57 protein-coding genes and 1 riboswitch (1 of these 58 running past the window's edge) are annotated in these 55,043 nt (G+C 73.3%); of the genes, 35 read left to right on the forward strand and 22 right to left on the reverse strand.

The annotated features are described in order from the left end of the window. Window positions 1-92 precede the first annotated feature (92 nt). Window positions 93-1,793: a sensor histidine kinase gene (locus IEZ06_RS21245; RefSeq protein ID WP_189238455.1), complete on the reverse strand. Its 1,701-nt coding sequence runs from the start codon at window positions 1,791-1,793 to the stop codon at window positions 93-95. Window positions 1,794-1,980: 187 nt separating this feature from the next. Here IEZ06_RS21245 and IEZ06_RS21250 point away from each other — a divergent pair, with 187 nt between their 5' ends. The 3 genes from IEZ06_RS21250 to pflA all read left to right on the forward strand — a co-directional run bounded on the left by IEZ06_RS21250 (window position 1,981) and on the right by pflA (window position 6,126). After that, window positions 1,981-2,946 carry an Acg family FMN-binding oxidoreductase gene (locus tag IEZ06_RS21250; protein WP_189238456.1) on the forward strand — a complete coding sequence of 322 codons (966 nt, stop codon included), beginning with the start codon at window positions 1,981-1,983 and terminating at the stop codon, window positions 2,944-2,946. A gap of 146 nt (window positions 2,947-3,092) precedes the next feature. Beyond that, a complete protein-coding gene (gene pflB / locus IEZ06_RS21255) occupies window positions 3,093-5,354 on the forward strand; it encodes a formate C-acetyltransferase (protein ID WP_189238457.1) in 2,262 nt (753 codons plus the stop codon). Between the two features lie 46 nt (window positions 5,355-5,400). Next, window positions 5,401-6,126 (forward strand): pyruvate formate-lyase-activating protein, encoded by a 726-nt coding sequence (pflA, locus tag IEZ06_RS21260; RefSeq protein WP_203872061.1) that lies wholly within the window; start codon window positions 5,401-5,403, stop codon window positions 6,124-6,126. A 154-nt stretch (window positions 6,127-6,280) separates the two neighbouring features. Here the strand turns inward: pflA and IEZ06_RS21265 are convergent, their stop codons facing one another. After that, window positions 6,281-7,441 carry a saccharopine dehydrogenase family protein gene (locus IEZ06_RS21265; RefSeq protein ID WP_189238459.1) on the reverse strand — a complete coding sequence of 387 codons (1,161 nt, stop codon included), beginning with the start codon at window positions 7,439-7,441 and terminating at the stop codon, window positions 6,281-6,283. A 133-nt stretch (window positions 7,442-7,574) separates the two neighbouring features. On the opposite strand from IEZ06_RS21265, the gene IEZ06_RS21270 reads away from it, so the two are divergent. Both IEZ06_RS21270 and IEZ06_RS21275 read left to right on the forward strand, forming a co-directional pair. Beyond that, the gene (locus tag IEZ06_RS21270; RefSeq protein ID WP_373293900.1) at window positions 7,575-8,081 is read left to right on the forward strand and encodes a cation:proton antiporter regulatory subunit; all 507 of its coding nucleotides are present in this window, start codon (window positions 7,575-7,577) and stop codon (window positions 8,079-8,081) included. A gap of 7 nt (window positions 8,082-8,088) precedes the next feature. After that, a complete protein-coding gene (locus tag IEZ06_RS21275; RefSeq protein WP_068897188.1) occupies window positions 8,089-9,252 on the forward strand; it encodes a cation:proton antiporter in 1,164 nt (387 codons plus the stop codon). Window positions 9,253-9,377: 125 nt separating this feature from the next. Here the strand turns inward: IEZ06_RS21275 and IEZ06_RS21280 are convergent, their stop codons facing one another. Continuing rightward, window positions 9,378-10,427 (reverse strand): aldo/keto reductase, encoded by a 1,050-nt coding sequence (locus IEZ06_RS21280; protein WP_189238460.1) that lies wholly within the window; start codon window positions 10,425-10,427, stop codon window positions 9,378-9,380. 206 nt (window positions 10,428-10,633) lie between these two features. Here IEZ06_RS21280 and IEZ06_RS21285 point away from each other — a divergent pair, with 206 nt between their 5' ends. From IEZ06_RS21285 to IEZ06_RS21295, 3 genes are all read left to right on the forward strand, one after another. Beyond that, window positions 10,634-11,278, forward strand: a complete 645-nt coding sequence (locus IEZ06_RS21285; protein ID WP_189238461.1) for an MmyB family transcriptional regulator — start codon at window positions 10,634-10,636, stop codon at window positions 11,276-11,278. 9 nt (window positions 11,279-11,287) lie between these two features. After that, the gene (locus tag IEZ06_RS21290; RefSeq protein ID WP_189238462.1) at window positions 11,288-11,680 is read left to right on the forward strand and encodes a hypothetical protein; all 393 of its coding nucleotides are present in this window, start codon (window positions 11,288-11,290) and stop codon (window positions 11,678-11,680) included. Between the two features lie 110 nt (window positions 11,681-11,790). After that, a complete protein-coding gene (locus tag IEZ06_RS21295; protein ID WP_189238463.1) occupies window positions 11,791-12,249 on the forward strand; it encodes a Rossmann-fold NAD(P)-binding domain-containing protein in 459 nt (152 codons plus the stop codon). 146 nt (window positions 12,250-12,395) lie between these two features. On the opposite strand, the gene IEZ06_RS21300 is transcribed toward IEZ06_RS21295, so the two are convergent. Beyond that, window positions 12,396-12,863, reverse strand: a complete 468-nt coding sequence (locus IEZ06_RS21300) for a MarR family winged helix-turn-helix transcriptional regulator (protein WP_189238464.1) — start codon at window positions 12,861-12,863, stop codon at window positions 12,396-12,398. A 67-nt stretch (window positions 12,864-12,930) separates the two neighbouring features. On the opposite strand from IEZ06_RS21300, the gene IEZ06_RS21305 reads away from it, so the two are divergent. Both IEZ06_RS21305 and IEZ06_RS21310 read left to right on the forward strand, forming a co-directional pair. Next, the gene (locus IEZ06_RS21305) at window positions 12,931-13,341 is read left to right on the forward strand and encodes an organic hydroperoxide resistance protein (RefSeq protein ID WP_189238465.1); all 411 of its coding nucleotides are present in this window, start codon (window positions 12,931-12,933) and stop codon (window positions 13,339-13,341) included. A gap of 237 nt (window positions 13,342-13,578) precedes the next feature. Beyond that, the gene (locus tag IEZ06_RS21310; protein WP_189238466.1) at window positions 13,579-13,923 is read left to right on the forward strand and encodes an STAS domain-containing protein; all 345 of its coding nucleotides are present in this window, start codon (window positions 13,579-13,581) and stop codon (window positions 13,921-13,923) included. Between the two features lie 22 nt (window positions 13,924-13,945). Here IEZ06_RS21310 and IEZ06_RS21315 read toward each other — a convergent pair whose 3' ends face one another. Then, entirely contained in the window at window positions 13,946-14,182 is a 237-nt protein-coding gene (locus IEZ06_RS21315) for an HGxxPAAW family protein (protein WP_068897197.1), read from the reverse strand. 522 nt (window positions 14,183-14,704) lie between these two features. On the opposite strand from IEZ06_RS21315, the gene IEZ06_RS21320 reads away from it, so the two are divergent. Next, on the forward strand, window positions 14,705-14,887 hold the full coding sequence (locus IEZ06_RS21320; RefSeq protein WP_189238467.1) for a hypothetical protein: 183 nt from the start codon (window positions 14,705-14,707) through the stop codon (window positions 14,885-14,887). A 137-nt stretch (window positions 14,888-15,024) separates the two neighbouring features. Then, on the forward strand, window positions 15,025-15,237 hold the full coding sequence (locus IEZ06_RS21325) for a DUF5302 domain-containing protein (RefSeq protein WP_189238468.1): 213 nt from the start codon (window positions 15,025-15,027) through the stop codon (window positions 15,235-15,237). 117 nt (window positions 15,238-15,354) lie between these two features. Here IEZ06_RS21325 and IEZ06_RS21330 read toward each other — a convergent pair whose 3' ends face one another. From IEZ06_RS21330 to IEZ06_RS21350, 5 genes are all read right to left on the reverse strand, one after another. Continuing rightward, complete coding sequence (locus IEZ06_RS21330) at window positions 15,355-15,627, reverse strand: GlsB/YeaQ/YmgE family stress response membrane protein (protein WP_068897201.1); 273 nt, start codon at window positions 15,625-15,627, stop codon at window positions 15,355-15,357. Window positions 15,628-15,747: 120 nt separating this feature from the next. Continuing rightward, window positions 15,748-16,635: an NAD(P)/FAD-dependent oxidoreductase gene (locus IEZ06_RS21335; RefSeq protein WP_189238469.1), complete on the reverse strand. Its 888-nt coding sequence runs from the start codon at window positions 16,633-16,635 to the stop codon at window positions 15,748-15,750. A gap of 171 nt (window positions 16,636-16,806) precedes the next feature. Further along, window positions 16,807-18,279, reverse strand: a complete 1,473-nt coding sequence (locus tag IEZ06_RS21340; RefSeq protein ID WP_229798501.1) for an ABC transporter ATP-binding protein — start codon at window positions 18,277-18,279, stop codon at window positions 16,807-16,809. A 27-nt stretch (window positions 18,280-18,306) separates the two neighbouring features. Then, the gene (locus tag IEZ06_RS21345) at window positions 18,307-20,103 is read right to left on the reverse strand and encodes an ABC transporter ATP-binding protein (protein WP_189238470.1); all 1,797 of its coding nucleotides are present in this window, start codon (window positions 20,101-20,103) and stop codon (window positions 18,307-18,309) included. Window positions 20,104-20,175: 72 nt separating this feature from the next. After that, window positions 20,176-21,111 carry an alpha/beta hydrolase gene (locus IEZ06_RS21350; RefSeq protein WP_189238471.1) on the reverse strand — a complete coding sequence of 312 codons (936 nt, stop codon included), beginning with the start codon at window positions 21,109-21,111 and terminating at the stop codon, window positions 20,176-20,178. 68 nt (window positions 21,112-21,179) lie between these two features. Here IEZ06_RS21350 and IEZ06_RS21355 point away from each other — a divergent pair, with 68 nt between their 5' ends. From IEZ06_RS21355 to IEZ06_RS21395, 9 genes are all read left to right on the forward strand, one after another. After that, window positions 21,180-21,737, forward strand: coding sequence for a TetR/AcrR family transcriptional regulator (locus IEZ06_RS21355; protein ID WP_189238472.1), 558 nt, complete (start codon window positions 21,180-21,182; stop codon window positions 21,735-21,737). A gap of 230 nt (window positions 21,738-21,967) precedes the next feature. Further along, a complete protein-coding gene (locus IEZ06_RS21360; protein WP_189238473.1) occupies window positions 21,968-22,729 on the forward strand; it encodes a DeoR/GlpR family DNA-binding transcription regulator in 762 nt (253 codons plus the stop codon). After that, window positions 22,726-23,667 (forward strand): 1-phosphofructokinase, encoded by a 942-nt coding sequence (gene pfkB / locus IEZ06_RS21365; RefSeq protein ID WP_189238474.1) that lies wholly within the window; start codon window positions 22,726-22,728, stop codon window positions 23,665-23,667. The genes IEZ06_RS21360 and pfkB overlap by 4 nt, the downstream gene beginning before the upstream one ends. 67 nt (window positions 23,668-23,734) lie before the next feature. Beyond that, window positions 23,735-24,934, forward strand: coding sequence for a mannitol-specific PTS transporter subunit IIC (gene mtlA, locus IEZ06_RS21370; RefSeq protein ID WP_189238475.1), 1,200 nt, complete (start codon window positions 23,735-23,737; stop codon window positions 24,932-24,934). Between the two features lie 3 nt (window positions 24,935-24,937). Then, entirely contained in the window at window positions 24,938-25,246 is a 309-nt protein-coding gene (locus IEZ06_RS21375) for a PTS sugar transporter subunit IIBC family protein (protein ID WP_189238476.1), read from the forward strand. After that, window positions 25,239-25,691, forward strand: a complete 453-nt coding sequence (locus IEZ06_RS21380; protein ID WP_189238477.1) for a PTS mannitol transporter subunit IIA — start codon at window positions 25,239-25,241, stop codon at window positions 25,689-25,691. The genes IEZ06_RS21375 and IEZ06_RS21380 overlap by 8 nt, the downstream gene beginning before the upstream one ends. After that, window positions 25,688-26,737: a zinc-dependent dehydrogenase gene (locus IEZ06_RS21385; RefSeq protein WP_189238478.1), complete on the forward strand. Its 1,050-nt coding sequence runs from the start codon at window positions 25,688-25,690 to the stop codon at window positions 26,735-26,737. Before IEZ06_RS21380 ends, IEZ06_RS21385 begins: the two co-directional genes overlap by 4 nt. Window positions 26,738-26,776: 39 nt before the next feature. Next, the gene (locus IEZ06_RS21390) at window positions 26,777-27,061 is read left to right on the forward strand and encodes an HPr family phosphocarrier protein (RefSeq protein WP_189238479.1); all 285 of its coding nucleotides are present in this window, start codon (window positions 26,777-26,779) and stop codon (window positions 27,059-27,061) included. A 133-nt stretch (window positions 27,062-27,194) separates the two neighbouring features. Next, complete coding sequence (locus tag IEZ06_RS21395) at window positions 27,195-28,829, forward strand: phosphoenolpyruvate--protein phosphotransferase (RefSeq protein ID WP_275414884.1); 1,635 nt, start codon at window positions 27,195-27,197, stop codon at window positions 28,827-28,829. Window positions 28,830-28,874: 45 nt separating this feature from the next. Here the strand turns inward: IEZ06_RS21395 and IEZ06_RS21400 are convergent, their stop codons facing one another. The 3 genes from IEZ06_RS21400 to IEZ06_RS21405 form a co-directional block, all read right to left on the reverse strand. Then, entirely contained in the window at window positions 28,875-29,267 is a 393-nt protein-coding gene (locus IEZ06_RS21400) for a DUF3224 domain-containing protein (RefSeq protein WP_189238481.1), read from the reverse strand. A 387-nt stretch (window positions 29,268-29,654) separates the two neighbouring features. Next, window positions 29,655-29,783: a hypothetical protein gene (locus IEZ06_RS37260; RefSeq protein WP_268245617.1), complete on the reverse strand. Its 129-nt coding sequence runs from the start codon at window positions 29,781-29,783 to the stop codon at window positions 29,655-29,657. A 111-nt stretch (window positions 29,784-29,894) separates the two neighbouring features. Then, a complete protein-coding gene (locus tag IEZ06_RS21405) occupies window positions 29,895-31,628 on the reverse strand; it encodes a Calx-beta domain-containing protein (RefSeq protein WP_189238482.1) in 1,734 nt (577 codons plus the stop codon). Window positions 31,629-31,883: 255 nt separating this feature from the next. Between IEZ06_RS21405 and IEZ06_RS21410 the strand changes: the two genes are divergently transcribed. The 5 genes from IEZ06_RS21410 (at window position 31,884) to IEZ06_RS21425 (ending at window position 39,051) form a co-directional block, all read left to right on the forward strand. Continuing rightward, window positions 31,884-32,201 carry a hypothetical protein gene (locus tag IEZ06_RS21410; protein WP_189238483.1) on the forward strand — a complete coding sequence of 106 codons (318 nt, stop codon included), beginning with the start codon at window positions 31,884-31,886 and terminating at the stop codon, window positions 32,199-32,201. Window positions 32,202-32,519: 318 nt separating this feature from the next. Then, window positions 32,520-33,410 (forward strand): hypothetical protein, encoded by an 891-nt coding sequence (locus tag IEZ06_RS21415; protein WP_189238484.1) that lies wholly within the window; start codon window positions 32,520-32,522, stop codon window positions 33,408-33,410. A gap of 86 nt (window positions 33,411-33,496) precedes the next feature. Next, window positions 33,497-36,424, forward strand: a complete 2,928-nt coding sequence (locus IEZ06_RS21420) for an AAA family ATPase (RefSeq protein WP_189238485.1) — start codon at window positions 33,497-33,499, stop codon at window positions 36,422-36,424. 330 nt (window positions 36,425-36,754) lie between these two features. Next, on the forward strand, window positions 36,755-36,889 hold the full coding sequence (locus IEZ06_RS37265) for a hypothetical protein (protein ID WP_268245618.1): 135 nt from the start codon (window positions 36,755-36,757) through the stop codon (window positions 36,887-36,889). Between the two features lie 113 nt (window positions 36,890-37,002). After that, window positions 37,003-39,051 carry a methyl-accepting chemotaxis protein gene (locus tag IEZ06_RS21425; protein WP_189238486.1) on the forward strand — a complete coding sequence of 683 codons (2,049 nt, stop codon included), beginning with the start codon at window positions 37,003-37,005 and terminating at the stop codon, window positions 39,049-39,051. 14 nt (window positions 39,052-39,065) lie between these two features. On the opposite strand, the gene IEZ06_RS21430 is transcribed toward IEZ06_RS21425, so the two are convergent. After that, window positions 39,066-39,236, reverse strand: coding sequence for a hypothetical protein (locus tag IEZ06_RS21430; RefSeq protein WP_189238487.1), 171 nt, complete (start codon window positions 39,234-39,236; stop codon window positions 39,066-39,068). A gap of 97 nt (window positions 39,237-39,333) precedes the next feature. On the opposite strand from IEZ06_RS21430, the gene IEZ06_RS21435 reads away from it, so the two are divergent. The 3 genes from IEZ06_RS21435 to IEZ06_RS21445 all read left to right on the forward strand — a co-directional run bounded on the left by IEZ06_RS21435 (window position 39,334) and on the right by IEZ06_RS21445 (window position 40,582). Then, window positions 39,334-39,630: an ArsR/SmtB family transcription factor gene (locus IEZ06_RS21435; RefSeq protein WP_189238488.1), complete on the forward strand. Its 297-nt coding sequence runs from the start codon at window positions 39,334-39,336 to the stop codon at window positions 39,628-39,630. Further along, window positions 39,630-40,016 carry a VOC family protein gene (locus tag IEZ06_RS21440; RefSeq protein ID WP_189238538.1) on the forward strand — a complete coding sequence of 129 codons (387 nt, stop codon included), beginning with the start codon at window positions 39,630-39,632 and terminating at the stop codon, window positions 40,014-40,016. Before IEZ06_RS21435 ends, IEZ06_RS21440 begins: the two co-directional genes overlap by 1 nt. A 227-nt stretch (window positions 40,017-40,243) precedes the next feature. Next, entirely contained in the window at window positions 40,244-40,582 is a 339-nt protein-coding gene (locus IEZ06_RS21445; protein WP_189238489.1) for a hypothetical protein, read from the forward strand. Window positions 40,583-40,820: 238 nt separating this feature from the next. Here IEZ06_RS21445 and IEZ06_RS21450 read toward each other — a convergent pair whose 3' ends face one another. The 3 genes from IEZ06_RS21450 to IEZ06_RS21460 form a co-directional block, all read right to left on the reverse strand. Further along, window positions 40,821-41,189 (reverse strand): VOC family protein, encoded by a 369-nt coding sequence (locus tag IEZ06_RS21450; protein WP_189238490.1) that lies wholly within the window; start codon window positions 41,187-41,189, stop codon window positions 40,821-40,823. Window positions 41,190-41,441: 252 nt separating this feature from the next. Then, window positions 41,442-41,909 carry a cupin domain-containing protein gene (locus IEZ06_RS21455; RefSeq protein ID WP_189238491.1) on the reverse strand — a complete coding sequence of 156 codons (468 nt, stop codon included), beginning with the start codon at window positions 41,907-41,909 and terminating at the stop codon, window positions 41,442-41,444. 130 nt (window positions 41,910-42,039) lie between these two features. Beyond that, entirely contained in the window at window positions 42,040-42,675 is a 636-nt protein-coding gene (locus IEZ06_RS21460) for a TetR/AcrR family transcriptional regulator (protein WP_189238492.1), read from the reverse strand. Between the two features lie 85 nt (window positions 42,676-42,760). Between IEZ06_RS21460 and IEZ06_RS21465 the strand changes: the two genes are divergently transcribed. Further along, the gene (locus IEZ06_RS21465) at window positions 42,761-43,534 is read left to right on the forward strand and encodes an SDR family oxidoreductase (RefSeq protein WP_189238493.1); all 774 of its coding nucleotides are present in this window, start codon (window positions 42,761-42,763) and stop codon (window positions 43,532-43,534) included. Between the two features lie 305 nt (window positions 43,535-43,839). Here the strand turns inward: IEZ06_RS21465 and IEZ06_RS21470 are convergent, their stop codons facing one another. From IEZ06_RS21470 to IEZ06_RS21490, 5 genes are all read right to left on the reverse strand, one after another. Next, window positions 43,840-45,450 (reverse strand): methyl-accepting chemotaxis protein, encoded by a 1,611-nt coding sequence (locus IEZ06_RS21470; protein WP_189238494.1) that lies wholly within the window; start codon window positions 45,448-45,450, stop codon window positions 43,840-43,842. 245 nt (window positions 45,451-45,695) lie between these two features. After that, window positions 45,696-46,943 carry a GNAT family N-acetyltransferase gene (locus tag IEZ06_RS21475; protein ID WP_189238495.1) on the reverse strand — a complete coding sequence of 416 codons (1,248 nt, stop codon included), beginning with the start codon at window positions 46,941-46,943 and terminating at the stop codon, window positions 45,696-45,698. A 153-nt stretch (window positions 46,944-47,096) separates the two neighbouring features. Then, window positions 47,097-47,879 (reverse strand): ABC transporter ATP-binding protein, encoded by a 783-nt coding sequence (locus tag IEZ06_RS21480; protein ID WP_189238496.1) that lies wholly within the window; start codon window positions 47,877-47,879, stop codon window positions 47,097-47,099. After that, the gene (locus tag IEZ06_RS21485) at window positions 47,876-48,928 is read right to left on the reverse strand and encodes a FecCD family ABC transporter permease (protein ID WP_189238539.1); all 1,053 of its coding nucleotides are present in this window, start codon (window positions 48,926-48,928) and stop codon (window positions 47,876-47,878) included. Before IEZ06_RS21485 ends, IEZ06_RS21480 begins: the two co-directional genes overlap by 4 nt. 5 nt (window positions 48,929-48,933) lie before the next feature. After that, the gene (locus IEZ06_RS21490; protein ID WP_189238497.1) at window positions 48,934-49,929 is read right to left on the reverse strand and encodes an ABC transporter substrate-binding protein; all 996 of its coding nucleotides are present in this window, start codon (window positions 49,927-49,929) and stop codon (window positions 48,934-48,936) included. Between the two features lie 126 nt (window positions 49,930-50,055). Next, window positions 50,056-50,249, reverse strand: a riboswitch (cobalamin riboswitch). A gap of 323 nt (window positions 50,250-50,572) precedes the next feature. Between IEZ06_RS21490 and IEZ06_RS21495 the strand changes: the two genes are divergently transcribed. From IEZ06_RS21495 to IEZ06_RS21515, 5 genes are all read left to right on the forward strand, one after another. After that, window positions 50,573-50,794, forward strand: coding sequence for a hypothetical protein (locus IEZ06_RS21495; protein ID WP_189238498.1), 222 nt, complete (start codon window positions 50,573-50,575; stop codon window positions 50,792-50,794). 373 nt (window positions 50,795-51,167) lie between these two features. Then, window positions 51,168-51,731 (forward strand): TlpA family protein disulfide reductase, encoded by a 564-nt coding sequence (locus tag IEZ06_RS21500; RefSeq protein WP_189238499.1) that lies wholly within the window; start codon window positions 51,168-51,170, stop codon window positions 51,729-51,731. 4 nt (window positions 51,732-51,735) lie between these two features. Further along, window positions 51,736-53,598, forward strand: coding sequence for an ABC transporter ATP-binding protein (locus IEZ06_RS21505; RefSeq protein WP_189238500.1), 1,863 nt, complete (start codon window positions 51,736-51,738; stop codon window positions 53,596-53,598). Continuing rightward, a complete protein-coding gene (locus IEZ06_RS21510; RefSeq protein ID WP_203872060.1) occupies window positions 53,595-54,131 on the forward strand; it encodes a S26 family signal peptidase in 537 nt (178 codons plus the stop codon). Before IEZ06_RS21505 ends, IEZ06_RS21510 begins: the two co-directional genes overlap by 4 nt. A 233-nt stretch (window positions 54,132-54,364) precedes the next feature. Next, window positions 54,365-55,043 carry the 5' portion of a hypothetical protein gene (locus IEZ06_RS21515; protein WP_189238501.1) on the forward strand. Its footprint extends 146 nt past the window's final position, so only the first 679 of its 825 coding nucleotides appear in the window; its start codon is at window positions 54,365-54,367; the stop codon falls past the right edge of the window.

The raw sequence follows: 55,043 nt of genomic DNA on the forward strand, positions 1-55,043 counted from the left end.
GTACCCAGGCCGCGGCTCTGGTCACCCGGCTCAAGGCCGAACGCGGCGAGCGGGGAGACCTCCGTCCCTGGTGAGCCCGACGGGCCGAGGGGTCAGCCCCGGTCGAGCGGGACCTGCCAGCGCAGGCGGCTGCCCCCGCCCTCGGTGCGCTCGGCGGTGAAGGCTCCGCCCAGACGCCCGGCCCGCTCGGCCAGGTTGCGCAGCCCGCTGCGCCGCCCGTCCTCGGGGATCCCGACGCCGTTGTCGCTCACCTCCAGCAGCAGCGCGCCGCCGCTCACCTCGACGAGCACCTGCGCCCTGCTCGCCCGGGCGTGGCGGGCGACGTTGGACAGCGCCTCGCGCAGCACCGCCCGCAGCTGCTCTCCGATCTCCTCGGGCACCGTGTTGTCCAGCGGCCCCTCCATCCGGATGCCGGGCATGAAGCCGAGCTGATCGCGGGCGGCCTCCACCATCTCCGTCACCCCGCCGCGCAGCGTGCGGGCCGGACCGGCCTGCGGCGGCGCCTGCAGCGCGAAGATGGTGGAGCGGATCTCCTTGATGGTCTGGTCCAGCTCGTCCACCGCGTGCTGCAGCCGCGCCGACGCGGCGGGGTTCTCGACCATGCGGACCGTGCTCATCAGCGTCATGGCCACCGCGAACAGCCGCTGGATCACGACGTCGTGCAGGTCCTTGGCGATGCGGTCGCGGTCCTCCAGCAGACTCAGCCGCTCGGCGTCGCGGCGCGCGGCGGCCAGTTCCAGCGCGATCGCCGCCTGCCCGCCCAGGGCCTCCGCCATCCGCAGGTCCGGCTCGCCGAACGGCGGCGCCCCGCTCCGCCTGGCCAGGACGAGCACGCCGCGGGCCCCATCCGTCCCGCCCAGCGGAACGGCGATGGCCGGGCCCAGCGGCACCCCCTCCAGGTGCGGCGGGTGCCCGGTGGACTCCTGCAGGTCCGGCGTGCTCTGCGGCCGGCCGGTGCGCAGCGTCACGCCCGCCAGCGACCTGTCCATCTGCATGTCCCGCGCGCGCAGCAGCTCCTCGCCGAACCCTTCGACGATCTCGATCCGCACCACGTCCTCGTGCGGGAAGCTGACCATCGCCGTGTCGGCCCCGGTCAGCTCCCGGGCGCGGCGGGCCATGATGGTGAGCACCTCCCCCGGGTCGTCACCGGAGAGCAGGCTGGTGGTCACCTCCGACGAGACCCGCAGCCAGTCCTCCCTGCGCCGGGTCTCCTCGTACAGCCGGGCGTTCTCGATGGCCACGCCCGCCGCGGCGGCCAGCGCGTTGACGACCGCCTCGTCCTCCTCCTCGAAGGCCCCTCCGCCGGCCTTCTCGGTCAGGTAGAGGTTGCCGAACACCTCGTCGCGCACCCGCACCGGCACGCCCAGGAAGCTGCGCATCGGCGGATGGCCCGCGGGGAAGCCGTAGGACTCGGGATGCTCGGCCAGGTCGGCCATCCGCAGCGTCTGCGGGTCCTTGATCAGCAGGCCGAGCAGCCCCTTGCCGTGCGGCCAGTGCTCGATCTGCGCGATCTCCTCCTCGGTGAGGCCCACCGGGATGAAGCGCTCGAGCGTGCCGCCCTCGCCGATCACGCCGAGCGCCGCGTAGCGGGCGTCGACCAGTTTGGCCGCGGCCTCGGTGATGCGCCGCAGCACGGTCTCCAGGTCCAGGTCGCTGCCGACCGAGACCACGGCCTCCAGCAGCGCGTGCACCCGGTCGCGGGTGGCGAGCACCGTCTCCAGCCGGTCCTGCAGTTCCGACAGCAGGTCGTCCAGCCGCATGTGCGGAATCAGAGATCTCTCGCCCACGCCCATCCCTCCGTCACGCCCCGGCTCATCCCCAAGTCTCCCACCCGGCACCGGGTGGTCGGAAAGAGCGCCCGCCCCGGCGGGGCGGGGCGCGGGCTCCCCGGTCCCGAGGTCCCCTCCCCCGGGGACCTTCGGCCCTGCCCGCGGGGCCGGGCGGTGCGCCAGCCTCGGAAGGGACCAAGGAGGTTCCGCCATGCTCAGCCCACTCGCCACCCACGCCGGTCTGCGGCGGCTCGTCACCGCGGCGGGCGCCGCACCGTCGGTGCACAACACCCAGCCGTGGCGCTTCGGCGTCCACCGCCGCGAGCACATCGAGCTCCACGCCGACCCGGACCGCCGGCTCCCGGTGGCCGACCCGCGCGGCCGGTCGCTCCACATCAGCTGCGGCGCGGCCCTGTTCAACCTGCGACTGGCCCTGCGCGTCGCCGGCTGGCGGCCCGTCTCCTGGCCGCTGCCCGCGATCGGGGACGCCGGGTCCACCCTGCTCGCCGCGGTGCGGCCGGTGCGCGCTCCACTCGCCTCGGCGGCCGAGCACGAGCTGTACGCCGCCATCCAGGACCGGCGCACCAACCGCCGGCCCTTCTCCGACGCCCTCGTCCCCGCGGGGGTCATGGCGGAGCTGGCCGCGGCGGTCCGGATGGAGGGCGCCGACCTGGTCCGCGTGGGCGGCCCGGCGGGCACCGCGCTGCTGGAGGAGGTCGCCATGGCCGAGGAGCGGCTCGCGGGCGACGCCGGTTACCGCGCCGAGCTCGCCCGGTGGACGGGCGGGGGCGGGCAGCGCCGCGACGGGCTCCCGCCCTACGTCCAGGGCCCGCGCCCCGACGGCGTCTCCGTGCCCGTCCGCGGCTTCGCGCGGGCGAACGGGGAGACCGCCCGCTTCGAGGCCCGGCCGCAGCTGGTGGTCGTGACGACCACCGGGGACGGGCCGCAGGACTGGCTCCGCGCCGGCCAGGCGCTGCAGCGCATGCTGCTGGTCGCCACCCTGCACGGGGTGTCGGCCTCGTTCCTCAACCAGCCGCTGGACCTGCGCGACATGCGCCGCCACAGCGATCCGCGGCACCGGCGCGGCCACCCCCAGATGATCGTCCGGATCGGCTACGGGCCGGCCGTGCCGCGTGCGCCCCGGCGCCCGGTCCCGGAGGTCCTCAGCGCCGCTTGAACGGCCGCGCGAACGGCCGCCGCGGTGCCGCACGGCCGGCCGGTTCGTGACGAAGGTCCCGTCCCCCGGTGACGTCCGCCTCCGGCCCGCACGCCCTCCGGGGGACGACCATTGACCGCAGACGGAATCAAACAGGAGGTCCCACCATGAGCACGACGACCGAGACCGGGCGAGCGGCCGGGCAGGGCGCCTGGCGCGGCTTCCAGCCGGGCATCTGGTGCTCCGCCGTCGACGTGCGGGACTTCGTTCGCACGAACCACACCCCCTACACCGGCGACGACGGCTTCCTGGCCGGACCGACGGCGCGCACGCTGGCCGTCTGGGACCGCCTGACCGCCATGTTCCCCGCCGAGCGGGAGCGCGGCATCCACGACGCCGACGTCTCGACCCCGTCGACGATCACCTCGCACGCCCCCGGATACATCGACCGGGACAACGAGCTGATCGTCGGACTGCAGACCGACGCCCCGCTGAAGCGGGCGATCATGCCCAACGGCGGGCTGCGGATGGTCGAAAGCGGCCTGGCGGCCTACGGGTACACGCTCGACCCCCGGGTCAAGGAGGTCTTCACCAAGTACCGCAAGACCCACAACGCCGGCGTGTTCGACGCCTACACGCCCCGGGTGCGCGCGGCCCGCCGCTCGCACCTCGTCACCGGTCTGCCCGACGCCTACGGCCGCGGCCGGATCATCGGCGACTACCGGCGCGTCGCCCTTTACGGTGTAGATCAATTGATCGCGGCCAAGAAGGCCGAACTGCACACCCTGGACGAGGCGCCCTCCACCGCGGACGTCATCCGCGACCGGGAGGAACTGGCCGAGCAGGTCCGCGCGCTGGGCGAGCTGGCGCAGATGGCCGCCTCCTACGGCTTCGACGTCTCCCGGCCCGCCGCGACGGCGCAGGAGGCGGTCCAGTGGCTGTACTTCGGCTATCTGGCCGCGGTCAAGGAGCAGAACGGCGCCGCCATGTCGCTGGGCCGCACCTCCACCTTCCTGGACGTCTACCTCCAGCGCGACCTGGACGAGGGCGTGATCGACGAGGTCCGGGCCCAGGAGCTGATCGACGACTTCGTGATCAAGCTGCGGATCGTCCGGTTCCTGCGCACCCCCGAGTACGACCAGCTCTTCTCCGGCGACCCGACCTGGGTCACCGAGTCGATCGGCGGCATGGGCCGCGACGGCCGCACCCTGGTCACCAGGACGAGTTTCCGCTTCCTGCAGACCCTGCACAACCTCGGGCCCGCGCCCGAGCCCAACCTGACCGTGCTCTGGTCGCCCGACCTGCCGGACGGCTTCAAGCGGTTCTGCGCGCGGACCTCCATCGAGACCAGCTCGATCCAGTACGAGAACGACGAGCTGCTGCGGCCTGCGTTCGGCGACGACACCGCCATCGCCTGCTGTGTCTCCGCGATGCCGGTGGGCCGGCAGATGCAGTTCTTCGGCGCCCGGGTGAACCTGGCCAAGACCCTGCTGTACGCGATCAACGGCGGCCGCGACGAGATCACCGGCGAGCAGGTCGGCCCCGCGCACCCGCCGGTGACCGGTGAGCGGCTCTCCTACGACGAGGTCGCCGCCGCCCTGGACAGGATGATGGACTGGCTGGCCGAGACCTACGTCGACGCGCTCAACGTCATCCACTACATGCACGACAAGTACGCCTACGAGCGCATCGAGATGGCACTGCACGACTACCCGGTCAAGCGCACCCTCGCCTGCGGCATCGCGGGCCTGTCTGTGGCCGCCGACAGCCTGTCGGCCATCCGGTACGGCGGCGTGCGGGTGGTCCGCGACGAGACCGGCCTGGCGGTGGACTACGTCGTCGAGGGCGACTACCCCGCCTTCGGCAACGACGACGACCGCGTCGACGACATCGCCGCCGGACTGGTCCGGAGCTTCATGAACAAGATCCGCGCCTACCCGTCCTACCGCGGCGCCGAGCACACCCAGTCGGTGCTGACCATCACCTCCAACGTGGTGTACGGCAGGCACACCGGCAGCACCCCCGACGGCCGCCGCGCGGGCGAGCCGTTCGCGCCCGGCGCCAACCCGATGAACGGCCGCGACCGGCACGGCCTGGTCGCCTCCGCGCTCTCGGTCGCCAAACTCCCGTACGAGGAGGCCAGGGACGGCATCTCGCTGACCAGCACGGTGACGCCGGCCGGGCTGGGCCGTACGCCCGAAGAGCGGGTCGCCAACCTCGCGGGCGTGCTCGACGGCTACTTCGACGGGGGCGGCTTCCACATGAACGTCAACGTCCTGGGCCGCGAGACCCTGCTGGAGGCGATGGAGCACCCGGAGAAGTACCCGCAGCTCACCATCCGCGTCTCCGGCTACGCCGTCAACTTCGTCCGCCTCACCAGAGAGCAGCAGCTCGATGTCCTCAACCGCACCTTCCACGGCTCGGTCTGACGCCGCGGCCCGGCCCGCCACCGGCACCACAGCCGGGACCGCGCCCGTGACCGGCTCCGTCCACTCCTGGGACCTGTCCACCGGCGTGGACGGGCCGGGCACCCGCTTCGTGGTGTTCACCTCCGGCTGCCCGCTGCGCTGCCTGTACTGCCACAACCCCGACACCTGGCGGATGCGCGACGGCCGGCCCGCCACGGTCGACGAGCTGGTGGCCCGGGCCGAGCGCTACCGGCGGTTCATCGAGATCACCGGCGGCGGCGTCACCGTCAGCGGCGGCGAGCCCCTGCAGCAACCGGCCTTCACCGGCGAGTTCCTGCGCCGCTGCCACGGCAGCGGCCTGCACACGGCCCTGGACACCTCCGGCTACCTGGGCGCCCGCGCGAGCGACGCGATGCTGGCCGACGTCGACCTCGTCCTGCTGGACGTCAAGTCCTGGAACCCGGAGACCTACCGGAAGACGACCGGGAACGAGATCGCCCCGACGCTGCGCTTCGCGCGCCGCCTGGCCGAGCTGGGCACACCCACCTGGATCCGGTTCGTCCTGGTCCCGGGCCTGACCGACGCCGAGGACAACGTCGACGGCCTGGCCCGCTTCACCGCCACCCTGCCCAACGTCGAGCACGTCGACGTCCTGCCGTACCACCGGTTGGCCGAGGCGAAGTACGCCGGGCTCGGCCTGCCCTATCCGCTGCCCGGTGTCGAGCCGCCGGACGCCGCCCTCCTGGAGCGCGTGCACGCGCAGTTCCGCGCCCACGGGGTGCGCAGCCGCTGAGACCCGGACCGGCGGGGCGGCGTGCCCCGCCCGCGCGGTCCGCGGCCTCCCCGGAGCGCCCCGCCGGGGCCTCACCCGCATGATCACGCCCCCCGGAGCGCCCCGCCGGGACCCCACCCGCATGATCGCGGCCTCCCCGCGGCCCCGCCGGATCTCACCCGCGTGAGTCCCGCAGCACCCTGAAGGTGATCCCCGCCCGCTGCAGGCGGCCGATCAGCGCCTCGCCCATCGCCGCCGCGGTGGTGGTCTGGCCTGCCGTCTCCGGCAGGTCGTCGAAGGCCAGGCAGAGCGCGGACTCCCCCAGCATCTTCGCGGTCTCGTCGTAACCGGGGTCGCCTCCGGAGACCTCGGTCACCACGCGCTCGCCGCCGCCGCGCCCGTCGAAGGTGACGGTGAACCAGCTCTTCGCCCGCTGCTCCGGGGTGGGCCCGCCGCCGGCCGGGAAGCGCTCCAGCAGCCGGGAGCGCACCGGCGGGAGCTGCGCCAGCAGCGCCAGCGCCCCGGCCCCCGCGGCCAGGCCCAGCGCCTCGGGCAGCCGCCTGACCGCCAGGTGGTGGCGGTAGGTGAAGTCCGGACCGTAGCGCTCCAGCGCACGGGCGGAGCGGGCGACGATGCGCGGGTCGATCGTGGGCAGCGGCAGCGCCCAGCCCCCGACGTTGCGCGGCGAGCCCGGCAGACCCCGCACCCGGCGGCCGGCCGGGCGCTCCTCCAGCCTCCGCCGCACGGTCGCGGCCCGCGCGCTCTGCCGGGCGCGGGAGAGCGCCGTGACGGCCGAGTGCACGGTGCCGCCCGACGGCCGCCCGCCCGCCCGCACGTATCCGTCGACGCTGATCGGCACGCCCTCCGGGAGCCGCTGCACGGTGAAGTAGACGCCCAGGTCGTGCGGGACCGAGTCGAACCCGCAGGCGTGCACGAGCTTGGCCCCGGTCTGCATGGCGGTCGCGTGGTGCCGGGCGAAGGCCAGGTCGACGAACTCCGGCTCGCCGGTGATGTCGGCGTAGTGGGTGCCCGCCGCAGCGCAGGCGGCGACGAGCGGCCCGCCGTGGAGGATGTACGGGCCCACGGTGGTGGCGACCACCCGGGTCCGACGGGCGATCTCCGCCAGCGAGGCCGGGTCGGAGGCGTCGGCGTGCAGCAGGGGCAGCTCCGGCAGGCCGATCCGCTCCCTGACCGCCTCCAGCCGCGCCCGGTCGCGCCCGGCCAGCGCCCAGCGCCGCCCCGGACCGGTGTTGCGGGCGAGGTACTGCGCGGTGAGCGCGCCGGTGAACCCGGTGGCGCCGAACAGCACGATGTCGTACGGACGGTCCTCAGGCATGGGGGAAGGGTCTCCCGGTCGGAGTCCTTGCGCAAGCCCGTGCGGGAAGGACCCGACCGGCGCGATCACCGCCGCGGACCCGTTCGGCGGGTGGCCGCCCTGGTTGGTAGGTTCGGGGAAACATCGGAGATACATGGACAAGCGGAGGATCGGCGCGGTGGAAGTCGAGCAGACGGCGTTGCCGGGGATCGGATTGCGGCACGAGTTCACCACACGCTCCGGACGCCGGGTCGGGGTCGTCTCCCACCGGACCGGCCGCCGCGACCTGGTGATCTACGACAAGGAGGACCCCGACCGCGCGTGCGAGGTCGTCAAGCTGAACGACGAGGAGGCCGACGCGCTGGTCGAGCTGCTCGGCGCCCCGCGCATCGTGCAGCGCCTCAACGCCCTGCACCGCGAGGTCGAGGGCCTGGTCAGCCTGCAGCTGCCGATCGCCCCCGGCTCGCCGTACGACGGGCGGACCATGGGCGACGCGCGTGTGCGCTCCCGCACCGGCGCGTCCATCGTGGCCGTGGTCCGCGCCGGCCAGGTCTTCGCCAGCCCGGCCCCGGACTTCGGGCTCACCGGCGACGACATCGTGGTCGTGGTGGGCAGCCCGGACAGCACCGACGCCGTCGCCGACATCTTCACCAACGGTTAGGCCGCGAGTGCACCACACTGCGATCCTGTTCCTGGAGTTCGGCGCGGTCCTGCTCGGGCTCGGCATCCTCGGAGCGCTGGCGCTGCGCGTCGGCATCTCCCCCATCCCCCTCTACCTGATCGCCGGCCTGGCCTTCGGCACCGGCGGCATCGTGCCCCTGGCCACCAGTGAGGAGTTCATCGCCACCGGCGCCGAGCTCGGCGTCATCCTGCTGCTGCTCACCCTCGGCCTGGAGTACAACGCCGACGAGCTCGTGACCAGCCTCAAGGGCAACGCCCGCGCCGGCATCGTCGACCTGGTGCTCAACGCCGCGCCCGGCGCGGTCTGCGCGCTGCTGCTCGGCTGGGGCCCGGTCGCCGCCGTGGCGATGGCCGGCGTCACCTACGCCACCTCCTCCGGCATCACCGCCAAGGTCCTGTCCGACCTGGGCTGGATCGGTAACCGCGAGACCCCGGTGGTGCTCTCGCTGCTGGTCTTCGAGGACCTGACCATGGCGGTCTACCTGCCGGTCCTGACCGCGATGCTGGCGGGCCTGTCCCTGGCGGGCGGGGCGGTCACCGTGGCGATCGCGCTGGCCACGGTCAGCGTGGTGCTGCTGGTCGCGCTCCGCTACGGGCGGTTCATCGAGGCGTTCGTCTCCAGCCCGAACTCCGAGGTGCTGCTGCTGAAGGTCGTCGGGCTCGCGCTGCTGGTCGCCGGGATCGCCCAGCACCTGCAGGTGTCGGCCGCGGTGGGCGCGTTCCTGGTCGGCATCGCCCTGTCGGGGGAGCTGGCCGAGGACGCCCAGGCGCTGCTGGCCCCGCTGCGCGACCTGTTCGCCGCGGTCTTCTTCGTCTTCTTCGGCCTGCAGACCGATCCGGCGAAGATCCTGCCCGTCGCCGGGCTGGCCGCCGCGCTCGCCCTGGTGAGCATGGCGACCAAGCTGCTCACCGGCGTCTACGCGGCCCGGCGGGCGGGCATCGCCCGGGCGGGCCGGATCCGCGCCGGCATCGCGCTCATCCCGCGAGGCGAGTTCAACATCGTGATCGCCGGACTGGCGGTGGCCGCCGGCGCCCACCCGGACCTGGGGCCGCTGGCCGCCGCCTACGTCCTCATCCTGGCGGCGTTCGGCCCGCTGGCCGCGCGCCTGGTCCAGCCGTTCATCACCCGCATCGCCGCTCGCGGCGCCTGACCGGCGGTCCCGGCGGGAGCCTCTCCCGGGCTCCCGCCGGGAACACCCGGCTCTTCCCCCCGCCCGTACGACCGCGCCGACCCGGCAGCGCTCCGCCACCCGCACGACCGCGCCGGCCCGGAGCTCTACCGCGCCGCAGCGCGCCGGCCGTCCCGCTCTCCGGCGGCCGCCCCGCCGAGCGCCTGCGCGTGGCTCTCGTACTCGGTGATGAAGTCGCCGGGGAATCCGACCTCGAACTCCGCCGCCGCCTCCAGCCGCCGGACCGCCTCCCCGGGCAGGACTACGTCGGCCGCGCCCAGGTCGTCGGCGAGCTGGGCGAGGTCCCGCGCGCCGACGATCGGGTGCACGGCGGCCGACCGGGTGCGGGTCCAGGCGATCGCCACCTGCGCCGCCGAGGCGCCGAGCTCGCGCGCGACCTCCTGTACGGCGTGCGCGACCGCGTGGTCCCGGGAGGTCAGGGAAGCCGGGTCGACGCGGGTGGCCCCCGTCTCCGTGCTCTCCTTCGGAATCCCTCCCGGCCCGGTGAACTTGCCCGACAGGACGCCTCCGGCGAGCGCTCCCCACACGGCGACGCTCATCCCGAACGCCTCCGCCATCGGCAGCAGTTCCCGTTCGGCGTCCCGCCTGAGCAGGTTGTACGGCACCTGCATCCCCGCGAACGGCGTCCAGTCCCGCCACTCCGCCAGCGTGTTGGCGCGGCTGACCAGCCATGCCGGGGCGTCGGACATCCCGACGTAGAGGATCTTCCCGGCGCGCACGGCGTCGTCCAGCGCCCGCATCGTCTCCTCCACCGGGGTGTGGCGGTCCCAGATGTGCACCCAGTACAGGTCGATGTAATCGGTCCGCAGCCGCCGGAGGCTGTCCTCCAGGGACAGGACGAGGTTCTTGCGGTGGTTGCCGGCGGCGTTCGGGTCGGTGCGGTCACGGGAGAGCGTGTACTTGGTGGCGACGACGAAGCGGTCGCGGCGGCCCGCCAGGAGCTCGCCGACGACGTCCTCGCTCTCCCCGTACGCCGAGGCCGTGTCGATGACGTTGCCTCCGGCGTCGGCGTAGGCGTCGAGCATGGCGCGGTACTCCCGCAGCGCGTCGGGGCCGCCGCGCTCGTAGAAGGACATCGCGCCGAAGAACAGTTCGGACACCCGCAGGCCGGTCCGGCCCAGCAGTCGGTAGCGCAAAGAAGATCCCTTTCATCGGCCGTGTTCGGGCGGCTCTCCGCTCACGGGCGGCCCCCGCGATCCGCCGTCCGGCTGCGGGGCCTCGCCACGGCGGATTCCGCCGCGGCTCCGAGCATCCCGGGCCGGCCGAGATCCTCGCCGCGCTCGCCGACGCCCTTGGGCTCTCCTCCGACGAGCGGGTCCACCTGCACCGCCTCGTCAAGGCGATGACCGGCGGTGCCTGCCAGGGCGGCGGCACGCACCCTGACCGCACGGTACGCCCCACGGTGAGGGCGCTGCTCGACCGGCTCGAACCGGCTCCGGCTCTGGTGGCCGATCGGCTGGGCGAGGTCCTCGCCTGCACGACCGGCTACGAGCGGCTCGCGGGACCGGCCGGGCTGCTGGAGGCGCGTCCCGCCAACCTCACCCGGTTCGTCTTCGCCGACGCCCGCGCGCGGACCGTCTTCCCCGACTGGGAGCGGGTCGCCGACGAGCTGGCCGCCGGGCTCAGGGCCGCCGCGTCCCTCGGTGACCATCAGGCCGCGCTCCTCGCCGGAGAACTCGCCGTCACCGCCGGTTCCCGGTTCAGCGGCCGGTTCGAGGCCGCGGCCGCCCTCCCCCGGCGCACGGGCGTGGAGCGGTGGGCGCACCCTCTGGCCGGCGAACTGCTGCTCGCCTACGAGAGCCTCGACATACCCGGCACCGACGAGCACCGCCTGATCGTCTACCTCCCGGCCGACGACGCCGCTTCAGCCGCCCTCGACCTCCTGGCCGGGACGACACGGGCGGCGGCCTGCGCGGTCCTCCCCGCGCAGGCCAGGTCAAGCGGACCATCGGATAATCCGGTAGCCGACATACCCGATCTTCATTAGCGTGACCAGGTGCCCGGTTACGACGACCTTGTCGAACAAGCCGTACACGCGTCCGTTCACGGATGGGACTTCAGCTGGCTACGCGGCCGGACGAGCGGCGGGACCCCATCATGGCGGTACACCGAGCGGGCCTCGGCGCTTCTCTCGACTGCAACGCGCCTGCTCGACCTGGACACCGGCGGCGGCGAAGTCCTGGCCTCCCTGGCTCCGCTGCCTCGTCACACTGTCGCGATGGAAGCGTGGCAGCCGAACATACCCATCGCCGCCAGGCGGCTCAGACCGCTCGATCTCGAACGCTACGAGCAGCCGCTACGGAGTCTCCATGAGCGTATCCGCTCAGAGGGCGCGTTCACCGCTCGTAGCCACCGCTTTCTGATCGAAGCCGTACTGCCTGACGTCTGAGATTCCGAGCCGTCCTGACCATCATCGGCGAGTGGTCATGGAACACGCCTCAGCCCCACGGACGGCCCGTTCCACCATCTTCATCGGACCTGGTCACAGCGGGTCACACCGTGGTCGGGCTCGCCCGCTCGGACTCCTCCGCCGAGAAAACCATCGCTGCCGCCGGCAGTGTCGTGCAGGGCGACATGTCCGACCACGACGTGATCGTGGAGCAGGCGAAGCAGGCCGACGCCGTGGCCCACCTGGCGTTCACGCTCGACTTCTCGAAGTTCGGGGAGACGGTCGAGAACGAGCTTCAGCTGCTGACCAAGGTCGCTGCGGCCCTGGAGGGCATCCGGCGTCCGCACAGTCTCCCCCTGGAGCCGGTCTGCCAGATGGCCGTCAACGACCGGAAGTCGACGACCCAGATGGTCCTGATCCCGTCGGGCATAGTCATTGCGATCTCGACGATTGACGGAATCGCTGCGATGACCAGGCGAGACAGCGCTGCGCCGGGAGGTGGAACGGCGGTCCCCGCCGCGCCCGCCGGTGGGCCGCCACCGGTCCGGGGCGGCGCGCACCGCGCGTGAACCCGGGCGTAGCGGACACAGCTTGAGCCGCTGTGAAGACGGACCATCGCCGGGAGTGATTCGCTGCGGATCGCAGGACCGGTGCGTTCCCGCGGAATGCGAGCGGCGGTGGGACGGTGAAACGCGCCGGCCCGGCCGGCAGGACCTCAGCGCTCCCCACCGGGCGCCGCGCCGAGGGCGGCCTCGTCGAGGGCGGCGGTCACCCGGCGCAGGGTGGCTCTGAGCGCCGCGAGCTCCTCCAGGCCGAGACCGGTCGCGGCGAAGATCATCCCTGGGATCTCCTCGGCGCGCGCCCTGAGCCCGGCTCCGGCGGGTGTGAGCCGTACGAGCACCGAGCGCTCGTCGGCGGCGCTGCGCTCCCGGCGGACCAGTCCCGCCGTCTCCATCCTCTTCAGCAGCGGCGAGAGCGTGCCCGAGTCGAGCCGCAGGGCCGCGCCGAGCTCCTTGACCGTGACGGGCTCGCGCTCCCAGAGCACCATCATCGCCAGATACTGCGGGTAGGTGAGGCCGAGGTCGCGCAGCAGAGTCCGGTAGACGCCGTCCAGCGCCCGCGCCGTGGCGTGCACCTCGAAACAGAGCTGGTTCTCGAGCAGCAACTTCACTCTGCCCAGCATACCGGCTTGACTTCAGGCAATTTGATTGCGCACAATCAAATTGCTTCCAATGGAAATGGAGATTCCCATGAGCGCGATCTACACCGCCATCGCCACCGCCTCGGGCCGCGAGGGACGGGCGGTCTCCTCGGACAACCGGCTGGACGTCCGGCTGGCCCCGCCGAAGGAGCTCGGCGGTTCCGGCGAGGGCACCGACCCCGAGCAGCTGTTCGCGGCCGGTTACGCCGCCTGCTTCGCCAGCGCGCTGAGCCTGGTCGCCCGGCGGCGCAGGCTCGACGTCGCCGACGCCTCGGTGACCGCCGAGGTCGGCCTGCGGGCCGACGGCGAGGCCTTCGGCCTGGCCGTCACGCTGCGTGTGGAGCTCCCCGACGAACTCCAGGGTGAGACCGGCGCGACCCTGGTCCAGGCCGCCCACCAGGTCTGCCCCTACTCCAACGCCACCCGGGGCAACATCCCCGTGGACCTGGTGATCGAGTAACCGGCGCCCCCTCGAGGCGGGCACCGGCCCGGGTGGCGGGTGACGGACTCCTGGTGGCGGGGTGGCGCACTCCTGCGAGGACGCACGGCGGGTCACGCGGTACGGCGGGCGGGCCCCTCCAGGCGGCTCCGAGCGGCTCCCGGCGGATCATTCCCCGCCCGGGTGGCACCACCGGGCCCGCAGAGCTGGTAGGACAGAGACAGCCCGCCCTGCCCCCCGCGGGCCGAGGAGTGAGAGATGACCGTCTTCACCGTCTCGTCGCACCGGCTGGACACGGCGCTCGTCGTCCAGGCGGGCGGCGAACTCGACTACGCCCACGCCCCCGTCTTCCGGGCCGAGCTGACCAGGGTCTGGGAGACCGGGACCCCCGCCACGGTGGTCGTCGACGTCACCGGGCTGACCTTCTGCGACTCGGCGGGGATCGCCGAGCTGATCTGGGCCCTGAACCGCAGCCGCGACCTGGGCACGCGCCTGGTGCTGGCCGGCGTGCACGGCGTCCTGGAGCGGATCCTGGCCATCACCGGGCTGCGCCCCGCCTTCGAGCTCTCCCCCACCGTCGGGGAGGCCCTCAGCGGGGCGTAGGGACGCCCGCGGGCACGCCGTTTCAGCCCTTGCGGTCGACCTTCTCCGACGCGAGCACGCGCGGCGCGTCCACGATCACGTCGGAGAAGATGTCCACGAGCAGGGCGATCACACCGCCGACCGCGATGATGCCCGCCCCCGCCCAGACCAGCGGCCAGTTGGGACCGAAGCACAGGGCGACGCCCCCGACCGTGAATCCCGCCAGGATGACGATCACCGCGAGCCAAGACTTGAGGCTTCCTCCGTGACTTCCAGCCATGACGTCTTCCCGTTCCTCTCGATATGGGGCACCGTCGCGCGTCGTTCGCTGCGGCGACCACGCGCTCCGGCGTCTGTTGAAGGTCCTGCGGTTCGGCAGGTTCCTGCCCGGACGCCTCACGATCGTAGGCGGTATCCCCCCCGCCCCGCGCCGCAGGTCCCGTCCTCGCGGGTCGGACCGCACGGCCGGGACGTCCCGGCCCCGGCCGCCGCGCCGTCCTCCGATCCGGCCGGGCGCATGAACAGCGGAAAGAACATACCCGGATGAAGATGGAGCAATCCCACGGTCTCCGACGTCGCACCGGAAAGTCGGCGCCCCATGGCGTCTCGGCGTCCCACTCGCGCCCGCCGCCGCCTCCGGCGGCTTCCGGAGGCACTTCCGGTGGCGCGGAGGCGCCCTCCCGGCGGCACGGCCGCCCGGGATCGGCCGGCAGGCCACCCGCACCGCCCATCCGGTGCCATAAATTAATATTAGTGATACAAACCGTCACCTTTCCGGCATCCGGTCCGCCAGAGGAGCCCCATGTTCCACAGCAAGCCCATCGAGGAGCGGATCGCCGAGCGGGAGGCCCGGCGCAAGCCGCTCAAGGAGGGCAGGCACTTCGAGCACGGGCCGGCGAAGTTCCTGTTCATCTTCATCATCGTGTTCGTCGTCATCGGCCACATCGCGGGACTGCTCTTCCTGATGGCCATCGGCCTGCACTGAGCCGGTCCGTCCGCCGGGCCGGGGGCCGACACACGGGCGGCCCCGCAGGCACGCGTCGGAGGCCGGTTTCGGACATGAGAGGATGACGATCAGGCCGGGCCGGAGTTGGACTGCCCGCCGGTGACCAGGAGGTCCGCATGCCCGACATCACCCCAGAACCCGAGAACACCGACTCGCAGCCCGAGAGCTCCGAGGACGAGATGAAGCGCAGGTTCCGCGAGGCCCTCGAACGCAAGAAGCTCTCCCAGCCGGGAGCCGGCGAAGGCGGCCGGGGCAGGAACGGTTCGAAGATCCACGGCGCCCACGGTCCGGCCTCCGGCCGGCGTTCCTTCCGGCGCAAGAGCGGCTGACCCTCCCGCTCCGTGTCCGGCGCGTGTCCGGACAGGCCGCGGCCCCGGTCCCGGGGAACCGGGATCGGGGCCGTGTGCGTGTCCGTGCGGCGTCTCGGCCGGGAGGCCGGACCCCTTTTACCGGACGCTGCGCCTGCCGTACAGGCTCACCGCCAGGATGACTCCGACGGCGGCGACGGCGATCTGCAGGACCAGTTCGATCCAGTCGATGCCGCCGGTGCTGGCGACGCCGAAGGCGCCGGCGATGGCGGTGCCGATGAGCGCGGCGACGATGCCGATCACGACGGTCAGCCAGATCGGGATGCCCTGCCGTCCCGGGACGACCAGGCGGCCCAGGGCTCCGATGATGGCGCCGATGACGATGGCGGTGATGATGCCGGTGACTGTCATGTTCCACACTCCCTCTTGTTCGAGCCGACCTCCGTCTGCCCCGGCGGGCAGGGCCGACACATCACGGATCGATCACGGTCTCGCGACCGCTCTTGATGACCGGCCGCGCCGGGGTTCCGCTCACGCGGTCTCGTCCTCGATGATCTGGAAGGCCGCGGTGGAGCCGCTCGCGGCCGACTCGATCGCGCCCTGCGTCTCGGTGATGGTGTCCCCCGCGGCGTACAGGCCCGGGACGCTGGTACGGCAGGAGCCGTCGGTCTTGACGTAGCAGTCCTCGCGCAGGGCCAGGCCCCTGTCCTTCGCGAGTCTGGAGACCAGCGGGACCGGGCACTGGTCGAGCTGCCACAGCAGGGTCCCCCGCTCGACGACCGCGCCGTCGTCCAGCTCGACCGCGTGCAGGTCGCCGCCGTCGTGGCGCAGCCCGCGGATCCTCCCGGTGACCGTCTCCACGCCGAGGTCGCCCGCCGGGACGTCCCCGTCGGTGAAGACGATCACGTCGTCGCTCCAGGCGGCGTACGCGCCGGGCGCCTTCCTGGCGAACTCCGGATCGGCGGTGACCACCCCCCAGGCGCGCTCGCGGTTCTCCCAGCCCGAGCAGAAGGGGCAGTGGATGATGGTCGCGCCCCAGCACTCCCGGAACCCCTCCAGCTCGGGAATGACGTCGATCATCCCCGTGGCGAGCAGCACCCGCCGGGCCCAGAGCGGACCGCCGCCCTCCGTGACCACCTCGAACCCGCCTCCGCCCGGGTCGGGGACCAGGTCCACGGCCTCGGTCTCGTGGAGTTCGGCCATGCCGTACCGGGCGAGGTCGCTCCAGGCGCGGCTCCGGTACTCGGCGGGGCTCACCCCGTCCAGGCCGAGGATGCCGTGCACGCCGTGCGAACCCGCGTTGCGGGGGTCGGCCGGCGACTCCAGTACCGCGACGCGGCGCAGGGACCGGCTGAGTGTCATGGCCGCGGTGAGCCCGGCGGGCCCGCCGCCGATGATCGCGACGTCGTAGTGCTGCATGCCGGTCCCCTGCCCCGGGGCCGTGCCCCGTCACCTCCGAGGCCTTCCCCGAGGCCACGGCCGCTCAGTGGGCCGAGGCCGACCGCTACGACCCGGGCGCGGTCGACGCCGAAGTTCGACGCCCTCGACGCGCTCAACCCGCAGCAAGGAGCCCGCGCAGGACCCACCGGCTCAGTCACGCGCTGCCGGTGTCAGGGCGGCGTTCCAGAAGTCGGCGTAGCGGCCGCCGCGGCGGAGCAGCTCGTCGTGGCGTCCTTCTTCCACGATCCGGCCGCCCTCGAGAAAGGCGATGCGATCGGCGCGCTGGACCGTCCGCATCCGATGGGCGACCACCACGACCGTCCGGCCGGCCATCAGGCGTTCGATGCCCTCGTGGACGGCCGCCTCGTTCACCGGGTCCAGCGCGGAGGTCACCTCGTCCAGCAGCACGATGGGCGCGTCCTTCAGCAGAGCCCGCGCGATCGAGACGCGCTGGCGCTCGCCGCCCGACAGCAGGGCGCCGCCCTCGCCGACATTCGCCGCCCATCCGCCGGGAAGCCGCTCGATCACCTCGTCCAGCCGCGCGGCGCTCGCCGCCGTCCGCAGCTCGGCGCCGGTGGCCTCGGGGCGGCCCAGCCGTACGTTGTCCTCGATCGTGCCGTCGAAGAGGTAGACGTCCTGGAAGACGATGGCCAGCTGGGACATCAGCGTCTCGGTGCCCATCGAGCGCACGTCCGCGCCGCCCACGCGCACCGCGCCCGCGTCCACGTCGTGGAAGCGCGCGAGCAACTGCAGCAGTGTGCTCTTGCCCGCGCCCGAGGGGCCGACCACGGCAAGGCGCCGTCCCTCGGGCACGGACAACGACAACTCGTCGAACACCGCGCGGTCGCCGTGCCGGAAGGCGACGGCCTCCAGCTCCAAGCCGTGCCCCACCGGCTGGACCGGTTCCGGTGCCTCCGGCAGCGGCTCGGTGCGCAGGAGCGCGTCGAGTCTGGTCAGCCCGGAGCGCGCGCTGCGGAGTTTGCCGCCCATGTCCGCCAGCGACAGGACCGGATCGGCGCAGCGGGCGGCCAGCACCAGGATCGTCAGCACTTCCGCGGCACCGATGCTCCCGCCCAGCGCGAGATGGGCGCCCAGCACCAGCAACCCGGTGAACACCGCCTGCACCACGAGCGTTGAACCGATCATGCCGGGCAACACCGACAACACGGTACGGCGGGACGCCCGCTGGAGTTCCCGCAGCGCGTCGTCGAGCAACGCGAAGCGTTGGACGCTCCGGCCGCCGGCGCGCAGCACCGGCTGAGCCTGGAGATATTCGATGACCCGCGCGGTGGCCTCGGTGTCACGTTCGTGGCGGTCGGCGTCGCCGGCGGCCATCGAGCGGCCGGTCCGGATCTGGATCGCCGCCACGAGCGGCACGGCGGCCAGCGCGGCCAGGCCCAGCTGCCAGTTGAAGGCGAGCATCACGCCGACGATCGTCACAGGGGTGACGAGGGCGGAGATGTAGGGCCCCAGCAGATGAGCGATCACGCCCATCGCCTCCAGCACGCCCTGACCGGCCAGGACGGACACCTCTCCGACCCGGCCGCTGCCGTACCAGCCGAGGGGCAACCGGGCCAGATGATCGCCGAGGCGGTGGTACATGCCGCGCAGCAGCGTGATCATGGCCCAGGACGTGCAGCAGCAGGCGGATCATCGGTACTCCCCGGACTGCCAGAAGGCGGCGAACTTCCCGTTCTCCGCCAGGAGGTCGGCGGGCCTGCCCTGCTCGGCGATCGACCCGTTGTCCAGCATCACGACGGTGTCGGCGTCGGCGACCGTCTCCAGGCGGTGGGCGATGACCAGGATCGTGCGACCGCCCTCCGGCGCCGCCAGTGCCCGCCGTACCGCCTGCTCGGTCTGCGGGTCGGCGAATGCGGTCGCCTCGTCCAGGACCAGCACGGGCGTGTCGGCGAGCAGCGCGCGGGCGAGCGCGATCCGCTGCGCCTCGCCGCCCGACAGCCCGGCCTCCTGTCCGAGCACCGTGTCGTAGCCGCGTGGCAGCTCAAGAATCCGATTATGGATGTTCGCCGTCCGGGCCGCGTGCACCACCTCGTCGAGGCCGGCATGCGGTACGGCGAGCGCGATGTTGTCCGCGACCGATGCGCGCAGCAGGCGCACGTCCTGGAAGACGAAGGAGACCGTCCGGTAGAGGTCGTGGCTGCCGATCTCGCGCAGATCGACGCCGCCCAGGGTGACCGAACCGTGGGTCGGGTCGAAGAAGCGCGGCAGCAACCGGACCAGCGTGGACTTGCCGCTGCCCGAGGGCCCGACGATCGCGGTGACCGTGCCCGGTTCGAGGACCAGGTCGATCCCGCGCAGCACCTCGCGATCGGCTTCGTAGCCGAAGCGGACGCCACGCAGTTCCACCCGGTGGCCCTGCGGTGGGAGCGGGTGCGCGGGCTCCGGCAGCGGCGCCACCTCGAGCACGTCCCGGATCCGGCCGGCCGCGCGCCTGGCGGCCTGCAGGTCGTCGAAACCGTGGGCGATGAGGGCCGCCACCGGAGCGGTCAGGCCCAGTCCCAGCAGCAGGAAAGGCAGCAGGTCGGCCGGGGGCAGGCCACCGGCCGTGATCAGGGCGGTGCCGCCGATCAGCACGACCAGCAGCACGAACGGCGGTGACAGCACCAGCTGCATTCCGGCGGCGATCACGGAGAGGCCGCGCACGAAGCGGTGGTAGACGCCGACGAAGTCGTCGGTGGCCGTGCGGAACCTGTGGTGGGCGCGTCCGGAACCGCCGAACGCCTTGACCACCGCGATGCCCTGGACGAACTCGACGACGGAGTCGGCGATCCGCCCCATGGCCGCATCGAACCGCTTCTCCTCACGCAGCCGGGCCGGGGTCATCATCAGCGGGAGGTGCGCCACGGCCAGCACCACCGGGATCAGCGTGATCAGCGTGAGCCGCCAGTCGACGGTGAACAGGTAGACCAGCGAGAGCAGCGGCAGCACGAACGCGGCGACGAGCTCGCCGGGCGCGTGGGCGATGAACGGGTGCACGGCGCTGACGTCCTCGCCCACCACCTTGGCCAGCTCGCCGGTGCGGCGGCGGGAGAACCAGCCGATCGGCACCCGGCCCAGCCGGGCGGCCAGTTGCCGGCGAAGCGCGAGCTGCACCTCGCCGTCCACGATGTGCCCGATCCCGGACGACGCGCCGGTGAACGCCAGCCGGACGAACAGCCCCGCCGCGCCGGCGAGCACCACGGACCAGACCCGGCCAGGATCGATCGGGCCGGGTGCCAGCAGGGTCCGGCCGAGTTCGGCGACCGCCAGCAGCGGCGCCAGCCCCGCGACGGCGCCGACGACCTGGAAGGCGACGACGGCCGCGAAACTCCAGGCGTGCGGGCGCAGCAGCCTGCTCAGGCTGGGTTCGTGCGCGGGATCGGGGCCGGGCGGCGGCGCGGGCGGCGGCCCGGCCTGGGCCTGTCCGGCGTCGGAGGTGATTGTCATGCCGAACGTCCTTCCTTGCGTCGAGCGGTCAGGGGCGCTCCCCGGCGGGGAGCAGGGAGCCGATGGCGGGAGTCACTCGCCGAGGGACTCCCGGAGGAAGGCGAGGATCTCCGCCCGGGCGGGCGTCGCCTGGGGTGCCATGCCCGGCATGCTCAGGAACGCGTGCCCCGCCCCTGGGTACTCACTGAGCCGTGCGGGCGTCCCGGCCGCCTGGAGCCGCTCGGCGTAGCGGCGGCCGTGGTCGGCGATCGGGTCGGCGGTCGGCACCACCACGAGCGCCGGGGCCAGTCCGTTCAGATCGTCGGTGTACAGCGGCGACAGCGCGCGGGCGTCGGCACCCTCGGGAACGGCCAGCCGCTGGAAGAACCGCAGCAGCGGCAAGGACAGGGTGGGCGTGGTCGCGTACCGCGTCACCGAGTCGTACGTCCAGGCCGTCGAGGTCACGTCCACCGCCGGGTTGACCAGCACCTGCGCCCGCAGCCCCAGGCCGGCGCGCCCGGCCCTGACGGCCGCCAACGCGCTGATCAGCCCGCCGCAGCTCTCGCCGAAGACGGCGACGCGGGCCGGGTCGATGCCCCATGCCCCGGCGTGCTCCACCACGTGCCGGAGCACGTCCCAGCCGTCGTCGACGGCGGCGGACAGCGGCGTCTCCCAGTCGAGGAGGCGGTGCTCGACCGAGGCGACGACCGCGGGAAGGCGGGCGGCGAGGTGGCTGTTGACCCAGTCGCTCTGCACGGCCGTGCCGACGAAGCCGCCCCCGTGCACGTGGATCACGAGGGGCAGGGCGCCTGCGGCCGAGGGGCGGTGCACCCGGACGGGGAGCTCGCGGCCGGGCAGCGCCACCTGCTGCCAGCCGATCGTGGCACCGGGGTCCGGCTCCCCGGTGATCACCCGTGCCGCCGTGGACGCCCGGACGCGGTTCTCGGCGTCCCGGAAGGCGATCAGCTCCTCGGCCGTCACCGTGGACCAGTCCGGCTCTGCGGGCCGCATCGCGGTGATGTCGTTCATGCTTCTCCCCAGGTTTCGATACCTCTGGTTTCGGAACCTACGGTAGCGCAATTCGGTATCGTGTGAGAATGACTTCGAGCACACCCGCCCGGCCGCCCGGCCGCCCGCGGTCCGGCATCAACGACGTGGTCTTCGCCGCGACGCTGAGCACCGTCCACGAGCTGGGCTACGCGCGTGCCACGGTGGAGCGCATCGCCGCCGCGGCCGGCATCGCGAAGACGACGATCTACCGTCGCTGGCCGACGAAGGGGGCGCTGATCGTGGACTGCCTGCTCGACGCGTTCGGCCCGGTGCCGCTGGAGGGCGGCAACCGGGCCGAGATCGTGTCCTCGGCCATCCGCTGGACCGCGGGCAAGATCGGCGAGCCGGGGGTGGGTGACGCGTTCGCGGGCGTGTTCAGTGACGGTGTCAGCGATCCGGAGCTGCGCGAGATCCTCTCCTCGCGGCTGCAGGACCCCTTCCGGCTCGCACTCCAGGACGCGCTCGGCGAGCCGGAGCACCGGGTCCTGTTCCTCATCGACGTCGTCGTCGGGACCCTGCTCCACCGAATGGGCATGACCGGCGAGCCGATGGTCGACGGCGACGTCGACGCGCTGGTGGAGATGGTCCTGCCGTTGTTCCGCTGAGGACGCGAGGCCGGGCTGGAGCCCGCGGACGCGCCGGAGACCCTCCCGGCACGCCGAGATCCGCCACGAACGACCTGGGCCCCGGGGCGAACGCCCCGGGGCCCTTCGCGTCCTCCCGGCGACCGCCCGCCGCCCGTCCGGGCGAAGTGCCGCGCCTTCCCTATTGTGTTCCCACACATACAGGTGTAAATACATACGAAACAACATTGAAACGGCGGTGAATCAATACCATGTACGCCGAGGAGCGGCAGCAGGAGATCCTGCGGCGCGCCCGGGGGGCCGGGCGGGTGGACGTGATGGCGCTGGCGGAGGAGTTCGCCGTCACCACCGAGACGATCCGCCGCGACCTGACCGCGCTGGAGCGGGCCGGGGTGCTGCGGCGCGTGCACGGCGGCGCCATCCCCGTGGAGCGGCTGGGCTTCGAGCCCGCGCTGGCCGCCAGGGACGAGGTGATGACCGCGGAGAAGGAGCGCATCGCCAAGGCCGCCCTCGCCGAGCTCCCGGAGGACGGCGCGGTCATCATCGACGCCGGGACGACCACCGCCCGGCTGGTGCAGGCCCTGCCGCCCGACCGGGAGCTCACCGTCATCGTCAACTCCCCGCCCCTGGCGACCGCCCTGGCCGTCCGGCCCGGCCTGAACGTGATCATGCTCGGCGGCCGGGTGCGCGGGCGGACGCTGGCCACCGTCGACGACTGGGCCCTGCGCCCCCTCGCCGACCTGCACGTGGACGTGGCGTTCATGGCGGCCAACGGCTGCTCGGTGGCCAAGGGCCTGACCACCCCCGACCCGGCCGAGGCCGCGATCAAACGGGCGATGATCGGCGCGGCGCAGCGCAGCGTGCTGCTGGCCGACCACACCAAGTTCACCAACACCTACCTGGCCCGCTTCGCCACGCTGCCGGAGATCGACCTCGTGATCAGCGACACCGGCCTGGACGCGGCGCTGGCCGCCGAGATCTCGGCCGCCGGTCCCGAGGTGGTGCGGGCATGATCGTGACGCTGACACTCAACCCCAGCCTGGACCGGACGATCGAGATCGGGGCGCTGACCCGCGGGGCGGTCATCCGCTCCGCCGACACCCACCTCGACCCGGGCGGCAAGGGGGTGAACGTCTCCCGCGCGCTGCTGGCCAACGACGTCCGGTCCTGCGCGGTCGTCCCCTACGGCGGCGACGAGGGACGGCGGCTCGTCTCCCTGCTGTCGGCCGAGGGCATCGACATGGTCACCGTACCGGTCACCGGGCCGACCCGGTCCAACGTCGCGCTGGCCGAGCCCGACGGCACCGTCACGAAGATCAACGAGCCGGGCACGGCCCTGTCCCCCGCCGAGCTGGACGCCCTCGCCGAGGCGGTGCTGGGCGCGGCGGACTCGGCGGACTGGGTGGTCGCCTCCGGCAGCCTCCCTCCGGAGGTCCCGGCCGACGTCTACGCCCGGCTGTGCCGCCGCTTCACCCGCGCGGGCATCCTCGTCGCGGTCGACACCAGCGGGCCCGCGCTGGTCTCCGCGCTGGCCGCGGAGCCCGCGCTGGTCAAGCCCAACCGGGAGGAGCTCGCCGAGGCGACCGGGCGGGCGATCACCACGCTCGGCGACGCGATCGAGGCCGCCTCGACGCTGCGCGCCCGGGGCGCGGGCACGGTCCTGGCCAGCCTCGGGCCCGACGGCGCGGTCCTGCTCCAGGGCGACCAGATCTGGTACGGCGAGGGCCCGGTGGCCGAGCCCCGCAGCACCGTCGGAGCCGGCGACGCCATGCTGGCCGGGTTCCTGGCCGCCGGGGCCAGCGGCGAGGCCGCGCTGATCGAGGCGCTGGCCTGGGCGACCGCCGCCGTCGGGCTGCCCGGCAGCCGGATGCCGGGCCCGGCCGACATCCGCCGCGACCACGTCCGCACCTTCACGGCCGATCCGGCCCTGCCGCTGCGGTCCGGGGGCTGACAGCGGCGCACCACCACCCCCCTGACCGGCGCGCCCCGCCGGTCGCCCCGGAAGGAGCACCATCCACATGACCACCGACTACACCCCCGCCGTCCAGGGGACCGGGGTGAGAGCCACCATCCAGCGCTTCGGCGGCCACCTCGCCGGAATGATCATGCCGAACATCGGCGCCTTCATCGCCTGGGGACTGATCACCGCGCTCTTCATCCCCACGGGCTGGCTGCCCAACGAGAACCTGGCCGCCCTCGTCGACCCGATGGTCAAGGTCCTGCTCCCCGTCCTGATCGGCTACACCGGCGGGCGGATGGTCCACGGACAGCGCGGCGCCGTGGTGGGCGCGGTCGCCACCATGGGCGTGGTCGTCGGCGCCGAGGTGCCGATGTTCCTCGGCGCGATGATCGTCGGCCCGCTCGCCGCCTACCTGATCAAGCTGGTGGACGGCTTCACCCAGGAGCGGACCAGGGCCGGCTTCGAGATGCTGGTGGACAACTTCACCGCCGGCATCGTCGGCGGCGCCATGGCGCTGCTGGGCGTGCAGGGCATCGGCCCGGTCATCGAGACGGTGACCGAGGCGGCGGGCGACGCCGTCGGCTGGCTGGTGGGCAACAACCTGCTCCCGCTGGCCTCGGTCCTGATCGAGCCCGCCAAGGTGCTGTTCCTCAACAACGCCATCAACCACGGCGTGCTCAGCCCGCTGGGCGTGGCCGAGGCCGCCGAGCAGGGCAAGTCGATCCTGTTCATGCTGGAGAGCAACCCCGGCCCCGGCCTCGGCCTGCTGCTGGCCTTCATGTTCTTCGGCCCCCGGGCGCTGCGCCCCAGCACCCCCGCCGCGATCGTCATCCACTTCCTCGGCGGCATCCACGAGATCTACTTCCCGTACGTCCTGATGAAGCCGCGCCTGATCCTGGCGGTCATCGCCGGCGGCGCCGCGGGCGTCTTCACCTTCATCCTCACCGGCGGCGGCCTGGTGGCCCCGCCGTCCCCCGGCAGCGTCTTCGCCTACTTCGCGGTCACCCCCAGGGGCGGCTGGCTCGCCTCGGGCGCCGGGATCCTCGTCGCCGCGGCGGTCTCCTTCGCGGTCGCGGCGCTGCTGCTCGGCTTCGGCCGGGGCGAGGAGCGGGACCCGGCCCCGGACGCCACCGCCCCGGCCCCGGTCTCGGCGGACGCGGCTCCGGAGGGGACCGCCCCCGGGGCCGCGACCGCCGCCCCACCCGCCGCCGTGCCCACCACCGCACCCGCCACCGCACCCGTCTCCAAGGAGGCATGACCCGTGACCGGCATCGACAGCAAGGACATCCGGAAGATCGTCGTCGCCTGCGACGCGGGCATGGGCAGCAGCGTCATGCTCGCCACCCAGGTCCGCCGCCAGCTCAAGGGCGAGCAGATCGAGGTGGTGCACACCCCGGTCAACTCCATCCCCGGCGACGCCGACGTGGTGCTGTGCCACGCGGGCCTGGCCGACCGGGCCAGGGCCTCGGCCCCGGGCACCGTGCTGGTCCCGTTCCAGGTCTTCATCGGCGACCCCGCGGTGACGCGGCTCATCGACACCATCAAGAAGGGCGGGACGGTCGGTGGCTGAGCCGGCCCCGCTCCCCCTCGACCCGCGCGCCGTACGGCTGGACGCCGCGGCGGCCGGGCGCGACGACGCGATCCTGCAGTGCGGCCGGGCGCTGATGGAGGTGGGCGCGGTCGAGGCCCCCTACCTCGACGCGATGCTGGAGCGCGAGCGCACCGTGTCGACCTACATGGGCGAGGGCGTCGCCATCCCGCACGGCACCCTGGCGGCCAAGGACGCCGTCCGGCACGACGCCCTGTGCGTGCTGCGCTTCCCCGGCGGCGTCGACTGGGACGGCGAGCGGGTCGCGGTCTGCGTCGGGATCGCCGCCCGCGGCGACGGCCACCTGCGGCTGCTCTCCGCGCTCGCCCGGATCCTGATGGAACCCGACCGTGCCCGGGCCCTCCGCGAGGCGGACGAGGTCGCCGAGGTGCTGCGCCTGCTGGAACCCATAGAGGAGGAAGAATGAAGGTCGCCCGTTTCCACGCCCCCGGTGACATCCGGGTCGAGGACGCCGACGAGCCCGTCGCCGGACCGGGTGAGCTCAGGATCCGCGTGCGCAACTGCTCCACCTGCGGCACCGACGCCAAGATCCTCAAGCACGGCCACCACCACATCAGGCCGCCCCGGGTCATGGGGCACGAGATCGCCGGCGAGGTGGTCGACGGGACGGACGGCTGGGCTCCGGGCGACCGGGTGCAGGTGATCGCCGCGATCCCCTGCGGGACGTGCGGCGAGTGCCGCAGGGGCCGGATGACGGTCTGCCCGAACCAGGAGTCGATGGGCTACCACTACGACGGCGGGTTCGCCGAGTACATGGTGGTTCCCGCGAAGGTCCTGGCCGTGGACGGCGTCAACCGCATCCCCGAGGGGGTCGGCTTCGCCGAGGCCTCGGTCGCCGAACCGCTCGCCTGCGTGCTCAACGGCCAGGAGCTGGCCCGGGTCGGCGAGGGCGACGACGTGGTGGTCATGGGGTCGGGCCCCATCGGCTGCCTCCACGTGCGGCTGGCCCGCTCGCGCGGCGCGGCGCGGGTCTTCCTCGTCGACGTCAACGCCGGCCGGCTGGAGGCCGCCGCCGCCCTCGTCCGGCCGGACGCCGCCGTGCACGGCGGTTCGGAGTCCGCCGGGTCCGCCGGAGATGCAGTGGAGCAGGTGCTCAAGCTGACCGAGGGCCGCGGCGCCGACGTCGTCATCACCGCCGCCGCCTCCGGCGCGGCCCAGGAGCAGGCACTGCGGATGGCGGCCCGGCAGGGGCGGATCAGCTTCTTCGGCGGCCTGCCCAAGGACGACCCGATCATCCGGTGCGACTCCAACCTGGTGCACTACCGGGAGCTGACGATCGTCGGCGCCAACGGGTCCAGCCCGGCGCACAACGCCCGGGCCCTGGAGCTGATCGCCGGCGGAGCGGTCCCGGTAGCCGACCTGATCACCCACCGGCTGCCGCTCCCCGAGGTCCTCGACGGGATCGACATCGTCAGCCGCGGCGAGGCCATCAAGGTCACCGTCGAGCCCTGAACCGCCAGACCCCACCCCCGCCAGAGAGGAAGTCCGGACATGCCGGAAAGGACAGTCGTCATCGCCTCGCGCACCGGTCTGCACGCCCGGCCCGCCAAGCTCTTCGTCCAGGCCGCGGCGGCCCAGGGGGTGCCGGTGCGGATCCGCCTCGGCGCGGGCCGGTCCGTCCCCGCCACCAGCATGCTCGCCGTGATGGCCCTCGGGGCGGGGCACGGCGCGGAGGTCGTCCTGGAGGCCGAGGGCCCGGGCGCGGACACCGCGCTCGACTCCCTGGCCGAACTGCTCTCCCGCGACCTCGACGCCGAGGAGGCACCGAATGCCTGAACCGGTGGCCGGACGCGCACCGGGGTCCGTACCCGTGTCCGGATCCGGGCGCGTGTCCGAGGCCGCGCCCGTATCCGGTTCCGGGGCCACGGCCGGGACCGGGACGGGGGCCGGACGGTTCGCGTCCGGGACGCTGCGCGGGCTGGGGGTCGGTCCCGGGCGGACGGCGGGCAGGGTCTTCCGGATGGCGGGCCCGCTCCCGCTCCCGGACCCGGTCCGGGAAGCCGATCCGGAGCGGGAGCTCGGGGAGGCGCTGCGCGCGCTGGAGTCCGTCTCCGCCGAACTGGCGGCGCGCGCCTCCGCCGCGTCCGGCCCGGCCGCGAGCGCGATCCTGGAGGCGCAGTCGTTCATCGCCGCCGACCCGGGCCTGCTCGAGTCGGTGCAGGAGAACGTCGCCGCGGGGATGGGCGCCGCCCACGCCCTCGACGCCGCCTGCGCCGGTCACCGGGAGGCGCTGCTGGCGGCCGGCGGCCTGTTCGCCGAGCGCGCCGCCGACCTCGACGACATCCGCAACCGGGCCGTCGCCGCGGTGCTGGACCTGCCCGTGCCCGGCGTCCCCGACCCCGGTCACCCGTTCGTCCTCGTCGCCGAGGACCTCTCCCCCGCCGACACGGCGGGCCTCGACACCGGGACCGTGCTCGCCCTGGTCACCGAGAAGGGCGGGCCGACCAGCCACACCGCGATCCTCGCCCGCGCCCTCGGCCTGCCCGCCGTGGTCGCCTGCCCGGGCGCCATGCGCGTCGGCGAGGGCACCTGGGCGGCGGTCGACGGGACCACCGGGGAGGTCCGCACCGGCATCGGGGAGGAGGAGGCCGCCGGGATCCTGCGGCTCGCCGCCGCCGACCGCCTCCGGCAGGCGTCGAGCAGCGGCCCCGGCCGGACCGCCGACGGGCACCCGGTCGAGCTGCTGCTCAACATCGGCTCCGCCGCCGACCTCGCACCCGGGGCGGACGCCGAGGGCGTGGGGCTCTTCCGCACCGAGTTCCTCTTCCTCGACCGCAGGGAAGAGCCGGACTTCGACGAGCAGGTCGCGGCCTACGAGGCCGTCTTCCGGGCCTTCCCCGGCGGGAAGGTCGTGGTCCGCACGCTCGACGCGGGCTCGGACAAACCGCTGCCGTTCCTCGGTGCGGCCCCGGAGCCCAATCCCGCGCTGGGCGTGCGGGGGCTGCGCGTCGCGCGCGGGCGGCCGGGCGTGCTGGACACCCAGCTCGACGCGATCGCCGAGGCCGCCCGCGTCAGCGGCGCGCAGCCGTGGGTGATGGCGCCCATGGTCTCCACGGTGGCCGAGGCGGACGACTTCGCCGCGCGGGCGCGGGTGCGCGGGCTCACCCGCGTCGGGGCGATGATCGAGGTCCCGGCCGCCGCGCTCCGGGCCGACCGGCTGCTGGAGCGGCTCGATTTCCTCAGCATCGGCACCAACGACCTCAGCCAGTACGCCTTCGCCGCCGACCGCCAGCACGGCGGGCTCGCCGACCTGCTCGACCCCTGGCAGCCGGGGCTGCTGGCCCTGATAGCCGGATGCGCGCAGGCCGGACTGGCGGCGGGCAAGCCCGTCGGGGTGTGCGGCGAGGCCGCGGCCGACCCCCTCCTGGCCCCCGTGCTGGCCGGGCTCGGCGTCACCAGCCTGTCCATGTCGGCGCCTGGCCTCGCACCGGTCCGGGACGCGCTGGCCCGCCGTACCCTGCAGCGCTGCCGGGACGAGGCCCGGCTCGCCCTCGACGCCGACGGCCCGGAGCGGGCCAGAGAGGCGGTGGCCGCGGGCCGGTGAACCCGCCGTGCCCCGGTCCGGGCCGCGGCGGGAGGGCGGCCGCCCTCAGTCCAGCTCGTAGTCGAGGTGGAAGGAGTGGACGCCGCCGTCGTTGACGATCCCGCCGCCGCCGCGGATGCCCAGCAGTTCCCCGGTACCGGAGTCGGGGAGGACCGTCCAGCTCAGCGCCGACTCCCCGGCGTGCTGCGTGGCCGTATGGTGGAGCACGAAGGTGCCCTTGCGGCCGTGCACGGTCCCGGTGAAGCGCTCGAAGCCCGCGTAGGCCGCCGACGTCTCGGCCTGGGAGACCGCGGTGATGATGTCGGTGGTGCTGGTGCCGGTCAGGTCGCCGTCGAAGGTCTTGGTGACGTGGACGCGGGTGAGCGTGGCCCCCTCGGCCGTGTCGTAGGGCTGCGGCTCCCAGCCGTCGATGGTGAAGGTTCCTGTGGCGCGCGGCATATCGGGCTCCCTCCTGGAATTCCGGATCTCCCGCCCATCATGGCGCCCCTACCTGTCATCTGATGTCAGGTATGGATCGGCCGCCGGGTGACGCCGACTGCGGCGCCTCCTCGACCGCGCCCTCGGGGCCGCGTTCCCGCCGCCGGGACCCGGACGCGACGTCCTCGCGCGGCGGTGGCAGGTACGGCCGGGAGGGCGGCGGCCGGCCCGGGCCCGGTGTGACGATGCCTTCGCCGGGGACTCGCCGCCCCCGCCCACGCCGGCGTCCGGATCTGCGTGCCCGTATGAACCGGATGATGCTCACGCGGCATCTTTCATCGCGGCGGACGTGCCGACCCGTCTCCTGGAGGCGCTGACGCTTCCCGGCCTCGTTCTGCTCAACGGATGTCATCCTCGCGGGCCGAAGCCCGTCATCAGGACGTGGACGGCGATGAGGACGCCGTCCTCGACGCGCGCGTGCAGCACCATCCCGCCGAGGCGCAGCTCGTACCCGGCCGTGAGGCCGCGGGCCGGCACCGGGCGACCCCGTGCGTTCGATCCGGTGACGTGTGGAGCCGACCGGTCGGCGCCTTTCCCGGCGGGGCCGGGGCGGCCGCCGCAGCCGGCCCGCGGAGGCCGTCCCTCGGCTCAGCGGGAGACTTTGACCGCTGCTCTGACCACGTCGCTCCGGGTTCCGTCGCCGCTCCAGGTCCCCCAGACGGTGGCGTAGCGGGCCGAGCCCGCGGGGACGGCGGCGGACAGCTGCAGCTGGACGCGGATCAGCCGGTAGGAGCCGCGCGCCAGGGCGACGCGCAGGCCGGAGGCCGAGTGCATCCTGGCGGTGACGTCGGCGCTGCCGGAGAAGTAGCGGACCGCCGATCCGGCGGCCGCGCGACCGCCCTTGATCGTGATGACTGTGGTGTCGGTGCCGTCGTTGTAGACGCGGACGTAGAAGCTGCGCGGCTTGAGCGTCCGCCCGGTCCGGCGCATCGTCACCGCCTTGGTCTGTGCCGCCGCCGCTCCGGCGGTGTAGACGTTGTTGCCCACGTAACCGGAGCTCGCGGAGGTGGCGATCAGGGCGTCCGGGCGCTGGTCGCTGACGGCGATGGTCACGGTCATGGTCGCCGGTGACCTCAACTCGGTGCCGGGCCCGGGTGAGGAGAGCGTGATGGTGAGGGTTTCCGCGGTCTCCGGGACGGTGTCGTCGCGGATGGTCAGCGCGATGGCCTTGGTGACCTGACCGGGAGCGAAGGTCAGCGTCCCGGGGGTGAGGATGAAGTCGGATCCGGAGGTGGCCCGTCCGCCGGTGTGGGCGTAGCGGACCTCTGCGGAGGACGTGACGCCGGTACGGGTGACCGTCAGGGGAACGGTGCCGGCGTTCTCGGTGACCGTCCTGGCCGTCTGCTGGAAAGCGGCCGCCGAACTGCTCAGCGCCAGACTGTGGTGGCTGCCGGCGGCGATCTGGGACACGTTGGCCAGCCCGGCGGGCACCCCGGTCTGGCCGAGGTCGTCGCGGCCCCAGGCGGCGACGGTGCCGTCGGACCTCAGCGCCAGACTGTGGGCGTCTCCGGCGGCGATCCGGGTCACGCCGGTCAGCCCGGCGGGCACCCCGGCCTGACCGAAGTCGTTGCCGCCCCAGGCGGCGACGGTGCCGTCGGACCTCAGCGCCAGACTGTGGTGGTAACCGGCGGCGACCTGGGTCACGCCGGTCAGCCCCGCGGGCACGTCGGTCTCGCCTTCCATGTTCATGCCCCAGGCGGCGACGGTGCCGTCGGACCTCAGCGCCAGGCTGTGGTACGGAGCGGCGGCGACCCGGGTCACGCCGGTCAGCCCCGCGGCCCCGTCGATCAGGTCCCGGGCGTCGTCGCCCCAGGCGACGACGGTGCCGTCGGACTTCAACGCCAGACTGTAGAAGGCGCCGGCGGCGACCTGGGTCACGCCGGTCAGCCCCGCGGGCACCCCGGCCTGGCCCAGGTCGTTGCCGCCCCAGGCGGCGACGGTGCCGTCGGACCTCAGCGCCAGACTGTGGTGGTAACCGGCGGCGACCTGGGTCACATCGGTCAGCCCCGCGGGCACCCCGGCCTGACCGTCACCGTTGTAACCCCACGCCGTCACGGTGCCGTCGGACCTCAGCGCCAGACTGTGGTAGTAACCGGCGGCGACCTGGGTCACATCGGTCAGCCCCGCGGGCACCCCGGCCTGACCGTCACCGTTGTAACCCCACGCCGTCACGGCACCGCCCGCCGCGGCCTGCGCTCGGCCCGGAACGGCCGGGAAGGCCGCGACGGCCGTCAGGACGGCCGTCAGCAGTGCCAGAACCGGGCCGAGAGCATGTCCCCACAGGGTTCCGGCCGGTGCCGGAGCCGCCGGTGAAGCCCTCATCGACCGCCCTCCTCTTCCGCATCGCGGGCAGAAACGGCACCGATCGTCAACACCGGTCGAAGGCCGGGATCATCTCCTTCATTGCACAGAAGGCGCGCAATATAGGAAATATGTCAAAAAAGGGGCATAAAGCAGCTTGAAATTGAAACCTGCTCCCCGGATCTTCGCTGGCGGCCGACCTGCGGCCGGATGACCTCCCACCGACCGGGTACGTCCCCGACCTGGGAAGGAACCACCGGAAAGCAGGGGGAAGCGATGATAGGAGCGACGATCGCGGCCGGGCTCATCGCGGCGGGGGTCGCGGCCGGGCCTGCCGCCGCAGGGGCCCAGCCGCTGGACGCGCCCGCCGAGCGGGCCTGCCGGATCCTGGCGGGCGTCAGCAATTCGAACAGCGGCCAGGCCGTCTTCAACGGGCTCGTCGCGGCCGCACGGCACGCCCGCCAGTCGGCGATCCCGGCCGTGGCCGAGACCGTCGCCCCGCTCGGCGAGACGGGCGGGTTCATCGTGGCCTCCCGGCCGCTGGCCCGGATATGCGAGGCCGCGGGCATCGACGTCCCCGGACGCACGGGATGACAGGCTGAAGGCCGTCCGGGCCGGCGCGCCGACCGTATCGCGCACCGGCTCGGACGGCGCCTCCCCCGTCGGCCGGGGCACGGTGCGTCCGGCGGGCCGACCGCCGGACGGTTTCGCCTCCGGCCCCGGCCTGCCGCCGACCCACCGCGCCCCGGGCCGATCACCGCTCCGCTTCGTCACGCGGAGCAACCATGCGATCAGCCGGACATTTGGCCAACCTGTGGATGACGTGCCAGCGCGTCGCGTCCACAGAGTGGACATATGGGAACTATGCGTAAAACTATCCGAATAGTCATCGCTGCCGTGTCACTCGCCGTAATGACCACTCCCTCCATCCGTGCCGCCGCGGCCTCCGCTCCCGGGCGGCTTCAGGCTCCCGCCCCCGCCCCCGCCCCCGCCGTCGCCGTACCGTCGTCGGCCGGGACGCGCGCGACGCCCGCGCCGGCGGGCACCCGGGCCATGTGGCTGTGGAACTCCGCCACCGCGGTCCCGGCCGAGGTGCTGGCCTGGGCCCGCGACCAGGACGTGACGGAGATCTTCGCCTACGCTCCCGCCGGCCTGCCCACCAACTCCTCCCTCCTGAACCGGATGCGCGAGCTCAAGCGCGGCGCCGACACCGCCGGCATCCGGCTGACCGCCCTGGGCGGAGAACCGGAGTGGGCCACCGACCACACCGCGGCCCGCACCTGGCAGCGCGCGGTGCTGGGCACCGGGCTGTTCGCCGGCAGCCACGTCGACGTGGAGCCCTACGCGCTGCCCGCGTGGCAGAGCGACCAGACCGCGCTGGCGCGGTCCTTCGTGCAGATGCTGCAGACGCTGCAGGCCGACAGCGCCCGGCCGCTGGAGGCCGACGTGCCGTTCTGGTACGGCGAGATCCCCACGGACGCCGGCACCACGCTGGCCGACCAGGTGCTGGCGCAGGTGAACGCCGTCACCGTCATGAGCTACCGCGACACCGCCACCGGCCCCAACTCGATGACCGACATCTCCGCCGACATGCTCACCCGCGGAGCCGCCGCGGGCAGGCCGGTCCGGCTGGGCGCCGAGACCGGCCCCCTGGAGGACTGCCCCCACTGCACCTTCGCCGGGGAGGGACCGGCGCGCGTGACCACGGTGCTGGCCGAGGTGGACGCGGCCGTCGGCGCGTCCGCGGCGTTCAACGGCATCGCGGTCCACCACTACGAGTCCTGGCGCACCATGGGCGCCTGACCGGGTCCGGGGAGGCGTGTCCCACGGCTCCGGGAAACCCGACACCTGCTCTTCTCATCCGTGACATCCGCGCGTAACACTGGGGCATGCTCTCCCCGTCCTCCGTCCCCCCGGCCGCGCCCCTCCGCGGCAGGGACGCGGAACTGGCCGCACTGCGCCGGCTGCTCGACGACGCCCGCCGCGGGGCGGGCGGCGCCGTGCTCCTGCTGGGCGCCCCGGGGACGGGCAAGTCCGCGCTCCTCGACGCCGTCGCCGCCCACACGGACACCCCGGCCGCCGCCCGTGCCGCCGGGGCCGGCCCGGACGCCGATGCCGCCGCCCGCCCGGACGGGGACCGCTTCGTCGTGCTCCGGACGCGCGGCGCCGAAGCGGAGTCGCGCCTGCCGTACGCCGGGCTGCACGCCCTGCTCCGCCCGGTCGCGGACCGGATGCCGGCGCTGCCCCCGGCGCAGGCGGCGGTGCTCGCCGAGGCCCTGGAGCTCGGTACGGCAGGCCGCGGCCTGGCGCTTCCCGCCGCCGTGCTCAACCTCCTGCTCGCCGTGGGACGCCCGGTCCTGGCCTGCGTCGACGACCTGCACCACCTCGACGCGCCGAGCCGCGAGGCGCTGTTCTTCGTCGCCCGGCGGCTCGGCGGGGAGCGGATCGCGCTGCTCCTGGCGGCCGACGGCGAGGGCGCCTCCGGCGGGGCGGGCGGGTGCGGCGACGGGGCCGGGGGCGCCGGCGGCGCTCCCGGTGACATCCCCCGGCTGGTCCTCGGCCGCCTGGCAGAGGAGGCCGCCCGGCAGGTGATCGACGACCTGGCGCCGCCAGGTCTCTCCGAGGACCTGCGGGTGTCGCTGGCCGAGGTCGCCCGCGGCAACCCGCTCGCGCTCCGCGAGCTCGTCGGCTCGCTCACCCCCGACCAGATGAGCGGTCTCGCCGCTCCCCCCGAGACCCTGCCGCCGGGCGGGCGGCTGTGGCGCGCGTACGCCGACCGGCTCTCGCGGCTGCCCGGTGAGACCGCGGACCTGCTGCTGCTGCTCGCCGCCGACCCGCACCTGGACACCGCCACCCTGCTGCGCGCCGCCGAGCCCCGCTGCCCGCTCACCGCGCTGGAGCCCGCCGAGAGGGCGGGCGTCGTCGTCCGCACGGCCGGCGACCTCTACGGCTTCCGCGATCCGGCGATGGGCCCGGTGGTCTACGCCGGGGCCTCCCCGGCCCGGCGGCGGGAGGCGCACCGCCTGCTGGCCGGCGTCCTGGACGCCGAGCACCAGCGGCTGCGGCGGGCCTGGCACCGGGCGGCCGCGCTGGACGGTCCCGCCGAGCGGCTGGCCGACGCGCTGGTGGAGGAACTCGCCGAGGGACCGGACGGCACGGCCGGCGGGGCCGCGGGCCGGGGCGGCTTCCCCGAGGCGTTCCGCGCCTTCGAGCGGGCCGCGGATCTCACGCTCCGCGGGGACGTCAGGGCGGCCCGCCTGGCCGCCGCCGCACGCCACGCCTGGCACGCGGGCCTGCCGCAGCGCGCCCGGTCGCTGCTGGTCCGCCTCAACTCCCTGGCCGTCACCGAGGAGGTGCGGGGACGGGCCGAGCTGGTCCGGGGCAACCTGGAGCTGCGCAGCGGCAAGACCGGCAACGCCTGCGACGAGCTGCTGGCGGCGGCCGACTGGCTGCTCGACCGCGACCGGGAGCAGGCCGTCCGGGCGCTGATCCGCGCGAGCGAGGCGACCTACCTCGCCGGGGACAACCACCGGTTCATGGCCATCGCGCGCCGCGCCGCCGCGCTGCGGCGGCCGGACGACCCGCCCACCACGCAACTGATGTTCGAGTACCTCGCGGGCATGGCGGCGACCTTCCGGGGCCGGCACCGGGAGGCGGCGGCGCCGCTGCGCCGCGTCCTGGACCTGGCCCCCTCGGTGGACAACCCCTCGGTGCTGGTCTGGGCCTGCGTCTCCAGCCTCATGCTCGGCGACGACGCCCAGGCGCTGAAGCTGTCCACCCGGGCGATCGACATCGCGCGCGCCCAGGGGGCCGTCTCCACGGTGCCGCAGGTGCTGGAGTTCCTGATCCAGGCCGAGATCTGGATGGGGCGCTACGCCTCCGTCGCGGCCAACGCGATGGAGGGCCTGCGGCTGGCCCAGGAGACGGGCAGGCTCAACAGCGCCGCCCAGCATCTCGCCTGGCTCGCCCTGACCGCCGCGGTGCAGGGCGACGAGGAGACGTGCCGGATCAGGGCCGGCAGCGCGATCGAGCTGGCCGACGCCCACGGCCTGGGCGTCGCCGGGGCGCTCGGCAACTGGGCGCTGGCCCACCTGGACGTCGCCGCGGGCCGCCACGCGGGCGCCACCGCGCGGCTGCGGGCCACGGCCGGTTCCGGCGGAACGGGCGGCCACCTGGTCATCCGGGTCATGGCGACCCCCCACTTCGTCGAGGCGGCCGTGCGCACCGGCGACGTCGAGCACGCGCGGGCGGCCCTGGAGGTGCTCGACCGCTGGGTGGGCAGCACGCGCAGTCCCGACCGGCTGGCGCTGGCGGCGCGCTGCCACGCGCTCCTGGCCGGCCGGGGCGAGGCCGAGGAGCGCTTCCGCGAGGCGCTCGACCTGCACGGGCGGGGCTCCTGCGCGTTCGAGACGGCCCGCACGCAGCTGCTGTTCGGCAGCGCGCTGCGCCGCAACCGGCGGCCCGGCGCGGCCCGGGAGCACCTGCACGGCGCACTGGAGACCTTCGAGCGGTACGGCGCGCGGCTCTGGGCCGAGCAGGCCCGGGGCGAGCTGCGCGCCTCGGGAGAGGCCCTGCCGTCCCGGCGTGCCCGGATCCGGTCGGCCGAGGCGCGGGCGCAGGCCGAGGAGGCGCCCGCGGCCCAGGCGCTGACGGCTCAGCAGTTCCAGATCGCCCGGCTGGTCGCCGACGGCGCCACCAACCGGGAGGTGGCCGCCCAGCTCTTCCTGAGCCCGCGCACCGTCGAACACCACCTCAGGAACATCTTCGCCCGGCTCGGCATCCGCTCCCGCGTCGAACTGGTACGGCTGCTGTCGTAGCCACCCGCCTCCCCCCCTGCGGCCGTTCATGAGCATCTCTGCGGGGAACTCCCGGCCGGACCGGTCGATCGCGCCGACGCCGCAGGTGGCGGCCACCGCGTTGCGGGCGCCTGCTGCGGCGCATGGCCGCGCTCGGGACCGGTCTCCGGCCCCCTGCGCGGAACGGACTGCGGTGAGGCGCGGGTGTTTTCGCTGGGGATCGGTCACACTGATCAGAACGGGAGCTTTCGCCCCGGGACGAACGCACCGCAGGAGGATGACTTCCCGCGGTCGGCAGGAGGCCGTATGCAGATTCCAGAGTCGGTGACGTGCCGCTCTTGCTTCCGGGTCGTGATGGCCGGTGATGCCGTCTCCTACACCCCGGTCCGGGGCCGGTTGATCGTCGAGCGCGGATACTGCCTGTGCCCGGCCGAGGAGGCCGCCGGCGGGCTGCCGACGGGCTCCTCACCCAGGGTGTCCGGATAGCGGGGGAACCAGATGGCGGAGGAAGGAGCCGGGTGATTTCCGGAAGCGAAGACCGCCGGTGTGAACACCCTGTCCGGTACTCATGATGAGCCGGCCCCGTCCGATAGAACGGCATGAAGTCTGCTCGTCTACGCGCCGGTTCCCCCCTGGCGGGTCTCGTCGTCCTCCTCGTCGTCGCGCTCGGTTTCCTGGCCCAACGACAGATCACCGTCGCCGCGTTCGACCGCGTCGAGGCCGACGGGGTGGCCCAGGACGCGCAGCGCATACGTATCGCGCTGGATTATGAGATCCGCCTGCTGGCCGACTACGGTGCGACCAACTCGATCTGGGACAGCTCGTTCACCGATGTGCGCACCGCCGACCGGGCCGCCTTCGAAGCGGACTTCCCCCCGCAGGACATCCGGCGTATCTACGGTGTGGACGGCGTCGTGGGCACCGGACCGGACGGCCGGCCGCGCGTCGGCGGGCTGGCGGGCCCGCAGGCGGGCTTTGCCCCGCTCCCGGCCGAGCTGGCCCGGCCTGAGCTTCTGCGCCGGCTGTTCGACCTCGACGGCGGTGCGGGATCAGCACGCTGCGGCGTCGTCCAGACCACCGCTTCGCCCCTGCTGTACTGCGGGTTCGCCAGCCATCGCGGTGACAGCAGCGGCAGCCCCGCCGGCGGGCTGGTCTACTTCAAGGCCCTGGACCCGGATCGTCTGGCCATGCTGGGTGAGCAGATCGGCCTGCCGGTGGAGCTGGTCGACCAGGCCGCCCCGGCCAACGGCCGCTCCCTTGCGCTGTCCAGCCGGCTGGGCGAGCTGAAGGTCACCACGGGCACCGTCGATGAGGACCGCATCGGCCTGAGCGTCGCCGTCCCCACCACGGCGGGATCGCCGATCCTGATCGGCGCCGTGCGCGAGCGCCCCATCCACGCCACCGCCACGGCCACGCTGCGCACCGGCTTCCTCCTGACCGCGGCCGCCGCGGCACTGCTGTTCGGCGCGGTGCTGGTCCTGGTGCGCCGGGGCGTGCGGCGGCAGGTCGGGCCGATGTTGCGCACCACCGAGGCCGTCATCACCTCCGGTGACCGCAGCCTGCGCGTGCATTCGGATGACCGCGGAGAGATCGGCGCGCTGGGTCGCGCCATCGACACCATGCTGGAGACGATCGCAGCCCAGGACGCGGACCTGGAACGCGCCGCGGCCGCGCGCGAAGAGCAGCTGCGCGCCACCTACGCCGAACGGCGGCTCAACGAGCAGCAGGCCCGCCGGCGCGCCCAGGAGATGATCAACAGCAGCGTCGCCACCATCATGGACGAGCTCCGGGTCGTGGCCGACAAGACCGAGGAGGTGCGCGGCACGGCCGACACCATCGATGAGCAGGTCAAGGCGACCGACAGCGTCGCCCACCGGACCGTCGAGCAGGCACGCCAGGCCAACGGCGCCATCGAACAGCTCGAGACGTCCCTGCGAAAAGTAGAGGGGATCGCCCACATCATCTCGAGCGTGGCCGCGCAGACCCACCTGCTCGCGCTGAACGCCACCATCGAGGCCGTCCACGCCGGCGAGGCGGGCCGGGGCTTCAGCGTCGTGGCCGGCGAGGTCAAGGATCTGGCCACGGCGACGACGCAGTCGACCGGGGAGATCACCGCCATCATCCGCTCGCTGGAGGCCAACGCGACCGCCGTGACGAGCGCGCTGGCCGCGATGACCGGGGGCATCGGCAACCTCGATACGGCGACCTCGCAGGTCGGTGCCATGACCCGCCGGCAGCACGCCAGCATCGACCTGCTCAACGAGTTCCTGGACCGGGCGATCCGCCGGATCTCGACCATGGCGCACCTGAGCGAGCACCTGGAAAGACGTGACTCCCCCCGCGCGGCGATCAGCGCCCAGGCGTGGATCCATTCGGGCGGTCACCGCCACCCCGCCCAGGTGCTCGACCTGAGCGTCTCTGGCACACACCTGTCCGGCAGCCGGGATATTCCGCTCACCACGGGCGATCGCGTCGAGGTCGCCATCCTCCTGGAGGGGGACGCCCCCTTGACGCTGAGCGCGGAGATCGTCCACCACACCACACGTGAGGACGCCGTCGAACTCGGCCTGCGGTTCGCCGACGTCCCGCAGAGCGCGGCGGACCGCATCCGCCACTACGTCATGACGGTCCTCAACGGACACGGTTGAACCCCGTCGAGCACTCAGGAGGCCATGCCCCGTCCGAGCCCATGACGGGCGACTTCGACGGCAGCGGCAAGCTCGGTCAGGACCGCCGCCGGGGCGTCCCGGTCGGCGCGGTCGGTGCGGTCGGTGTGGTCGGTGCGATCGGCCTCGCCGACCAGGCGCATCCCGGCCGGATCAACGGTACGCACCAGCCGCAGCTGCGGGCTCCACCCGTCCGCGAGGGGTCATGGAGGTCCATCCGATCTCCCTTGACAGGCAAGTGCAGGCTTGCATATAACTGTGGTCATGGACGCCGATCCCGACCTGTTCAAGGCCATCGGAGACGCGACGCGACGCATCATCCTGGACGAGCTGACCGACAAGGACGGTCAGACGCTGTTCGAGATCTGCAGCCGGCTGGCCATGAAGCACGGCCTGGCCTCCTCGCGCCAAGCCATCTCGCAGCACCTGGCGGTGCTCGAGCAGGCCGGCCTGGTGCACACCCGGCGACAGGGCCGGTACAAGTTCCACCACATCGACACGAGCCCGCTGCGCTCGATCGTCGAGCGGTGGCCCATCGACCGAGAGGAACCGAACCCGTGATCCGCATAAACATCACCAGCGTGCTCGTCGACGACCAGGCCAAGGCCCTGGCCTTCTACACGGAGAAGCTGGGGTTCATCAAGAAGACCGACGTGCCCGCCGGCGAGGCCCGTTGGCTCACCGTGGTCTCCCCCGCCGACCCGGACGGTGTCGAGCTGCTGCTGGAGCCGGACGGCCACCCGGCGGCGGGCCCGTTCAAGAGGGCTCTGGTCACCGACGGCATCCCGTTCACCCAGTTCGCCGTCGACGACGTGCACGCCGAGGTCGAGCGGCTCAAGGGGCTGGGCGTCGAGTTCACCCAGGACGCGACCGACCTCGGCCCGGTGGTCACCGCCGTCTTCGACGACACCTGCGGCAACCTGATCCAGATCGCCGCCATGAAGTAGGGGGAGCGCGCGGCAGGCCGCCGCGGCCCCGGAGGCAGCGGGCGCGAATGACACCTCGCCTCCCATTCGGAAATCATCACAGTGAACAACTAAAAGGACGGAGCCGAACAGAGTCGTTAAAAGGTTTATATTACCGTTCGCGATGAATTCTCGCCCCTTTCTGCCTACCATCGTCGCCTAGCGTTCATCTCTTTTCGGGGGCAGGCTCCGTGTCACGTCGTGAACATGTGCGTTCCCTCCTGGAGACGAGGCGTTTCCAGTGGGCCATCGTCGCGGTCATCGTGGTCAACGCCGCCACCCTGGGGGCGGAGACCTCCTCGGTGCTGACCGGCCACGTCGGCGGGTTCCTGCGTGCCGTCGACCGGATCACACTGGCGGTCAACGCCATGGACGAGCAGAGCACCTCCGCCGAGGAGCAGCACACCGACGACCGGCTCACCGTGATGCTGTCCGAGATGGTCCGCCTGCACGCCAAGCTCGACGCCGTGCTGGCCGCGCAGGCGGTCCCGGCCGGTTCCGGCCGGGACCGCCCCGAGGACCACGTGGAGGCCGGGCTCAGCCCTTGACGGCCGTGGCCGCAAGACGCGGCCACACCCTGATCGATCCCGGCGGCTACCGGGAACCCGCCACCGGATCTGCCCGTCACCGCGGATCTGCTGGCGGCACGATGACCCGGATGGGCGGTGGCCGCAACTGGCCGCGATCTGCTGACGGACCAGGGCGGTCGATCGCTTCCCGCGACGGAGGCGATCGTTTCCGGCGCGGGGAGCCGATCACGGCAGCCGCACCGAGGTGTCGATCACCTTACGCCTCCCGGAGGGACTGGGTCAGGTTGACCGTGTTTCCGTCAGGGTCGCGGACATGGGCCACCCGCTGCCCCCAGGGCATGTCGTTCGATGGGCCGAGCACGCGTCCGCCGGCCGCCTCGACCTGCTCCAGCAGGTCGTCGACGTCGTCGACGTCCACGCTCAGCAGGATCCGTTGCGGTGCGGACGGATCGGCCGACGCGTCGTCGACCAGGCCGAGTTCCGAGTCGCCCAGCTTCAGGCTCACGAAGAAGACGGGTCCGTCGTCCGGGAAGCGGTGTACTTCCACGGCCCCGAGCAGGCGCTCGTAGAAGGTCTGCAGGCGGGCCAGGTCGGCTGTGATGATGATGGGCTGGACAGTCGTCACGTCCGCTCCTCTGATTCGCAGGTGAACTGCCGTCCCTGGGGATACGCCGTGGCGTCGCGGAACTCATCGGTGCGGCGCGAACTTCTCCGGCTGCCGGGAGGAGGACGGCCCGGCGGCCCCGGCGCCTCTCCTGCGGCGCCGTACCCCCGAAACGGCCGGTAAGGCACGCGCCGCCGCCGAACGGGCGGACGCCGAGCCCCTGCCGATGTGGCCGGCCCGCGAGCAGACGCTCCGGCACGGGCGTCGCGGGGCCTAGAACGAGCTGGTGCGGTGGCGGGCGCGGAACTCCGCCAGGAGCTCGTCGGTCACTTCCGCGCCGGCCGCCACGGCCGCATGCACCTCGCGGAAGTAGCCCTCGTAGCCGGCCGGCGTGTACAGGCACAGGGCGCGGACCGGCTCGGTGCCGGCGTTGCGGAAGCCGTGCGGGGTTCCCCGCACGGCGGCGAGCAGGTGCCCGGGGCCGACCGTCACCTCTCCGTCGCCGTGGTGCAGGGTCAGGTCGCCTCGCAGCACATAGAAATACTCATCGTGTCCGTGGTGCACGTGCGGGCGGGCCCCGACCACGCCTCCCGCCAGTGTGAACTCCTCGAACGCGAAGCGGCCGCCGGTGTGCTCACCGGTCAGCCGGAAGAAGTGCTCCACTCCCGCCACGTTGATCAGCTCGCCCTCCTCGGGGCGGCGCAGCAACGGACGGGGCTCTGGCAGCTGGTTGTCGATCACCTCGGCATTATCGGATGCTCCGGTGAACTCTGCGCCGCCGGCCCCGGCGGAGACCGCCACGAGCCCGCGGCGGACGTCGACGGGTGCGGTCACCATCCGGTCGGCGGAGGCGGACGCTGGATGACTGAACTCAGTCCGGCGAGGTCTGACCCGGTTCGGCCCGCGGCCAGGCGGTCATCGCGGTGTCGGCGACCTCGGCGAGTTCGGTCGCGTCGGCCCCGTCGCGGGCGCGCTGTGACATCCCCTGGATGACGGCGGCGAAATAGCCGGCCAGGGCGCGCGGGTCGGCGCCGGGCGGGATCTCGCCCTCCTGCTGGGCGACGTGCAGGCGGTCGCGGAAGACCATGACGTTGGCGTTACGCAGGTCGCGCAGGAACACCGCTATCTCGGCGTCCTGGACCGTGACGTTGGTGGCGGCGCTGATGGTCAGGCAACCGGCCGGATGGGAGGGGTCGGGGTAGATCACCGCCGCCTGGCGCAGGATGCGGGCGAACGCCCGGAAGGCGGTGGGTTCCTCCTCCAGGGCGATGCCGATGAACGCACCGACGGGCGAGCGCGCGTAGGCGTGCACCACCTCCTTGAACAGCGACCGCTTGTCACCGAAGGCGGCATACAGGCTGCCCGGGCGGATGCCCATCGCCTCGGTGAGCTCGCTGAGCGAGGTGGCCTCGTAGCCGCGCTCCCAGAACAGACGCGTGGCCTGCATGAGGGCCGCGTCGCGATCGAACGTGCGCGGCCGTCCCCGCGGTGCCCCCGTCTGACCCATGCCCCCATTGTAGAGCGATCGCTCAACAAGTTGTGCTAGCTTCTTTGTTGAGCAATCACTCAACAAAGAAGAGCGGAAGGACACCATGAGCGCACACCCGCTGGACGACAAGATCGCGCTGGTCACCGGCGGCAGCCGGGGAATCGGCCGGGCCATCGCCGAGCGGCTCGGCCGGGACGGCGCCGTCGTGGCCGTCGCCTTCGCGCGCGACGAGGCCGCGGCAGACGAGGTCGTCGAGACGATCGGCAAGGGCGGCGGCCGGGCGTTCGCGATCCAGGCCGAACTGGGCAGACACGGTGACGCGGCCGCGCTCTGGGCCGCCTTCGACGAGCAGATCCGGCAGCACTCGCCCCGGGCGGGCGTCGACATCATCGTCAACAACGCCGCCATCGGTCGTAGCGCGGACCTGGTCTCACTCACCGAGGAAGGATTCGACGAGCTCTTCGCGGTGAACGTCCGGGCGCCGTTCTTCATCGTGCAGCACGGACTCGAGCGGCTGCACGACGGCGGACGCATCATCAACATCTCCAGCGGCGCGGCCCGCCTGGCCATGCCGGAGATCATCGCCTACGGCTCCACGAAGGGCGCTCTGGACACCTTCACCCTCAACCTGGCCAAGCAGCTGGGGCCGCGGGGCATCACGGTCAACTCGGTGGCGCCCGGAATCGTCGACACCGACGTCAACGCGGGGTGGCTTCGCGGCAACCCGCAAGCCCAGGCCCACGCGGCGTCCCTGGCGGCCCTCGGCCGGATCGGACAGCCCGAGGACATCGCCGACATCGTGGCCTTCCTCGCCTCCGACGACGCCCGCTGGGTGACCGGCAGAGTGATCGACGCGACCGGCGGCGCCGGCCTGTGACGCCCTTCTCGGGCGGGAAGCGCCCGCCGTACCGTTCCCGCCCGAGACGATCGACCACCCAAGGTGATCACGACCGGGCAGCCGGGCACGAGCTTTGTCGCGCAACGGCGGAGAGGCCGTGGCGGTGCATTCGGCAGTGCCGCTGCGTTCGGTCGCAAGCCGAATGCCAAGGCCGACCCGTCGGCGGTCGTCGCCTGGTCACGGGTGGCGTGCAGCGCGTGGCCGCGGACGATGCCCCGTTCGAAGACCACCGGCGCGGGGACGGCCCTGTACGGGGCCGCCGCCCGCGCCGGTGGCGGAACCTTTCAGACGGCGAACTGGTCCACGATGCCGTGCAGTTCGGCGGCGACCTCATCGAGCCGACCGGCGGTCCGGCGGGCCTCGGCCACCCCGGCGGTGGTGGTCTGCGCGGCGCCGGCGACCGCGGTGATGCCGGCGGCGATGTCGTCGGCACCGACCGCGGCCTGGGAGATGTTGCGGCTCATCTCCCCGGAGGTGGCGCTCTGCTCCTCCACCGCGGCGGCGATGGCGGTGGAGTGCTCGCTGACGGTCGTGATGACCTCGCTGATCCCGCCGATGGCTGCGATCGCCGCCTCGGTGTCGACCTGGATGGCCTCGATCCGGCGGGCGATGTCCTCGGTCGCCTTGGCGGTCTCCTGCGCCAGGTCCTTGACCTCGCCGGCCACCACCGCGAACCCCTTGCCCTGCTCGCCGGCGCGGGCGGCCTCGATGGTCGCGTTCAGGGCGAGCAGGTTGGTCTGCTCGGCGATGCTCGTGATGGTCTTGATGACCGAGCCGATCTCCGCGCTGGAGGCCCCCAGCTTGGCGACGGTCTCACCGGCGTCCCGCACGGTCCGCACGCCGGTGTCGGCCACCCGCGCCGCCTGCGAGACGCTGCCGGCGATCTCGGCGATGGTGGTGCTCATCTCCTCGCTGGCCGCCGCGATGGTCTGCACGTTGGCCGAGACCTGCTCGGCGGTGGCGGCGACCTGGTCGGAGCGGGCCGCGGTACCGGTGGCGGCGCCGTCCATCCGCGTGGAGACGGCGGTCAGCTCGCGGGAGGCACCGGTCAGCGTCGCGCTGTGGCGGGCGATCACGCCGAAGGCGTCCCGCAGCACGCCCACGGTCTGGGCCAGGGCGCGGGCCATGTCCCCGAGTTCGTCGCGGCGAGAGGTGTCGATGGAGACGGTCAGGTCTTTCGCGGCGATGGTGCGCAAGGCCTGCACGGTCGCGGCCAGCGGCCGGGTGACGGTCCGGGTCACGGCCACGGCCAGCCCGGCGGCCAGAAGCAGGCACAGGGCGCCCGCACCCAGCATCAGCCGCAGGGAGCTGTCGCTGGTGGTGCGCGCGTCGGCGGCCGCGGCGGTGAGGTTGGTCACGGATTCGGCGGCCAGCTCGTCCACGGCGGTGGCGGCCTGGTCGAAGCGCTCCAGCGCCTCACCGGCCACCAGATCGTTGGCCTCGTCCACCCGGGCGGGCGTGCCGTCGCGGTAGGCGGCGACGATGCGCCCGTCGACGTCCAGGAAGTCCTCGAACGCGCTCTCGGCCCGCTGCAGGTCCTCGCGCTGGGTGGCGGTCAGTTCCAGGCCCGCCAGCTTGTCCAGGTCGTCGCGGAAGGCGGCGGTGGAGGCCAGGAAGTTCTTGCGCTGGCCGACGGCGTCATCGGCGGCGCCCGGCACGCCGCGCAGGGCGTCGAAGGCGTATCCGGTCTGCCAGCCGGCGAAGTCGGCGGTGCGGAACTTGGCCGTCAGCGCCGCGCCGCGCACCGCCGCGCTGGTGTCCATCCGTGCGGCCGCGTCCCGTGCCGAGGAGATGCCGGCGGCTCCCACCCCGACGGCGCCGCACAGCAGGACGCCCACCACGGCGAAGGCGCCGCCCAGGCGCGTGCCGACCTTCAAATCGTTGAGCTTTCTCATGTCCGGTTCCCCGTGCTGTCATGTCCGTAGCGTTCGTCGGGCGCCGTCGGCGCTCGCACTCCGACCATCGGCTGCGTCGCCCGCCGGGTGAGTGAATCACCCCGCCGGGTCGTCACCGGTTTTCCGCATTTCAGCCCGCGCCGTCGGCGAGGCCTCCATCCTGCTGGAGGGCGCCGGAGCCGCGGCCGCGGCCGTACGCGCCGTCACCCGGTGCGCCGGTGAGCGACGAGGGCCGGAGAACGGGCTCAGTACGGCAGGTAGTAGCTGAGCACGTCGGCGGTGAGCGGTGGGAAGAGCGCCTGGAACAGCTCCTCCTCCCCGGCGTAGACGTCGGGCCGGATCCGTGCCAGCCCCTCCATCCCGTGCGGGCCGAACAGCAGGGCGGGCAGATGGTCGGGCGCCACTCCAGCGCCCCCCACGGTTCCGGGGCTCTGCATCGCACCGCCGGCGACGATCTCGCCGAGCCCGTCGTCGTGAACCGGGATCCGGTAGTGGGCGCCGAAGGTGGAGATGACGATGTCGCGGCCGGTGCGTTCCGTCCCCGCCGCGGTGAGGCGCTGCCAGAGCAGCGGCCGCAGGCGGTCGAGCAGCGTTGCGGTGTCCGGGATGCGGATGTAGTACTGCTCCGCCTGCTTGCGCGGTCCGCGGTCGAGGAGCTCATGCCAGGCGGCGTCGGCCGCGGTTCCGGCCCGGTGGACGGTGCGTACCCGGCCGCCGGGTACCAGCGCGGCGACACCCCGAAGCAGCTCCTGCGCCGCCGGCCCGTCGAGTGCGGCGGCCTCGGCCAGGAGCACCCCGTCGTCGTCGGGGGGTGTGGTGCGTCCGGTGGCGACGACGGCGCCGGCGCGGTCAAGGACCCACAGGGTGCTCGCTTCGTGCTCCAGCAGCCATCGCCAGCACGCCGCCGAACGGGGCACGGACACGTCGAACCGGCTCTGGGCCATATCCTGAAGGCCTGCCATCGCGGAGACGTCACGGGGCTGAGCGGCGCGGAGCACGGGCTTCGCCCCGTCATCGGGCGGCGGGGTCCGCACGGTCAGCGCCTGCGGTATGTCGATGGCGTATTCGTAGCCGAACAGCCGGTAGAAGTACGGGATCCCGATCATCACCTGAATGACGTGGCCACGGGCGGCGGAGCGGTCGTGAGCCCATTGCATGAGCGCCCGTACGAGTCCGCGTCCTTCGTATTCGCGGTCGGTGGCGACCAGTTCGACCTGGCCGGCGGGCAGGTGGATACCGCCGATGCGCACCTCCTCGTCGAGGAGCGTCGCGGTGGAGACGACCCGGTCGCCGTCGACGACCACGGCACAGGCCGGCCAGCCGGCGTCGTGGTCGGTGACGACCAGGCGGTGGTCGACGGCGTCGGCCGGGTCGCCGCGTTCGGCGAGGAGCGCGCCGATCTGGTCGAGGTCTGTGGGCTGCGCCTGCCGCAGGACGAGGCCGTCACCGAGCGGGAGAGGCTCAGGAGGTACAGACGGGTAGGTTGTGCTCACGGCGGGACTATTCCATTGTCCCAGTCGTCTCGTCCACAGGATTTTCCCGGAGCATCGTTTCTCCGGGTGCCGGTTCCGCGGTTCCGCACTCCGTTCGTGCAGACCGCACGGCGGAAGACCGGATGCCGGATCCGGCTGCTTCGCGGGCGGAGGTCAGCGCGCGGCGCGGCTCCCTCCGGTGCGCAGGGTCACCTGCGGGATCCCCGTCTCGGGATGGGCGGCCACCTCGGCGTCGACCCGGTAGACGTCGGCCAGCAGGGCGGGGGTCAGCACCTCGGCGGGCGTGCCGAGGGCCACGACGCGGCCGCCGTCCATGACGCAGATGCGGTCGCAGAACGCGGCGGCCAGGTTGAGGTCGTGCAGGGCGACCACCGAGGTGACGCCGAGCCCGCGCACCAGGCTCAGCGCATCCAGCTGGTGGCGCAGGTCGAGGTGGTTGGTCGGCTCGTCCAGCACCATCACGGCCGGTTCCTGGGCCAGCGCCCGCGCGATCAGCACCCGCTGCTTCTCGCCGCCCGACAACCGGTCGAACGGCGCGTACGCCAGGTCGGCCACGTCGAGCCGGTTCAGGGCGTCGGCGATGATCTCCCGGTCGGAGGCGTTGTCGCCGTCGAACGCGCGTTTGTGCGGGGTACGGCCCATGGCGACGACGTCGTACACGGTGAGTTCGAAGTCACCGCCGCTCTCCTGGAGCACGGCGGCCAGGTGCCGGGCCAGCCGGGCGGGCGGCATCTTCCAGACGTCCTCGCCGTCCAGCAGCACCCGGCCCGAGGTGGGCCTGCGGGCCCGGTAGAGGGTGCGCAGCAGCGTGGACTTGCCCGCGCCGTTGGGCCCTGCCAGCCCCAGCACCTCTCCCCCGGCGACCTCCAAAGAGATCCCGCGGACCAGGTCCCGGCCGTCGGCGCGGACCGACACGTCCTCCACGGTCAGCCTCACTTGGCGCGCCTCCGCATCAGCCACAGGAAGAACGGCCCGCCGACCAGCGCGGTGATGATCCCCACCGGGATCTCCTCCGGCGCGATCAGGGTGCGGGCCGCCAGGTCGGCCGCGATGAGGAAGGCCGCCCCGAGCAGCGCCGTCGCCGGCAGCGCCCGGCGGTGGTCGGCGCCGATCAGCAGCCGGACGACGTGCGGCATGATCAGCCCGACGAAGCCGATGGCCCCGCTGACCGCGACGACCGTGCCGATCATCAAGGCGACCAGCACGAACAGCGCCGCCCGGAAGCGGTGCACGTCCAGCCCGAGCGAGGCCGCCGCCTCCTCCCCGGCCAGCAGCAGGTTCAGCGGCCGGGACACCCCGACCAGCACGGCCGTGCCGGCCAGCACGGCGGCGCCCGGGATCCACACCACCGTCCAGGTCGTCCCCGCCAGGCCGCCCAGCATCCAGCGCACCGCCGACTGGGTCTTGTGCGGGTCGTTGGAGGTGACCACCAGGAAGCTGGCCACGGCCGACAGCACCTCGGCCGTCGCGACTCCGGCCAGCACCAGCCGGACCGTGGTCATCCGGCCGCCGGAGCGTGCCAGGAAGTACACCGCCACCAGGGCTGCCAGGGCTCCGAGGAACGCGGCGACGGGCAGCGAGAACACGCCGAACACGGTCAGGCCGAACACCACCACGCTGACCGCGCCGACGCCGGCTCCGGAGGACACGCCCAGCAGCATGGGGTCGGCCAGGGGGTTGCGGACCAGGGCCTGCAGGGCCATGCCGCACACCGACAGGCCTGCGCCGATCACCGCCGCCAGCAGGACACGCGGCAGTCGCACGTCCATGACGATGGTCTCCCGCACGGCGGTCCAGGTCGGCTCGGCCAGCGCCGGGTGCACCCGGTGCAGCAGGATGCCCCATACCTGTCCCGCCGGGAGCGTGACCGACCCGGCCGCGACGGCGGCCGTCGCCGCCGCGCCCAGCAGCGCGAGCAGCAGACCGAGCACGACCGGGTACGGCAGGCCCGGGCGCCGGGCGGGCAGTACGGCGCCCGCGGTCAGCCCGCTCACTCGAACCGGTCGGCGTGCAGCTGCCCGGCCAGCGCCTCGACCGCCCCCGGTGCCCGGACCCCGAGCACCACCGACGACAGCGGCAGCACCGCGAACCGCTTGTTCTTGATCGCCGGCACGTCCTTGAGCGCCGGGTTGTCCAGTAGGAACTTCTTCTTGGCTTCCACGGACTGGCTGCCGTAGTCGTAGATGACGATCCAGTCGGGCGCGCGCTCGGCGACCTGCTCGAAGGAGACGTCGCCCCACACCTTGTCGAGGTCGGCGAAGATGTTCTCCGCCCCGGCCAGCGTGATGATCTCGTTGCCGATGCCCTTGCCGCCGGCGGTGAAGGCGGTCCTGTCGCCGCTGTCGTAGACGAACAGCTTCACCGGCGCCGCCCCCGCCAGCTTCTCCCGTACTCCGGACAGAGCGGTGTGCAGCTCGGTGAGCAGCGGCTCGGCCCGGCCGGGCACGCCGAAGATCTTCGCGACGTTGCGGATCTCGGTGTCCATCAGCTCCATGGCCACCGGGCCCTTGGCGCACTCCTCGACGTTCAGGTACGTCTTGATGCCGGCCTTGTGCAGGACGTCCCGGCCGCGGCCCTCCTTCTCGTCGAAGGTGCTGGCGAAGCCGCCGTAGACGAAGTCGGGCTCTTCGGCCAGCAGGGCCTCATAGGCCGGGTACTCCTTCGCGACCACCTTGATCGCGTCGTAGGCCGCCTGGTACTCCGGCAGCACCTTGTCGTCGAGATAGGCGGTGCCGATCATCGACTTCTCCAGCCCCAGGGCCAGCATCACCTCGGTGGCGTGCTGGTTCATCGAGATCGCCCGCCGCGGCGGCCGCTCGTAGGTCGTCCGTACACCGCAGTTGTCCAGGGTGACCGGGAAGCCCGCGGGCGCGGCGGCCGCCTGGGCTGCGGCCGGGGCGTCACCGGCCGGGGTGCCGCCGCAGGCGGCCAGCGCTCCGGATACCAGGAGGGCGAGCAGGAGGGACGCGGGACGTCTGCCCGTCATGAAGTGTTCCTCTCACGGAATCTGCACAACGGGGCGGATCCGGGAGAGGGAACGCCGAGAAGCCTCTCGGCGCGGCCACCGGCCCAGCGGGCACCGGAGCCCGCTCCTCTCCGGGGAGATCCGCCCCAGTTCATCGAGGAGGCGACCGCGTGAGTCTCCTGGCTCTCGGGTCGCTGCTCGTCCCCGCCTTCCCACCCCGGGCAGGGGCGGTGGCGTGGTGGGGATCCGCTCGCCGATCACAGTGGCGGGACCGCGCCGGATTCACACCGGCTTCCTCAGTCCGCGCTCGCCTTCGCGCCATCATCACATGAAACGGATCAATGCGCACGATCCGGGCCGCCCTTGTCGCGACGAGTTCGCACCGACCACCGCAGCGCGACAACCGCGCCGGAGTCACACCGGTTTCCCCGTTCCGCCCTCGCCCTCGCCCTCGCCCTCGCCGGACAGGCTCCCACGGCATGTCCGCTCCCTCGCCTGCCCGCATACCTGCGGGATCACGCTCCTGGCCGGGATGCGGAACCGGCGCACGTCGTTACCATGTCGTTACCATGCAGCCTCCATGCAGAGCCTCCCTACGGTTGCCGGTGTCAGAACATCCCGCCCCTCCTGGACGGGAGGGGCGGTCTAGAGAGAGGTGAGACGGATGGTTCGCAGCATCGAATCGTTCACCGAGCGGCTGCTGGGCAGCCTGGTCCCCGCAGGGGAGGCGCAGGCCATGGCCAAGGTCTGCACCCCCATCTCCAGCACGCTGGGGCACTGCCACTTCAGTGTTCCGCCGCCGCCGGCCACGACGATCTCCACCCGTTACATCTGCGTCGACTTCGACGCCAGGAAGGTGTGGACCGAGGACAAGTCGCACTGCTGACACGTCGGCGCCGCCTCGGCGGGTAGCCATGGCCGGGGATCGCGTCCGAGCGGGAGAGCACGCGATCCCGGGTCCGGGCGGAGCCCGCCGACCACGGCGGGGGGAGCGATCCACCCGCCGTGAGGGTCACCGGCGGCGTACGCGTGTCCCGCCCGTCCGCGCGGTGGGCGGCCGGACGCAGGACGGGAAACGTCCGGGAGAACCCGGGCGCCGCGTCTGAACAAGAGGCGCGGCGCCCTCCGCCGGACCTGCACGACGTCACCGGCCGCCACCGGGCGGTGGCGGCCATCGGCCTGACCGCCGGGTACGGCGAGCCCGTCCACCGCCGCCGATCCGCCCGCAGCTCGAATCGAACTCACCGCAGGGGTGTCCCATGTCCGGTTTCGTGATGGTGTTCGCCGGTCTAACCGGCGTGTTGAGCGTACTGAACCTGCTGCTGACGGCGGCGCTGATCCGTCGGTTGCACAGGAGCGGCGGGCCGCCGGCCGCGCCTGGGGACCCGGGACCGGGGGCGCTCCCCCGGGTGATGCTCGCGGGCGGGGAGAAGGCGGGCGCCTTCCGCGCCCGCACCACCCGGGACGCACCGGTCGACGAGGGCTTCTTCGCCGAGAGCACGACCCTGTTCGGCGCCTTCGCCCAGGGCTGCGGCAGCTGCGAGGAGCGGCTGCCCGAGTTCCTGCAGATCGCCGAGGTCTTCCCCGGAGGCGGGGAGCAGGTGCTGGTGCTGCTGATCGGCGCGGAACGCGACCTCGAGGCCAAGCGCGCGGCGCTGGAACCGGTGGCCACGGTGGTCACCGAGGAGACGCCCGGCGGACCGGTCGGCAGGGCGCTGGGCGTCACCGGCTACCCGGCGATGGCGCTCGTCGACCCCGGCGGCCTGGTGCGCGCCTCCGGGACGACGGTGCGGGACATGATGACCGCCGGCGCGGGGGTCTGAGACGGTGCGCGGGATCATCGAGGCCCTGCGGCTGAGCCGGGAGGCGAGCCGTTTCCACACGGCCGTGTTCGCGGCCCTCACGCTGCTGGCCGCCCTGGTGCCGGTCGTGACGGCGTGGCTGACCAAACTGCTCCTGGACGCCCTCACCACCGCCGCGGACTCCGGCCCGGTCCTCGGGCTGGGCGCCGCGCTCGCCGTCGCCGGACTGCTCACCGGCCTGGTGCCGCACGTCACCCGGTTCGCCTCGGCGGAGAACGAGCGCAGGGTCGGTCTGCTGGCGCAGGAGCGGCTGTTCATCGTGACCGAGCGGTTCGTCGGGATGTCCAGGTTCGAGGACCCGGTCTTCCTGGACCGGATGCGGATGGCGCTGCAGCACGGCGGGGCCACGCCCGGAGTGGTGGTCTCCGGTGTGCTGTCCGTCACCGGAGCCGTCATCACCGGCTTGGGGTTCCTCGGCTCCCTGCTGGTCGTCTCACCGTGGATGCCGGTGCTGGTGCTGGCCTCCGCCGTACCGGTGCTTGCCACCGAGATGCGGCTGGCCCGCCGCAGGGCCTCCCTGCACTGGCGGCTGAGCCCGGTGGAGCGCCGGGAGATGTTCTACCGGAACCTGCTCACCGACCCCCAGGCGGCCAAGGAGATCCGGCTGTTCGGCGTCGGCGCGTACCTGCGCGGGCGCATGTCGGCCCAGCGGCGCAGGTCCGACGCGGAGAACCGGCGGATGGACCTGCGCCAGATGAGGGCGCAGGCGCTGACCGGGCTGCTGGGCGCCGCGGTGGCGGGCGGAGCGCTGCTCTGGGCGGTGCTGGGCGCGGTCGCGGGCCGTATCACCCTCGGTGACGTCTCCCTGCTGGTGGCCGCGGTGGCCGGGGTGCAGGCGGCGGGCCTGGCACTGGTCCGGGGCGTCTCCGACTCCCACCGGCAGCTGCTGCTGTTCGGTCACTACCGGCAGGTCACGTCCGCCGGGAGCGACCTGCCCGTCGCCGCGCGTCCCCGGCCGGTCGCGCCGCTGAGGCAGGGCATCGTCTTCCGGGACGTGTGGTTCCGCTACGCCCCTGACGGTCCCTGGGTGCTGCGCGGCGTCGACCTGACCATCCCGCACGGCCGTACGGTGGGCCTGGTCGGCCGCAACGGCGCCGGCAAGAGCACCCTGATCAAGCTGCTGTGCCGGATGTACGACCCGGAGCGCGGCGCCGTCCTGTGGGACGGGACCGACCTGCGGGACCTGGACCCCGCCGAGCTGCGCGCCCGCATCGGCGCGGTCTTCCAGGACTACATGGAGTACGACCTGACGGCCGCCGAGAACATCGGCCTGGGGGACCTGTCCCGGTTGCGCGACGCCGACCGCATCACCGCGGCGGCCGAGGACGCCGGAGCCCACGGCTTCGTCACCGGGCTGCCCCGCTCCTACGACACCCTGCTGTCGCGGATCTTCTTCCAGGGCGACGACGCCGAGGGCGCCGCCGGCGGGACCGGCGAGGAGGCGGGGGTCGCCCTGTCGGGAGGCCAGTGGCAGCGCCTGGCGCTGGCCCGGGCGCATCTGCGGGCGGAAAGCGACCTGATGATCCTGGACGAGCCCAGCTCCGGCCTGGACGCCGAGGCCGAGTACCGGATCCACCGGACCCTGCGGGAGCGCCGGGCGGGCCGCACCAACGTGCTCATCTCCCACCGGCTCAACACCGTGCGGGAGGCCGACGTCCTGATCGTGCTGGACGACGGGGTGGTCGCCGAACGCGGCGGTCACGGCGAGCTGATGGCGCTGGGCGGCATCTACGCCGACCTGTTCCGCATGCAGGCCGAGGGCTACGCCGAACCGCAGGACCCGGCCGCGGACATTCTGGAGCTGCTGCGCAGGAAGGCGGGACTGTGAGCGGCCTGCCCTGGCCGGTGCTGGTGCCGCTGCTCGCGGTGACGGCGGCCGCGGCCGCCGTCCTGGTGTGGGTGCGCCGGAACCTGCTGGCGGTGCGCGTCCGCGGCGGCAGCATGCGCCCCTCCTACCGGGAGGGCGACAGGGTGCTGGTACGGCGCGTCACCGCCGGCCGGTTGCGCGCCGGTGACGTCGTCGTGGCCGACGCCTTCGCTTTCTCCGGTGTTCTCTTCGGCGCTCCGTCCGGACGGCACGCGGCGCCCGCGCCGGGCGCGGACGCCGTCCGGGGTCAGGCGTCCGGTCCCGGCACGCGGACGGACTGGATGATCAAGCGGGTCGCCGCCGTGCCCGGCGACCCCCGCCCGGTCTCGGTACCCGCGCGGGCGGGCGAGACGGCGGTCCCCGACGGATGCCTGGTCCTGCTCGGCGACAACGCCGACCGCAGTCTGGACTCCCGCCATTTCGGCTACGCCCCCGCCGAGGGCGTCGTCGGCAGGGTGGTGCGCCTCCTCCGGGCCTCGGAGCCGCGGCGGTAGGAGATCGCGGCTCGCCGGCGCCTCCGGCGGTGCCCGGCCGCGGCCGGCCGGCCGTTCGCCCGGGCGGGCAGGTGCCGCCAGCGCCCGAAGTATGCCGCCGGGGAGGCGGGGTCGTACGTCCGCGCCAGCGCGTCCTCGATCGCCTCCCGGTCCGCGGGAGCCCGCGGGGCGTTGACTTTGTCGCAAGGTATGACGCATCATGTTGCTACAAACATTGCGACAAAGGAGGCGCCATGACCCGTGAATCCTCACCGGACGCTCCCCCGCCGGCGCGGGCGGCCGATCTGCGGTCGGCGGGCGCGTGGCTGGCCCGGCACGGCCTGGCCGACGCCCGCCCGACCCCGCTGCTGGCCAGCCGGCTGGCGGTCCGGGACCGCGCCCGCCTCGCCGCTCACGTCATCCTGGCCGTGCTGATCCTCGCGAGCGCGCTCGCCGCGACTTCCGCCTTCGGCGGCTTCGGCGGCTTCCCGCCGCCCTACCCGACCTCGCTGCCGGCCCTGACCGCGCTGGTGGCCGGGCTGCTGCTGGCGCAGTCACTGCTCGACCGGTGGGTGCGACGCGTCGACCAGCGGGCGGGCGCGACGCTGTCGCGCCGGGCCACCCATGCGATCCAGCCCGGCTGGCGGGCCCTGCTCGGCCTGCCGTACGCCGTCTTCGCACTCGCCACGTCCGCCGGTGCGATGGCTCTGGCCGCGAGCGCCCTGGCCGTTCCCGACCCCACCGTGCGGCAGCTGGCCGTCATCCTGCTGATCGGCCTGGTCGGTGCGACCGCCATCACCGCCCTGCAACTGCGCCACCTGCTCAGGTTCCCGGTCGTGGCGGAGGATGAGGAGTCGCTGACCGCCGACGTCATCATGCGCGTCGAGGACGCCCGCGTCCTCACCACGCCGAACGTGCAGTGGTCGCTGCCCA

The organism is Planomonospora antibiotica (genome assembly GCF_014647955.1).
In the GTDB taxonomy this organism is placed as follows: Bacteria; Actinomycetota; Actinomycetes; order Streptosporangiales; family Streptosporangiaceae; genus Planomonospora; species Planomonospora parontospora.

Coding starts and splice junctions, on each gene's coding strand:
- IEZ06_RS21435 (WP_189238488.1), top strand. CDS start 39,334: ATGGACGCCGATCCCGACCTGTTCAAGGCCATCGGAGACGCGACGCGA.
- IEZ06_RS21320 (WP_189238467.1), top strand. CDS start 14,705: ATGTTCCACAGCAAGCCCATCGAGGAGCGGATCGCCGAGCGGGAGGCC.
- IEZ06_RS21470 (WP_189238494.1), bottom strand. CDS start 45,450: ATGAGAAAGCTCAACGATTTGAAGGTCGGCACGCGCCTGGGCGGCGCC.
- pfkB (WP_189238474.1), top strand. CDS start 22,726: ATGATCGTGACGCTGACACTCAACCCCAGCCTGGACCGGACGATCGAG.
- IEZ06_RS21250 (WP_189238456.1), top strand. CDS start 1,981: ATGCTCAGCCCACTCGCCACCCACGCCGGTCTGCGGCGGCTCGTCACC.
- IEZ06_RS21355 (WP_189238472.1), top strand. CDS start 21,180: ATGACTTCGAGCACACCCGCCCGGCCGCCCGGCCGCCCGCGGTCCGGC.
- IEZ06_RS21305 (WP_189238465.1), top strand. CDS start 12,931: ATGAGCGCGATCTACACCGCCATCGCCACCGCCTCGGGCCGCGAGGGA.
- IEZ06_RS21425 (WP_189238486.1), top strand. CDS start 37,003: ATGAAGTCTGCTCGTCTACGCGCCGGTTCCCCCCTGGCGGGTCTCGTC.
- IEZ06_RS21420 (WP_189238485.1), top strand. CDS start 33,497: ATGCTCTCCCCGTCCTCCGTCCCCCCGGCCGCGCCCCTCCGCGGCAGG.
- IEZ06_RS21350 (WP_189238471.1), bottom strand. CDS start 21,111: ATGAACGACATCACCGCGATGCGGCCCGCAGAGCCGGACTGGTCCACG.
- IEZ06_RS21385 (WP_189238478.1), top strand. CDS start 25,688: ATGAAGGTCGCCCGTTTCCACGCCCCCGGTGACATCCGGGTCGAGGAC.
- IEZ06_RS21310 (WP_189238466.1), top strand. CDS start 13,579: ATGACCGTCTTCACCGTCTCGTCGCACCGGCTGGACACGGCGCTCGTC.
- IEZ06_RS21325 (WP_189238468.1), top strand. CDS start 15,025: ATGCCCGACATCACCCCAGAACCCGAGAACACCGACTCGCAGCCCGAG.
- IEZ06_RS21265 (WP_189238459.1), bottom strand. CDS start 7,441: ATGCCTGAGGACCGTCCGTACGACATCGTGCTGTTCGGCGCCACCGGG.
- IEZ06_RS21340 (WP_229798501.1), bottom strand. CDS start 18,279: ATGATCACGCTGCTGCGCGGCATGTACCACCGCCTCGGCGATCATCTG.
- IEZ06_RS21500 (WP_189238499.1), top strand. CDS start 51,168: ATGTCCGGTTTCGTGATGGTGTTCGCCGGTCTAACCGGCGTGTTGAGC.
- pflB (WP_189238457.1), top strand. CDS start 3,093: ATGAGCACGACGACCGAGACCGGGCGAGCGGCCGGGCAGGGCGCCTGG.
- IEZ06_RS21460 (WP_189238492.1), bottom strand. CDS start 42,675: ATGGGTCAGACGGGGGCACCGCGGGGACGGCCGCGCACGTTCGATCGC.
- IEZ06_RS21390 (WP_189238479.1), top strand. CDS start 26,777: ATGCCGGAAAGGACAGTCGTCATCGCCTCGCGCACCGGTCTGCACGCC.
- IEZ06_RS21300 (WP_189238464.1), bottom strand. CDS start 12,863: ATGCTGGGCAGAGTGAAGTTGCTGCTCGAGAACCAGCTCTGTTTCGAG.
- IEZ06_RS21410 (WP_189238483.1), top strand. CDS start 31,884: ATGATAGGAGCGACGATCGCGGCCGGGCTCATCGCGGCGGGGGTCGCG.
- IEZ06_RS21315 (WP_068897197.1), bottom strand. CDS start 14,182: ATGGCTGGAAGTCACGGAGGAAGCCTCAAGTCTTGGCTCGCGGTGATC.
- IEZ06_RS21360 (WP_189238473.1), top strand. CDS start 21,968: ATGTACGCCGAGGAGCGGCAGCAGGAGATCCTGCGGCGCGCCCGGGGG.
- mtlA (WP_189238475.1), top strand. CDS start 23,735: ATGACCACCGACTACACCCCCGCCGTCCAGGGGACCGGGGTGAGAGCC.
- IEZ06_RS21490 (WP_189238497.1), bottom strand. CDS start 49,929: ATGACGGGCAGACGTCCCGCGTCCCTCCTGCTCGCCCTCCTGGTATCC.
- IEZ06_RS21345 (WP_189238470.1), bottom strand. CDS start 20,103: ATGACAATCACCTCCGACGCCGGACAGGCCCAGGCCGGGCCGCCGCCC.
- IEZ06_RS21400 (WP_189238481.1), bottom strand. CDS start 29,267: ATGCCGCGCGCCACAGGAACCTTCACCATCGACGGCTGGGAGCCGCAG.
- IEZ06_RS21285 (WP_189238461.1), top strand. CDS start 10,634: ATGACCGGCGGTGCCTGCCAGGGCGGCGGCACGCACCCTGACCGCACG.
- IEZ06_RS21335 (WP_189238469.1), bottom strand. CDS start 16,635: ATGCAGCACTACGACGTCGCGATCATCGGCGGCGGGCCCGCCGGGCTC.
- IEZ06_RS21270 (WP_373293900.1), top strand. CDS start 7,575: ATGGACAAGCGGAGGATCGGCGCGGTGGAAGTCGAGCAGACGGCGTTG.
- IEZ06_RS21405 (WP_189238482.1), bottom strand. CDS start 31,628: ATGAGGGCTTCACCGGCGGCTCCGGCACCGGCCGGAACCCTGTGGGGA.
- IEZ06_RS21245 (WP_189238455.1), bottom strand. CDS start 1,793: ATGGGCGTGGGCGAGAGATCTCTGATTCCGCACATGCGGCTGGACGAC.
- IEZ06_RS21495 (WP_189238498.1), top strand. CDS start 50,573: ATGGTTCGCAGCATCGAATCGTTCACCGAGCGGCTGCTGGGCAGCCTG.
- IEZ06_RS21415 (WP_189238484.1), top strand. CDS start 32,520: ATGACCACTCCCTCCATCCGTGCCGCCGCGGCCTCCGCTCCCGGGCGG.
- IEZ06_RS21330 (WP_068897201.1), bottom strand. CDS start 15,627: ATGACAGTCACCGGCATCATCACCGCCATCGTCATCGGCGCCATCATC.
- IEZ06_RS21465 (WP_189238493.1), top strand. CDS start 42,761: ATGAGCGCACACCCGCTGGACGACAAGATCGCGCTGGTCACCGGCGGC.